This is a genomic window from Streptomyces sp. NPDC031466, from assembly GCF_055581265.1.
This window is the reverse complement of record NZ_JBVIJT010000007.1, coordinates 280,766-338,436: the sequence shown is the minus strand read 5'-3', so window position 1 is coordinate 338,436 and position 57,671 is coordinate 280,766. Positions and strand designations below refer to the sequence as shown.

The following is a 57,671-nucleotide window of genomic DNA, read 5'->3' as shown; positions in this document are numbered from 1 at the left end:
GACCTGGAGCGGGGCGGGTCGCGAGACCTGGAGGGGGACGGGGCCGGGCCGACGGACGGCGGGCACCTGTTTGGAGAGGGCGGAGAGGAGAAGATTGGCGGATGCGGCCACGTGGGGGCTCCTTGTCAGGGGGCGGGTCACGGCAGCCCTACCCACTGCGCCGGGCCGCAGACCTCTAGCGTGCACCAACGTGACCCTGGTCACAATCGGTTCGCCCGAACGCAAGTTGTCCCTCCGGGCCCTGCTCGCCCCGCAAGAACAGGCCTCCGGGCTCCCCCACCCCGGGAAGACGTCCAGCACCCCGACGCCCCACGGCCCCCGCCTCGCCGAGCCCCGAACCCGAACCCGGCCCCGGGCCCCGAACCCGGCCCCGGGCCCGCGCAGGTGCCGGGACAGGCGTCCGTAGAGGCGGCCACGCAGGCGCCGGGACAGGCGTCTACGCAGGTGCCGGGGAGGCGTTCGCACAGGCGTCCGAGCAGGCACCCGCCCGGGTGTCGACACAGGCGCCGGCCAGACGCTCGTACAGACGTCCACGCAGACCCTCGTACAGACCCCCGCCCAGCCACCCGCACAAGCGTCCCCGCAGACACCCGTACAGGCGCCCCGCCCCCCGCATCCACGCAGGTTCCGCGAAGAATCACCCCGCTCTTCCCCTCTGCCGTTGACACCCCCGCCACCTCAGTGATGGGCTCATTGCCGTACGTCACATCAGGGGCCCCACCGGTCCCGCCCAGAACAGGAGAGTGCGTGCAGGTGCGGCGCAGGAAGGGCGCGGTCGTCGTCGCGGTCGCCGTCGTCGCGAGTGTGCTCGGCGGTGCGCCCTGCGCCCTCGCGGACCCGGTGCCGCCCGCCGCGCCCAGCGGCGCGGCTGCGGGCGGCGACGGCGGCAGCGGGGACGGGGCGGGGGCCGAGCAGCCGTCCGTCTGGCCCCGCCCCCACGTGATGAGCCCCCGCAAGGGCGCCGTCACCGTAGGAGACGACGTCGCCCTGGTGACCGCGGACAGCGGCGAGGACGCCGATCCGTACGCCCTGGACGCCCTGCGCGACCTCCTGCGGGACGCCGGCGCCCGCCGCGTCACCGAGGTGCGCGACGGCGACCCGCTGCCGGCCGGTGGGACCCTCGTCGTCCGCGCCGGAGGCCCCGCCGCGGACCGCGCCCTGCGCGCCCTCGGCGCGGGCGACCGAGGCGACCTGCCATTGGGCGGCTACCGCCTGGCCGTCGGCCGCGTCGACGGCCGGAACACCGTCGCCCTCGCGGGAGCCGGCGAGGACGGCCTCTTCCACGCCGCGCAGTCCCTGCGCCAGCTCACCGGCGGCGGCAAAGGGGCCCGCACCCTGCCGGGCGTCGTGATCCGCGACTGGCCGGGCACCGCCGTGCGGGGCCTGACCGAGGGGTTCTACGGCACCCCCTGGACGCGCGCCCAGCGGCTGGCCCAGCTCGACTTCATGGGCCGCACCAAGCAGAACCGCTACCTCTACGCCCCCGGCGACGACCTCTACCGCCAGGCCCGCTGGCGCGAGCCCTACCCGGCCGACCAGCGCGCCGACTTCCGGTCCCTCGCGGCGCGCGCGAGGGCCAACCACGTGACGCTCGCCTGGGCCGTCTCCCCCGGCCAGGCGATGTGCATGTCCTCCGACAAGGACATCAAGGACCTCAACCGCAAGATCGACGCGATGTGGGCGCTGGGCGTGCGCGCCGTCCAGCTCCAGTTCCAGGACGTCAGCTACAGCGAGTGGCACTGCGAGCGGGACGCCGGGACGTTCGGCACGGGCCCGAAGGCCGCCGCGAAGGCGCAGGCCCGGGTGGCCGACGCGGTCGCCGCGCACCTGGCCGCCCGCCACCCGGGGGCCGATCCGCTCTCCGTGATGCCGACCGAGTACTTCCAGGACGGCACGACCGCCTACCGCGCGGCCCTCTCGGCCGGCCTGGACCGCCGGACCGAGGTGGCCTGGACGGGTGTGGGCGTGGTCCCCAAGACCATCACCGGCCGCGAACTCGCGGGCGCGCACGCGGCGTTCGGCCCGCACCCGCTGGTGACGATGGACAACTACCCCGTCAACGACTTCGCGCAGGACCGCGTCTTCCTCGGCCCCTACACCGGCCGCCAGCCCGCCGTCGCCACCGGCTCGGCCGCCCTCCTCGGCAACGCCATGGAGCAGCCCGCCGCCTCCCGCATTCCGCTCTTCACGGCCGCCGACTACGCCTGGAACCCGCGCAACTACCGCCCGCACGCGTCGTGGCTCGCCGCGATCGACGACCTGGCGGGCGGCGACGCGTCGGCGCGGAGCGCGCTGCGGGCCCTCGCGGGCAACGACGCCTCGTCCGTGCTCGGCGCCCGCGAGTCGGCGTACCTACGGCCCCTGATCGACGGCCTGTGGCGCGCCCGCGCGAGAGCGGACCGGGCCGCGGTCGACCGGGCCGCGCGGCGGCTGCGGGAGGCGTTCGGTGTGATGCGCCAGGCGCCGCGGCGGCTGGCCGGCACCGCGCTCGCCGGCGAGGTGCGCCCCTGGATCGACCAGCTCGGCCGGTACGGCGAGGCCGGTGAGGCCGCCGTCGACATGCTGCGCGCCCAGTCGCTCGGCGACGGCGCCGCCGCCTGGCGCTCGGCCCGCGAACTGGCGGCACTGCGCAAGGAGCTGCGGGCGAGCGCCGCCACCGTCGGCGAGGGCGTCCTCGACCCGTTCCTAGCGCGGGCCCACAAGGCGTACGCGGCGTGGGCGGGGACCGACTCCGGGCGGGCCCCGGACGGCACGCGGGCCCGCTTCGGCCGCACCCGCACGCTCACGGCGGTCACCGTCCTCACCGACCCCGGCGCGAAGGGCGACGTCGAGGTGCGGGAGCCCGGCGGGGGCTGGCGGCGCGTGGGCGCCCTGACGCGCAGCGGCTTCACGGAGCTGCGCCTCGGCGGGAAGGCGCGCGGGAGCGCCGAGAAGGGCCTGCGCGCCGACGCCGTCCGGGTCACCGGGGCCGAGGCCGAGGAGACGGTCCGCCACCTCGTCCCCTGGTACGCCGACTCCCCCGCCCTCTCCTTCACCCCGGCCCGCCCCGAGACCGACGCGGAGATCGGCGGCGCGCCGCGGCGGGTCACGGCCACGCTGCGCTCGCTGCGCCCCGGTGACCTGCGCGGGCGGCTGCGGGTGACGGCGCCGGACGGGATCGAGGTGCGGGTGCCGGGGTCGACGACTCTGCCGCGCGGCACGGACGTCGAGGTGCCGCTCGACATCACCGTCCGCGCGGGCACGCGTTCGGGGACGTACGAGATCCCCGTCGTGTTCGGCGGCGAGCGGCGCACGCTGTCCGTCCGCGCCTGTCCGCGCACGGCGGGCCCGGATCTGGTGCGCGGCGCGAAGGCCTCGTCGTCGGGCGACGAGACGAAGGACTTCCCGGCGTCGGCCGCCGCCGACGGCGATCCGTCGACGCGCTGGTCCTCGCCGGCGGAGGACGACGCGTGGTGGCAGGTGGAGTTCGCGGAGCCGGTCCGGCTGGGCCGGGTCGTGCTGCGCTGGCAGGACGCGCACGCCGCCCGGTACCGGGTGCAGACGTCGGCCGACGGCAGGACGTGGCACACGGCGGCGACCGTGCGGGACGGCGGGGGCGGGCGCGAGGTGGTCCGCCTGGACGCGCCCGGGACGCGCCACCTGCGCATCCAGGGCGACAAGCGGGCCACGCGCTTCGGCTACTCCCTCTGGTCGGTGGAGGCGTACGCGGTCGCCGTCGGGCGGTGACGGCCGCGCACACCCCCCTCCCCGCCGCGCACAAACTCGCGTACGAGTAGGGCCCGAGTCGTCGGCTAGGCGGAAATGCCGTCGATCCGGGCCAGCGCGTCGTCCGCGCCGAACGGCTGCAGGTACGGCAGCCAGCGCGGATCGCGGTGTCCGGTCCCGATGATGCGCCAGGCGAGCCCCGAGGGCGGCGCGGGCTTGTGCCGCAGCCGCCAGCCCAGTTCCATGAGGTGCCGGTCGGCCTTGACGTGGTTGCAGCGGCGGCAGGACGCCACCACGTTGTCCCAGGCGTGGCGGCCGCCCCGGCTCTTGGGAATGACGTGGTCGACGCTGGTTGCGACGCCACCGCAGTACATGCACCGACCGCCGTCGCGGGCGAACAGCGCCCGCCTGGTCAGCGGGACGGGCCCCCGGTAGGGGACCCGGACGAACCGCTTGAGGCGGACCACGCTGGGTGCGGGGACGGTGCGCTTCTCGCTGTGCATGAAGGCGCCGGACTCCTCGAGGCAGAGAGCCTTGTTCTCCAGGACGAGGACGAGCGCGCGGCGGAGCGGTACGACGCCGAGCGGCTCGTACGACGCGTTGAGGACCAGGACATGCGGCACGGATGCCTCCTTGTACGCCGGCGGCGCGTGGCTCGCGCCGGGACGATCCGGCTGTCAGTCTCCCCTCATGCCTGGTAGCGGCGCCACCATGTACCGGTAACGGGCTCGAAGTGTTTTCGACCACAGGGGCGCCGCACCGGCACGCCACCTGGTTCCTGCCCAGGTGAGCACCGTCTCTCCCTCGAACATGACGACGATCCCCACACAATGCCCCGTTAGTGTGGTGGGTCTGCCCGGTCCCCCCGGTCCCACGTCGATGACATCTTCTCCGCCGGGCAGGCCGCGATACCTGGAGGTACCTGCCGTGCTCTTGTCCGTCCTGTCGGCAGCCGGAGCGGACCCGGACGACACCCCGTCCCCGACGCCGAAGCCCCCCTCGTTCGAGGACGCCCAGGAGAGCGCGGGGAACGCGGCGAGCTGGGTCGAGCAGAACTGGTCCACATGGCTCGGCATCGGTCTGCGGATCGTGCTGATCATCGCGATAGCGGTCGTCCTGCGCATCCTCGTCCGGCGTGCCATCACCAAGCTCATAGACCGCATGAACCGCACGGCGAACGCCGTCGACGGCACGGCGCTCGGCGGGCTCCTGGTGAACGTGGAGCGGCGCCGCCAGCGCTCGCAGGCCATCGGGTCCGTGCTCCGCTCGGTGGCGTCGTTCCTGATCCTCGGCACCGCGGCCCTGATGATCCTCGGCGCCTTCGAGATCAACCTCGCGCCGCTGCTCGCCTCGGCGGGTGTGGCGGGCGTCGCGATCGGTTTCGGTGCCCGCAATCTCGTCACGGACTTCCTCTCCGGCGTCTTCATGATCCTGGAGGACCAGTACGGCGTCGGCGACTCGATCGACGCGGGCGTCGCCTCCGGCGAGGTCATCGAGGTCGGCCTGCGCGTCACCAAGCTGCGCGGCGAGAACGGCGAGATCTGGTACGTGCGCAACGGCGAGGTCAAGCGCATCGGGAACCTCTCCCAGGGCTGGTCCACGGCGGGCGTCGACGTGACGGTCCGTTCGGACGAGGACCTGGACAAGGTGCGGGCGACCCTGGCCGAGGTCGGCGAGGCCATCGCGAAGGACGAGCCGTGGAACGAGCGCCTGTGGGGCCCGGTGGAGATCCTCGGCCTGGACAGTGTGCTCCTGGACTCCATGGTGGTGCGCGTCGCGGCGAAGACGATGCCGGGCCAGTCCCTGGGTGTCGAGCGGGAGCTGCGCTGGCGCATCAAGCGGGCCTTCGACGAGGCGGGCATCCGCATCGTCGGCGGGCTGCCCGCCCAGCCCGCCGAGGAGCCGGGCGCGGACCCGGCGGCGGGCGTCGCCGCCCCCTCCGCGTACGCCTCGACGACCTCGCCCCAGTCCCTGGCGACCGCGCCGATCACCCCGCCGCCGAACCTCGCGAAGTAACCCGCCTGTCCCCGCGTCGATGGGGGCGCCCGGAGAAATCTCCGGGCGCCCCCATTTTGTGTTTCCCATGAAACGCGATTCCCTATCGACGGGAATTGACAGGGTGCATTCGATATGCCCTTGCCGTCCTTTCCGCCCTTGCGAAAGAGGGCATTTTCTGCCCTCGGAGATTCAATTGACAGGGGTCGCGAAATTGCTTACGGTCCCCTCGCATCAGGTTTCCGCCGAGCACTCCCGAGGACATTCATGACCGCTTCCCCCGCCTTGCCGAAATTCAGGCAGCAATTGATTCTCGCCGTTCTCATGCTGTGCTCACTGCTGATCTGGCTGGACAACACCATCCTGAGCACGGCCCTGGAGACGCTGGCGGACCCGGTCCGCGGGCTGGACGCCGGACCGGCCGCGCTGCAATGGGCCACCGGCTCGTACACCCTGGCCTTCGCCACCTTGATGTTCACCGCGGGCGCGCTGGGCGACCGTTTCGGCCATCGGACCGTGCTGGTCGGCGGCCTCGTCGTGTTCGCCGGGTCCTCGGTGTGGGCGGCGTACGCGGGCGACGCGGGGCAGTTGGTCGCCGCCCGGGCCGCGATGGGCGTGGGCAGCGCGCTGATCATGCCCGCCAACCTCGCCATCCTGATGTGGACCTTCACCGGTCCCGCGCGGACCACCGCCATCGCCGTCTCCTCGGCGGCCACCGGGGTCGGAATGGCCGCGGGACCGGTGTTGGCGGGGGTGCTCCTGGACCACTTCTGGTGGGGTTCGGTCTTTCTCGTCAATGTCCCGGTCGTCGTCCTCGCGCTCGCCGGGATCGCCCTGCTGGTGCCGAATTTCCGCAGCCCCACCCGGCGCCCCCTCGACCCGGCCGGAATGCTGCTGTCGATCAGCGGACTCTCGGCGCTGGCCTATGGGTTGATCCGGGCGGGGCAGGTGGCCGCCTGGGGACATGCGGACGTCTGGGCGCCGATCGCCCTCGGAGTGGTCCTGCTGACCGTTTTCGTACGCGTCGAACTGCGCGTCGAGGCGCCCAGCTTCGATCCCCGGCTGCTCGCGCGCCGGGCCTTCGGCGGGGGCAACGCGGCGCTCGGCCTGCTGCTGTTCGCCATGACCGCCGTCACCTTCTACCACGCGTTCTACTTGCAGGGCGCCCGTGGCTACACGCCGATGGAGGCGGGCCTGGCCGGTCTGCCCACCGCGGTCGGCGCCACCCTCGGGGCGACCGTCGGCGCGCGCCTGGTGCGCCGCTGGTCGCTGCTCCTGGTCACCGCGCCCGCGTTGACCGTCGCCGCGCTCACCATGGGCGCGTACGGGCTCCTCGGGCTGCGCACCCCGCTGGGGTGGATCGAGGTCCTGCTGTTCCTCCAGGGCCTCGCCATCGGCATGGTGATCGGCCCGGTATCGGCGGCGCTGATCAGCTCCCTGCCACTGGAGCGGGCCGGCGCCGGGTCGGCCGTCACCAACACCGTGCGGCAGACCGGCAGCGTGATCGGCATCGCGGTCGGCGGCACGATCATGTCGATCGCCTACCAGCGCGCGATCACCCCCTCGCTGAGCGCGGTGCCCGGGCCGGTGCGGGAGCAGGCGCGGGTCTCCGCCGAACAGGCCCGGCACGTCGCCGCCGCGACCCACCGGCCGGCGCTCGCGCACGCCGCCGACGAGGCCTTCCTGCACGCCATGCACGTCGGCGCCGTCTGGATCATGCTCGTCGCCCTCCTCGGTGCGGCCGTGCTGGTATTCGCCCTGCGCCCGGCCGTCGGCCCCGCCGGTCCGAAGCGGCGGGCGGCACGGGAGGGCACCCGGGCAGGGGAAGGGACCCCGGCGGCGGAAAGGGCGCCGGCCGGGGAAGGGTCCCCGGCCGGGGAGGCGGCCGCCCCCTGACCAGGTGCTTTCCACGCACCCCAGCACCCCCGCAGGTAACGACTTGGTTGCCGCGGGGGCGCCCGCTATTGACGGCCCATTCACGCCAGCCTTACGGTCCTCACGAATTGGAAACTTTCCTAACAGTTAGCGGCCACCGAAAGGCAGGTGTCGTCATGGCGGCAGGCACCCCGGGGACCCCGGGGACGCCGCGCGTCCTGCGCGCGATGAACGACCGGGCCGTACTCGACCTCCTGGTGGCCCAGGGACCGCTGACCCGCACCCGCATCGGCGAGCTGACGGGCCTGTCCAAGCCGACCACCTCCCAGCTCCTCGGCCGCCTCGAAACCGCCGGGCTCGTCCACACCACCGGCAGCCTCAGCGGCCGCCCGGGACCCAACGCGCTGCTGTACGAGATCGACCCCACCGCCGGGCACGTCGCCGCCCTGTCCGCCGACCCGACCGGCATCACCGCACAGGTCGCCGACATCACCGGCACCGTCCTCGGCACCGAACGCGTGGAGGCCGAAGCCGTCGCCGAGGACGTCCGCCACCGCACCGCCCAGCTCGTCACCGAGGCCGTCGACGGCGCGCTGCGCGAGGCGGGCCTGCGCCACGAGGACCTGCGGGCCGCGGTGATCGGCACCCCCGGCGCCATCGACCCGCAGACCGGCCAGCTGCGCTACGCCCCGCACCTGCCCGGCTGGCACTCCCGCACCCTGCGCGACGACCTCGCCGCGGTGCTCGGCACCCCCGTGGCCATCGAGAACGACGTCAATCTGGCCGCCGTCGCCGAGCAGTACGAAGGCGCCGCCCAGGACCACGACAACTACGTCCTGACCTGGCTGGACGAAGGCGTCGGCGCGGCCATCGTGCTCGGCGGCACCCTGCTGCGCGGCGCCACCGGCGGCGCCGGCGAGATCGGCTACATGCCGCTGCCGGGCGCCCCGCTCGCCAAGGGCGGCCCCGCCGGCGACGGCGGATTCGAGAGCCTGGTCGCCGCCGAGGTCGTCCGCGGCCTCGCCGGCCCCGGCGCCACGCTCACGGACGTCTTCGCCGACGACGCCCTCCTCGCCGAGGTCGCCCGCCGCATCGCCACCGGCATCGCGGCGGTGGTCGCCGTGGTCGACCCGGAACTCGTCGTGCTCTCCGGCTCGGTGGCCCAGGCCGGCGGCGACACGCTGCGGGTCCTCGTCGAGGAGGAGCTGACCGGGCTCGCCCTGCCCCGCCCCCAGATCCGCGTCAGCGAGCTGGCCGGCGACCCGATCCTCACCGGCGCGCTCCGCTCGGCCCTCACGCAGGCCCGCGACCAGGTCTTCGACACGGCCTGAGCCCCACCCCCGTACGGACCACACCTCCCCTTCCCCTCCGCAAAGGAAGTCCGCCATGCCGCGATGGCGCATGACCACCCGCGCGTCCGCGGCGCTCGCCGCAGCCGGTCTGTTGCTCGCCGGCTGCGCCAACCCGAGCGTCGGCAGCGCCCACGACGACCCGACCGAGCCGGTCACGCTGACGTTCTGGCACGGCTGGGCGACACCCGGCGAGGTCAAGGCGGTCAACGAGAGCATCGAGCGGTTCGAGGAGCTGCACCCGAACATCAAGGTGCGCGCCACGGGCAACGTCTCCGACGCCACCGTCAACCAGGCCCTGCGCGCGGGCGGCGACAAGGCCCCCGACGTCGTGTCGTCGTTCACCACCAACAACGTCGGGCAGTACTGCGACTCGGGGATGTGGGTCGACCTCGACCCGTTCTTGAAGAAGAGCGGCGTGGACAAGAAGAAGGTCTTCCCGAAGACGCTGCTCGACTACACCGGCTACGAGGGCAACCAGTGCGCCCTGCCGCTGCTCGCCGACGCCTTCGGCATGTACTACAACAAGGACGCCTTCAAGAAGGCCGGCGTCGAGCGGCCGCCGCGCACCATGTCCGAGTTCGAGCGGGTCGCCAGGAAGCTCACGGTGCGCAGCGGCAAGGACTCGTACCAGCAGGTCGGGTTCATGCCCAACTTCCGCCTGTACCAGAACAGTCCGGACCGCCTCTTCGCGCAGTGGGGGCCCACGTACTTCGCCGAGGACGGCACGTCACGGCTGGCCGAGGAGCCGGCGACGTACAAGTTCCTGAAGACCGCCCGCCAACTCGCCGACGCGCAGGGCGGCTTCGACGACCTGGAGAAGTTCCGGCTCACCTTCGGCGACGAGATGTCCAGCCAGAACGCCTTCCTGACGCAGAAGATCGCCATGCACCTGGACGGCGAGTGGCGCGGGCTCATGCTCAAGGACGCCAAGGCGGACTTCGACTGGGGCGTCGCGCCGCTGCCCGTGCCCGACGACCAGGCGGACACCTACGGGCGCGGCTTCATCACCGGCACCGTCGCCGGCATCGCGCACAGCAGCAAGCACCAGAACGCCGCGTGGGAGCTGGTGAAGTTCCTGACCACGGACACGGACCAGGTCGTGGACTTCGCCAACGCCATCCACAACGTGCCCTCCACGTACGCCGCGCTGAAATCGCCGCGCCTGGACGCCGACCCGACCTTCCGGGCCTTCTTCGAGATCCTGCGGAACAAGCACAGCAAGGCCCTGCCGCCCTCCACCAACGGCGGCGCGTACGTGGTCTCGCTGATGGACTTCGCCTACTCCGCCGAGGCCGGGCGCGTCCCCGACCTGCGCGAGGGGCTGAAGAAACTCGACGACCAGATCGACGCCGACACGCTCCAGTCGAAGAGCTGAGGACCCCACCCATGGCACTGTCCCTCTCCAACCCGGCGCGCCGCAGACTGCGCACGCTCGGCTTCCTGTCCCCCTGGCTGGTCGGCTTCAGCGTCTTCTTCGCGTATCCGCTGCTCGCGACCGTGTACTTCTCGTTCATGCACTACAACCAGATCAAGGAGCCCACCTTCGTGGGCCTCAGGAACTGGCGGTACGTGTTCGAGCAGATGCCGCTGTTCGGGCCCGCCCTGTGGAACACCCTCTGGCTCGTGGTGGTCATGGTGGCGCTGCGGGTGGTCTTCGGGCTCTCGCTCGGGCTGCTCGTCACGAAGATCAAGACGGGCGTCGGCCTCTTCCGCACCGCCTTCTACCTCCCCTACCTCGCCCCGCCGGTGGCCGCCACCGTCGCCTTCGTGTTCCTGCTCAACCCGGGCACGGGCCCGGTCAACGAGATCCTGGACGCGATCGGCATCACCGCGCCCAACTGGTTCAACGACCCCGACTGGGCCAAACCCTCGCTGGTGCTGCTCTCCCTGTGGGGCATCGGCGACCTCATGGTCATCTTCATGGCCGCGCTGCTCGACGTCCCCAAGGAGCAGTACGAGGCGGCGGACCTGGACGGCGCCGGGGCGTGGGCGAAGTTCCGCTACGTCACCTGGCCCTCGATCACGCCGATCGTGATGTTCGCCGTGGTCACGGGCGTCGTGCAGACCATGCAGTACTACACGCAGGCCCTGGTCGCGGGGAAGGTCGCCTCCGGGGTCAACGTCGGCCCGGGTTCGGTGATCCAGCCCGGCTACCCGGAGCACTCGACCCTCACGGTCCCCCAGCTCGTCTACTCGATGGGCTTCCAGAACTTCAACACCGGCGCCGCGTGCGTGCTCTCGCTCGTGCTCTTCGCCATCGCCATGGCCGTGACGACGCTCCTGATGCGCAAGCGCTCCGGGCTGCTCGCGGCGGAGGACTGAGGACACATGACGACCACGACCCTGACCGCGCCACCGGCCCCCGGCCGCACCGCCCCCCTGCGGGGCCCCGCCGCAGCCCGCGCCCGCCGCAGGCGGACCCTGCACTGGATCGCCGTCCACAGCGTGGCCATCGCGGTGGCCCTGCTGTTCGTCCTGCCGTTCGTCTTCGTCTTCCTGACGTCGGTGATGAGCGACTCCCAGGCGATGAGCGGCGACCTGTGGCCCGACACCTGGCACTGGTCCAACTACAAGACGGTGTTCGACACCCCCGGCTTCCTCGACTGGTGGCGCAACTCCCTGCTGTACGCGGGCCTCGGCACCCTCTTCACGGTCTGCTCGGCGATACCCGTGGCGTACGCGCTCGCCAAGTTCCGCTTCCGCGGCCGGCGCACCGCGATGATGCTCGTCATCTCCACGATGATGCTGCCGCCGCAGGTCATCGTGATCCCCATGTATCTGGTCTGGGCCCAGCAGCTGCACCTGTCGGGCACGCTGTGGCCGCTGATCATCCCGATGGCGTTCGGCGACGCGTACTCGATCTTCCTGCTGCGGCAGTTCCTCCTCACCATCCCCAAGGAGTACATCGAGTCCGCGAAGATCGACGGCTGCGGCGAGTTCCGCACACTCGTCAAGATCGTCGTACCGATGGCCAAGCCGGGCATCGCCGCCATCGCGCTCTTCCAGTTCTTCTACTGCTGGAACGACTACTTCGGGCCGCAGATCTACGCGGCCCAGAACCCCGGCGCCTGGACACTGAGCTACGGCCTGGAGTCCTTCAAGAGCGCCCACAGCGTCAACTGGAACCTGACCATGGCCGCGACGCTGCTCGTCATGGCGCCGGTCATCGTCGTCTTCTTCTTCGCACAGAAGGCCTTCGTCGAAGGCGTCACCCTCACCGGAGTAAAGGGCTGAGACACGCAATGAAGCTCGCAGTGGTCGGCGGAGGGTCGACCTACACACCCGAACTCATCGACGGATTCGCCCGGTTGAGGGACACCCTGCCGATCGAGGAACTGGTCCTCGTCGACCCGGCCGCCGACCGTCTCGAACTCGTCGGGGGCCTCGCGCGGCGCATCTTCGCCAAGCAGGGCCACCCCGGCCGCATCGTCACCACCTCCGACGTGGACGCGGGCGTCGCCGACGCCGACGCGGTCCTGCTCCAGCTGCGCGTCGGCGGGCAGGCGGCCCGCCAGCAGGACGAGACGTGGCCGCTGGAGTGCGGCTGCGTCGGCCAGGAGACCACCGGCGCCGGCGGCCTCGCGAAGGCGCTGCGCACCGTGCCGGTCGTCCTGGACATCGCCGAGCGCGTCCGGCGCGCCAACCCGGACGCCTGGATCATCGACTTCACCAACCCGGTCGGCATCGTCACCCGGGCGCTGCTCCAGGCCGGGCACAAGGCCGTCGGCCTGTGCAACGTCGCGATCGGCTTCCAGCGGAAGTTCGCCAAACTGCTGGACGTGGCGCCCGCCGAGGTGCACCTGGACCACGTGGGGCTCAACCACCTCACCTGGGAGACCGGCGTACGTCTCGGGGGCCCCCAGGGCGAGGACGTCCTGCCCCGGCTCCTGGAGCAGCACGGGGCGGCCGTCGCCGAGGACCTGCACATGCCGCGCGAGATCGTCGACCGGCTCGGCGTCGTGCCCTCGTACTACCTGCGCTACTACTACCAGCACGACGCGGTGGTCGAGGAGCTGCGGACCAAGCCGTCGCGGGCCGCCGAGGTCGCCGCGATGGAGCGGGAACTGCTGACGATGTACGGCGACCCCGCGCTCGACGAGAAGCCGGAGCTGCTCGCCCAGCGCGGCGGCGCCTTCTACTCGGAGGCGGCGGTCGACCTCGCCGCGTCCCTGCTCGGCAACGGCGGCAGCCCCCACCAGGTGGTGAACACCGTCAACAACGGCACGCTGCCCTTCCTGCCCGACGACGCGGTCATCGAGGTGCAGGCCACGGTGGACGGCTCGGGCGCCCAGCCCCTGCCCGTGCCCCGCCTCGACCCGCTGTACGCCGGGCTCGTCTCCCATGTCACCGCCTACGAGGACCTGGCGCTGCGGGCTGCGCTGCACGGCGGCCGCGACCGCGTCTTCAAGGCGCTGCTCGCCCACCCCCTGGTCGGGCAGTACGCGTACGCCGAGACCCTCACCGACCGCCTGCTCGCCCACAACCGGGAGCACCTGGCGTGGGCGTAGGCGGGAGTGTGCTCGCGATCGACGCGGGCAACAGCAAGACCGACGTCGCGGTGGTCACGGCCGACGGGCGGATCGTCGGCGCGGCCCGCGGCGGCGGGTTCCAACCGCCCCGGGTCGGCGTCGAACCGGCCGTGGACATGCTCGCGCGGGCGGTGACGGCCGCGCTCGCCGAGGCGGGCACCGACACGGTCGAGCACGTCTCGGCGTGCCTGGCCAACGCCGATCTGCCCGTGGAGGAACGGGAGTTGGCCCAGGCGCTCGAGCGTCGCGGCTGGGGCACGTCCGTGGACGTGCGCAACGACACCTTCGCGGTGCTGCGCGCAGGCCTCCTGGAGGACGCGGAGCCGCGGGGCGTGGCCGTGGTGTGCGGGGCGGGCATCAACTGCGTGGGCATGCTGCCGGACGGGCGCACCGCCCGTTTCCCCGCGATCGGCCGGATCTCCGGCGACTGGGGCGGGGGCGGCGGGCTCGCCGAGGAGGCCCTGTGGCACGCGGCGCGGGCCGAGGACGGCCGCGGCGGGCCGACCGCGCTGCGCGTGGCCCTGCCCGGGCACTTCGGGCTGCCGTCCATGTACGCGCTCATCGAGGCGCTGCACCTCGGGCACATCGCCCCGGCCAGGCGGCACGAGCTGACGCCGGTGCTCTTCACGACCGCGGCGGCGGGCGACGCCGTGGCGCGTTCCCTGGTGGACCGGATGGCCGACGAGGTCGTCGCGATGGCGACCGTGGCCCTGGACCGGCTCGGCCTGCTCGACGAGGAGGCGCCGGTGGTGCTGGGCGGCAGCGTCCTCGCGGCACGCCACCCCCAACTGGACGACCGGGTCCGGTCATTGCTCGCGGAACGCGCCCCCAAGGCGGAACCCCGGGTGGTCGTCGCCCGCCCGGTGCTCGGCGCGGCACTCCTCGGCCTCGACCGGACGGGGGCGCCCCCGGAGGTGCACGCGCGCGTCCGCGCCCACTACGAGGACGGCGCGCACCGGCGCTGACCGCCTTTCCCGCCCACGCCGTGTGCGCGGGGACCTGGCCGCCTCGGCCACGTCCCCGCGCGCGAGCCCCTTTTACCCATCGCCGCGCGCGAGGGGCGGGAGCCACCCAGGCCCAGGCCCAGTCGGCCCGGGCCGTGTGCGCCGGGGCCTGGCCGAGGCGGCCGGGCCCGCGCTCCGGTCCTTCCCGCCGACCACCGCGCGCGGGCGGGAGCCAGGCGCAGGCCCCGCGCGGGCGGGAACCAGGCGCCCCCCGATCTCGTGTTCCAGGGCAGGGATCCGCGCAAGATCGGGGCAAGACCTGTGCGAAGGCCCGTGCCTGCGGCAATACTTGCGGCCGTGCACTTCTTCCCGCGCCGGGCCCGTCCCGTGCGGCGCCGGGCGGAAGCAGCCGTCCGATGACCGAGGGGGAGGTCGAGGTCAGGTGACACATCCGCCGAACGGCGGTGCGGCCCCGCCGGGTCCGCCCGTACCGCCGGGCCACGCCCCGGCCCGGCCCGCGCCGACGGCACCCGCCGTCCCGGCCCCGCCGCAGTCTCCAGGCGCGGGGTCCGCCGCGGCGGACCCCGCGCCGCGGGCCGCCGCGCCGCGCCGCACCGCCTGGGCCGAGGGAACCGACCGGCTGCGCGCCGCCGCGACCACGGAGCCGGGCAGGCTGCGGATCATCGGCGCCGTCCTCGCCCTGCTGGTCGTCGCGTTCGGCGCGGTCACCGCCTGGCAGATGACGGACCGCTCGGCCGCCGCGGACGACGTGCTGCACCGCAGCCAGCCGCTGACCTCCGACGCGGCCGCCGTCTACCGCTCGCTGGCCGACGCCAACACCGCGGCGTCCAGCGGCTTCCTGGCGGGCGGCCAGGAACCGGCGGCCGTCCGCGACCGGTACGAGCGGGACATCGAGCGGGCCTCGCACAAGCTCGCGACGGCCGCGTCGAACGCGGGCCCCGACTCCTCCTCGGCCGCCGCCGTCGGCAAGCTGAACAAGCTGCTCCCCCAGTACACGGGCCTGATCGAGCGCGCCCGCGCGAACAACCGCCAGGGCCTGCCGCTCGGCGGCGCCTATCTGCGCTACGCCAACGACAAGATGCAGACGCAGATGCTCCCGGCCGCCGAGAAGCTCTACAAGGCGGAGAACGAACGGCTCGGTTCCGACTACGGCAAGGCCAAGCCCTACCCGTGGCCCGCCCTCGCCCTCGGCGTCCTCGCGCTCGCCGCCCTGCTCTGGGCGCAGCGCCGCAACTACCTCCGCACGAACCGCGTGTTCAACCACGGCCTGCTCGCCGCGAGCGCCGCCACCGCGGCCGTCCTGCTGTGGCTCGTCGCCGGCCACACCTTCGCGCGCTCCGGGCTCGACGACTCCTACGACCACGGCGTGCGGTCCCTGAACGTCCTCAACGACGCCCGGATCAGCTCCCTGAAGGCACGCGGCGACGAGAACCTGACCCTGGTCAGCCGGGGCGCGGAGACCACCGAGGTGCACGGTGAGACCGAGGACAAGTTCGACGTCTCCTACCGCGCGCAGATGAAGCGGCTCGGCGGCGCGGACAGCGGCCTGCTCGGCGAGGCCGCCGACCTCGCCGACGACGCGGCCGGCGAGGGCCCGGTGACCGAGGCCGCGAAGAACGTGGGCGTCTGGAAGGACCGCCACAAGGCGGCCCGCTCCAGCGACGACTCCGGTGACTACCAAGGAGCGCTCGACAAGGTCATAGGCGCCAAGGGCGACGCCCCGACCGGCGAGTGCTTCGACAACGTGGACGCGGCCCTGGACCGGGCCCTGGCGCACGAACAGCGCGAGTTCCAGCAGGCCGCCGAGGACGGCAGGGGCGCCATGACCGGGCTGCCGGTCGGCGCCGCCGTGCTCGCGGTCCTCGGCGCCGCGGGCGCCGTGCTCGGCATCGGCCGCAGGCTTTCGGAGTACCGGTGATGGGGTCAGAGGTGAAAGGGGGCGCGCAGACGATGCGTACCCGACGCGGCACGGCCAGGCTGCGCGGCTGGGGCGGAGTCGGCGCCATGGGTCTCGCCTGCGCGCTGACGGGGACGCTCGTCCTGGCCCTCCCCGCGCACCACGGCGGGCGGACGGCACCGGACGACGGCTCGGGCACCACGGTGGCCTCGCCCGCGCGGGCGGACGCCGACGACTGCAACGACCAGAGCCCGCGCCCCTCGGGCAAGAACGGCCCGACGATCGACGCCATCAAGAACCGCCCGGTCAAGAAGCTGATCGTCGGCGTCGACCAGAACAGCTACCGCTGGGGGTACCGCGACCCGAACAAGAGGGGCGGCGAGCTGGAAGGCTTCGACATCGACCTCGCGCGGAAGATCGCCGAGGAGATCTTCGGCGACCGTGACGCCGTCGTCTTCCGCGCCATCCCCACCAACCAGCGCATCCCCGCCATCGAGAGCGGCCAGGTCGACATGGTGGTGCGCACCATGACCGTCAACTGCGCGCGCCTGGAGCAGGTCGACTTCTCCACCGGGTACTTCGAGACGGGCCAGCAGGTGCTCGCCCCCAAGAAGTCCGGCATCACGGGCTACGACGGAACGCTCAAGGGCAAGCGGGTCTGCTCGGCGGCGGGCTCCATCGCCCTGGAGGAACTCAAGAAGAAGAGCTTCGGTGCCGACATCTCCACCACGGTGCCCAATCAGCTCGACTGCCTGGTGCGGCTCCAGCTCGGTGAGGTGGACGCCGTGGTGACCGACAGCGCGCTCGCCGCGGGCCAGGCCGCACAGGACCCGACGGTCGAGCTGAAGGGCGAGGAGCCGTTCACCACGGAGCACTACGGCGTGGCGATGAAGAAGGGCGCCGACGACCTGGTCCGCCGGGTCAACAAGGTCCTGGACGACTACCGCGAGGACGGCGGCTGGCAGAAGTCCTACGACAAGTGGCTCCGGGGCGGTCTCGGCAAGGTGGCGGGCCCGCCCGAGCCCGAGTACCGCGACTGACGCGGCCCCGGAGCGGGCGACGGACCTGGTAGCACTGAACTTGCGGCAACGCAGAGCGGAGAGGTGATCGATGAGCGTCACGGAACCCCCCGGTCCGGTGATGGACCGGGACGAGGTGGACCGTGCGCTGGCGCGCCTCGACGCCGAGCACGAGGCGATCGAGACCTCGCTCCTCGCCCTCCAGGACCACGCGGGCCGGCGCCTGCTCGAAGGCGCCCGGCTCACCGGCGTCACCCAGGAGCGCTGGGTGGTCACCGAGCAGCGGATCACCCTGCTCTGGGCCTACTTCGACGCCTACGCCGGTGCCCTGCACGCCGCGCGCGAGCTGCGCGCCCGCAGACGCCGGCCGAGCCGCGAGGACCTCGCCGAGCTGACGGAGCTGCTGCGCGGGCAGTCCGTGACCGTCGCGGGCGCCGACGCCGGTGGCACCTCCCCCTCGCTGGACGGCCCCGCCAAGCTCACCGAGCGCTTCACGCTCGAAGAGCTGGTGGCCCGCATGAACGACCTGTACGCGCGCTCCCTGGACATGGTCGTCGCCGCCGACGCCGTGTGGTCGGCGCTGCCCGCCCGCATCGACCTGCTCGCCGCCGAACTGGCCCGCACCCGACACCTCGCGCACTCGGTCGGCGTACGCCCCGGCGAGCACCCCGCCGGCGACGACCTGGAACGCATCACCCGCGCCCTGACGACCCTGCGCGAGCAGGTGGTGAGCGACCCGCTCGCCTTCTGGCGGCGCGCGGAGGGCAGTTCGGCGCCCGGCGGCGGCCGCCCGCACACCGACCGCTACGACCGTGAGGCGCGGGCCTTGGAAGACGTGCGACGCGAGATCGAGGCGGTGCTCACCGTCCGCCAGGACGCGGAGGCCCGCCTCGGCAGGCTGCGCGACCTGCTCTCGCGCGCGGACCGCACCCTGGCGGAGGCCAGGAGCGCCCGCGGCGAGGTCCTCGCGAAGATCGCCGCGTCCGAGGTGCCCGCGGTCAGCGGCCCGCCGACCGCCCTCCAGGAACAGCTGGCACGGGCCGCCGACTACCGCAGGAACGCCCAGTGGCACCGCCTCTCACCACTGCTGGAGTCCCTGGAGGAGAAGGCCGAGGACGAACTGCTGCGCGCCCGCGAGTCGTTGACCGCCGTCACGGCCCCGCTCGCGGTCCGCGCGGAGCTGCGCGGCCGCCTGGACGCGTACAAGGCGAAGGTGGCCCGGCTCGGTCACGCCGAGGACCCGCTGCTGGTCGAGCGGTACGACGCGGCGCGCCGCATGCTGTGGAGCGCGCCCTGTGACCTGCGCGTGGCGGAACAGGCGGTGCTGCGCTACCAGCGGGCGGTCGCCGAGGTGCTCGCGCCGAGGATCCCGCAGCAGGGCGGGACCGCCGACCGGAGGGAGGAAGCGTGAGCGAGCGGCAGTGCCGACGGCCCGGCTGCACGGGGTCGTACGAGGATGTCGGCGGCGGCGAACTGTACTGCGACACGTGCGGTCTCGCCCCGGCGGTCGCGGGGGACGGCACGGTGGGCTCACCGCCCACGGGCATCACGGGCGGCGGCAAGGGGGCGCGGGGCTCGGGCAGTTCGAGCGCCCGCTCGTCATCCCGCTCGTCCCGCTCGTCATCCCGCTCGTCCCGGTCCGCGCGCTCCCAGTCGTCCCGCAGGTCGGTGTCGGGGCGGCTGTCGCGTTCCGCGTCGGGCCGCGCCACCTCCCGCTCGGTGTCGGTGCGCAGCTCGGGCTCGGCGGCCTCCGCCTCGGGGCGCGGGCGGCTCGGCGTCGGCCTGGTCAGCGTGCCGGACGTGCCGCGCCCCGATCCGCGCGGCGCGGTCCTCGACAACCCCGAGGTGCCCGAGCGCAAGCGGTTCTGCTCCCGCTCGGACTGCGGCGCCCCGGTGGGGCGTGCGCGCGGGGAGCGGCCGGGCCGCACCGAGGGGTTCTGCACCAAGTGCGGCCACCCGTACTCCTTCGTGCCGAAGCTGGACCCCGGCGACATCGTGCACGGCCAGTACGAGGTGGTGGGCTGTCTCGCGCACGGCGGCCTCGGCTGGGTGTACCTCGCCGTGGACCGGGCGGTGTCCGACCGCTGGGTGGTCCTCAAGGGCCTGTTGGACACGGGCGACCAGGACGCGATGGCCGCCGCGATCTCCGAACGCCGCTTCCTCGCCGAGATCGAGCACTCCAACATCGTGCGGATCTACAACTTCGTCGAGCACCTCGACCAGCGCACCGGCTCCATGGACGGCTACATCGTCATGGAGTACGTCGGCGGCAAGTCCCTGAAGGAGATCGCCAACGGCCGCCGCACGCCCGACGGCCGACGCGATCCGCTGCCGGTCGAGCAGGCGTGCGCGTACGGCATCGAGGCGCTGGAGGCCCTCGGCCATCTGCACAGCCGCAATCTGCTGTACTGCGACTTCAAGGTCGACAACGCCATCCAGACCGAGGGCCAGCTCAAGGTCATCGACATGGGCGCGGTCCGCAGGATGGACGACGACGAGTCCGCGATCTACGGCACGGTCGGCTACCAGGCGCCCGAAGTCGCCGAGGTGGGGCCCTCGGTGGCCTCCGACCTCTACACGGTCGCGCGCACGCTCGCCGTCCTGACCTTCGACTTCCAGGGCTACACGAACGTGTTCGTGGACTGCCTGCCCGACCCCGACACCATCGAGGTCTTCCGTACGTACGAGTCGTTCTACCGGCTCCTGGTGCGCGCCACCGACCCCGACCCGGCCCGCCGCTTCGCCTCCGCGCAGGAGATGGCCGAGCAGCTCACGGGCGTCCTGCGGGAGGTCGTGGCGCTCCAGACCGGCACGCCGCGCCCCTCGCTGTCCACGCTCTTCGGGCCCGAGGTGAAGGTCACGGACACGGAGCTGTTCGCGGAGCTGTCCGGGGACGTGTCGCGGCTCGGGGCGCGCCCGCCGGCCCCCGCCGGGCCGGGGAGCCGGCGTGAGCTGCCGGCCGCGCCGCCCGCCGCGTCCGTACGGCCGCTGGACGCCGCCGCGACGGCGCTGGCGCTGCCGGTGCCGCACGTCGACCCGAACGACCCGAACGCCGGCTTCCTCGCCGGTCTTCTGGCGTCCGCGCCCGCCGAGCTGATCGCCGCACTCGGGACGGCGCCCGCCGACTCCGTGGAGCTGCGGCTGCGCGGGCTGTGGGCGCGGCTCGCCCTGGGGGAAGCGGCGCTCGCCGCCGAGGCCCTCGCCGACCTGGAGCGACGGCACCCGGACGACTGGCGGGTGGTCTGGTACCGGGGCGTGGCCGCGCTGGCGGGCGGGGACTTCGAGAGCGCCGCGCTCTCCTTCGACGCGGTCTACGACGCGTTCCCCGGCGAGGCGGCGCCGAAGCTGGCGCTCGCCGTGTGCGCGGAGGTCCTCGGCCAGCCGGACAACGCCGCCGAGTACTACCGCCTGGTGTGGGCCACCGACCCCAGTTATGTCAGCGCCGCGTTCGGCCTGGCCCGGGTCCGGTTCGCCGCCGGCGACAGGGCGGGCGCGGTGCGCACCCTGGAGTCGGTGCCGGAGTCGTCCATCCACTACACCGCGGCCCGGGTCGCCGCCGTACGGGCGCGACTTCGCCGGCGCGTGGAGGCGGCGGCGTCGCCCGGTTCGGCGCTCCTGGACGATCTGACGGCCGCGGCCGGGGAGATCGAGGCGCTCGCGGGCTTCGGTCTCGACGCGGTGCGCAGGGAGCGCCTGTCGACCGAGGTACTGGGGACGGCGCTCGACTGGGTACTCTCCGATGGGCACTCTGGTCACGTCTCCGCATCACCGGCCACCACCGGCGCGCGGACCGTGCTGCTCGGCAGCGATCTGGACGAGCGCGGTCTCCGGTTCGGTCTGGAGCGTTCGTACCGGACACTGGCCCGGCTCGCACAGGGTGGCGAGGAGAGGATCGAACTGGTGGAGCGGGCCAACCGTTTCCGCCCCAGGACGTGGGTGTGAGTGATGTCGCAGATGCCCCAACTGTCTGCCTGCCCCAGCTGTGAGGAGCCGCTGGAGTCGGGTGACCTGTTCTGCGGTGCGTGCGGGTACGACCTGTCGGCGGTGCCGGCGCGTCCCACCGCCGCCCCGGAAGCGGGCGCCCCGGACGGGCCCACCGCCGCCCCGGACCGGCCGACCGTCGCCCCGGACGGGCCCGAGGCCGCGGCGGACGGACCCGAGGTCGCGGCGAATCGGCCTGAGGGCGCGGCGAATCAGCCCGCCGAGTGGCCGCTCGCGCCCGAGGCGGACACCTCCGGCACCCCGGCGCCCACCCATCTGCCCACCGATGTGCCCGGCACCGACTCCGCGGGCGTCGAGCTGACGGCACCGCCGCGGAACCCGCCGTCCGCGCCGGCCCCCGACGCCCCGGAGGCGGGCGCCGACCCGCGCACCGCCGCGCCCGACCCCGCCCCGCCTGCCGGCACCAAACTCTGCGTGGCCTGCCGCTCGGGCCGCGTCGACCCCGACGGGTACTGCGAGAACTGCGGGCACGCCCAGCCGCGCGAGCGCGACCACATGGAGGAGGAGCTGGAGACGGTCGCCGCGGTCAGCGACCGGGGCCTGCGCCACCACCGCAACGAGGACGCGTTCGCGATCTCCGCGGCCGCGCTGCCCGACGGCTCCCCCGCCGTCGTCGCGATCGTCTGCGACGGCGTCTCCTCCGCGACCCGCCCCGACGAGGCCTCCCTCGCCGCCTCCCGCGCCGCGAGCGAGTCGCTCCTCGACTCCCTGCCGCGCGGCGTCCACCCGCAGCAGGGCATGCACGAGGCCATCCTGTCGGCCGCCGACGCCGTCAACGCGCTGGCCGCCGAGCCCGCTTCCGCCCGCGAGCACACCCCGCACCAGAACGCGCCGGCCTGCACGCTGGTCGGCGCCGTCGTCGCCGGGGGCCTGCTCGTCGTCGGCTGGGTCGGCGACAGCCGCGCCTACTGGGTGCCCGACGACCGCAGCGGCCCCACCGTCCGCCTCACCGAGGACGACTCGTGGGCCGCGCAGATGGTCGCCGCGGGACTGATGAACGAGGCGGAGGCGTACGCCGACGAGCGCGCGCACGCCATCACCGGCTGGCTGGGCGCCGACGCCTACGAACTGGAGCCGCACACCGCTTCCTTCAAGCCGGACCGCGCCGGCGTGGTCGTGGTCTGCACGGACGGGCTGTGGAACTACGCGGAAGCGGTCGAGGAGATGGCGCGGGCCGTGCCCGCCGACGCCGCCGAACGGCCCCTGCACAGCGCCCAGGTCCTGGTCGGCCACGCGCTGGACGGCGGGGGCCACGACAACGTAACAGTGGCGGTCGTCCCGTTCCCCCACGCGCCACAAGGGGCAGGATCGGCCTAGCGCCGTACGGGAGCCGGGGGGCCGGCCGTGCGGACGCCGACGAAGTGTGAGGATCCGAGGATCTGAGGGGGAGCAGCATCCATGGCCATTTTCTCGAAGTCGAACGTGCCGCAGTTCTCGATCGACGTCTACCAGAACGAGTTCCTGCCCGAGGGCGGCCGCGAGGTCAACGCCATCGCGACGGTGACCTCCACCGGAGGCGGCACGATCGGCTCCGCGGTCGGCGCGCCGCACCTGTACACCGCGGGGCACGGCCCGGACGCCGCCGTGGCGATCATGGTGGACTGCTCCGGTTCGATGGACTACCCGCCGACGAAGATGCGGGGCGCCAGGGACGCCACGGCCGCCGCCGTCGACGCCGTGCGCGACGGGGTGCGCTTCGCGGTGATCGCCGGCACCCACGTCGCCACGGAGGTCTACCCGGGCAACGGCCGCCTCGCGGTGGCCGGTCCGGACACCCGCGAGCAGGCCAAACAGGCGCTGCGCCGGCTCAGCGCGGGCGGCGGCACGGCGATCGGCACCTGGCTGCGGCTCGCGGACCGGCTGCTGGCCTCCGCCGACGTCGCCGCGTCCGCGGTGCGGCACGGCATCCTGCTCACCGACGGCCGCAACGAACACGAGTCGCCCGAGGCCCTGAAGGCCGCGCTGGAGTCCTGCGCGGGCCGCTTCACCTGCGACGCCCGGGGCGTCGGCACGGACTGGGAGGTGAAGGAGGTCACGGGGATCGCCACCGCGCTGCTCGGCACCGCCGACATCGTCGCCGATCCGGCCGGGCTCAGCGCCGACTTCACGCGGATGATGGAGACGGCGATGGGCAAGGAGGTCGCCGACGTCAGCCTGCGGCTGTGGACGCCGATGGGCGTGGAGATCGCGTTCGTGAAGCAGGTGGCCCCCACCGTGGCGGACCTGACCCACCGCCGCACGGAGTCGGGACCCCGCTCCGGGGACTACCCCACGGGGTCCTGGGGCGACGAGTCCCGCGACTACCACGTCTGTGTCCGGGTGCCGGTCGCCGACCTCGGCCAGGAGATGCTCGCCGCCCGGGTCTCCCTGGTCGTGCCGCAGGGCGACGGCAGCGCGCAGACGCTCTCACAGGGGCTGGTGCGGGCGGTGTGGACGGACGACATGGCGGCCTCCACCTCGATCAATCCGCAGGTCGCGCACTACACGGGCCAGGCGGAACTGGCCCAGGCCATCCAGCAGGGACTCGACGCCCGCAAATCCGGGGACCTCGACGGGGCGACCGCCAAGCTCGGCCGCGCCGTGCAGCTCGCGGCCGCCTCGGGCAACGCGGATACGGCGAAACTGCTTTCGAAGGTGGTGGACGTGGTGGACGCCGCGGAAGGTACTGTTCGATTGAAGGCGAAGGTCGCCGAGGCCGACGAGATGACACTCGAGACGCGGTCGACGAAGACCGTTCGCGTGAAGAAGCAGACGTGACCGAGCAGTCGTGATCAAGCGGTCGTGACCGAGCGGTAGCGCGGCGCCCGGCGCCGCACACCGCCAAGACGCAGTACGAACGGCCCTCGGGGCCGCAGAAGGAGAGGGGGAAGCGCCGACATGCCGACCTGCCCGAACGGACACCAGTCGGGTTCCGACGACTGGTGCGAGGTCTGCGGTCACCGCATGGCCGGTGCCGTACCTCCGCCGCCTCCCCCGCCGCCGCCCGCGGCCGGGTACGGCTACCCGCCGCCGCCTCCGGGCCAGAACCAGGGGTTCCCGCCCCCGGGCCAGGAGCACGGCTTCCCGCCTCCCGGCCAGAACCAGGGCTTCCCCGCGCCGGGCCAGGACCAGGGCTTCCCGCGCTCCGGCCCCGGGCAGTCGCGTCCCGGCTCCGGGCCGGTACCGGACGCCGAGCCCGAGCTGTGCCCGCAGTGCCGCACGCCCCGCGAGGCGAACGCGCCGTTCTGCGAGGAGTGCCGCTGGAACTTCCTCACGAACACCGCGACCTCCTACACCCCGGCCGCGCCGATCCGGCCGCTGCCGAACAACCAGGGCGGTCCCGGCGCGCCCGCGCCGCGCCCCGCGCAGCCGTTCCAGCAGCAGCCGCCGCCCGGCGGCCACCCCGGTCACCCTGGGCAGCCCGGCCACCCCGGACAGCCCCGCCCGGGCCAGGACCCGTACGAGTACCAGGGCTCGCGCCCCTCGCAGATGAACCGGCCCGCCGAGCCGATCCCGCCGTTCGGCAACGGCAACGGCGGTGACAGCGGTGAAGGCGGCCGGCAGCACCTGCCCGGCCAGGCCCCGCCGCCCGGCGCCCCCCAGGCGTTCCAGCAGGCCGGCCCGCCCGGCCCGCCCGCGTTCCCGCGGGAGTCGGGCGCCCCGCAGGGCCCCCCTCCCCCGCCGCCCGGCAACGGCGGTCCGTCCTTCGGCGGTGGCGGCGACGACTGGGTGATCTCGCCGCCGTCGTCCCCGGCCCGGCCGCAGGAGCCGTTCCAGCGGCAGGACGTCTTCCAGCCGGTCTCGCCGCGCCCGCAGGACCCGCAGGGCCAGCAGGGTCCGCCCCAGCAGCAGGCCCAGCAGGCCCAGCAGGTCCCGCAGCAGCAGGGCCAGCAGGGACCGCCGCAGCCGCAGGCCCAGCAGGCACCCCAGGCGCCGCAAGCCCCCCAGGGTCCCCAGGGCCCCGGGACGTGGACGGCGACGATCGGTCCCGACCGGGAGTACTTCATGGCGATGATGCAGCGCAGCGGCCCCGAGGCGTCGGGCCTGAACCTGCCCGCGTACTCGCCGGAGCAGCAGCGTCCGCTGGCGGGCGACCAGATCTCCATCGGCCGCCGCCGCCACTCCACGGGCGACACCCCGGACATCGACCTGTCGGTGCCCCCGGAGGACCCGGGCGTCTCGCACCAGCACGCGATGCTCGTCCAGCAGCCGGACGGCAGCTGGGCGGTCGTGGACCAGAACTCCACGAACGGCACCACGGTCAACGGCGGCGAGGAGCCCATCCAGCCGTTCGTCCCCGTCCCGCTCCAGGACGGCGACCAGGTGCACGTGGGCGCCTGGACGACGATCACGATCCGCCGCGACTGAGCCCGCGCGGGCGGGCGGTCACAGCGGCCAGGCGTACGGTCCTTCGGGGTCGTCCAGCCAGGCCCACTCGTACCGCCCGCGCACGCTGACCCCGAAGCGCTCGCGCACCGGCCGGCCCTCGCGCTCCCACAGGGCGAGGGCCTCGTGCGGGTCGAGGGTGCCCGCGGTCAGCTCCAGCAGGAAACGGAACAGTTCGTCCTGCACGGCCCCGCGCGGCAGCCCTCCGAGGTGGGGCCCCTGCGGGGCGCGCACACCGGCGCCGCGCAGCGGCACGAAGTAGGCGGGCGTGTGCAGGAAGCGCCCCTCGGCGTGCCCGTCCTCGCCGGGCTCCCGCACGGTCAGCGCGATCAGGCCGGTCGCCAGCGGCGCGAGGATCCGGGCGCCCGGGGCGCACTGGGCGAGCCAGCGCCGGGGCACCGAGGTCAGGGTGCAGGTCACGATGATCCGGTCGTAGGGCGCGCGCTCGGGGCAGCCGGCCGCCCCGTCGCCGGTCACCACGGCCGGGCGGTGGCCGGCGGCCGCCAGGTGCCGGCGCGCGGACTCGGTGATCTCCGGGTCCAGGTCGACGGTCGTGACCCGGGCGTCGCCGAGCCGGTGGGCGAGCAGGGCCGCGTTGTAGCCCGTGCCCGCGCCGATCTCCAGGACGCGGTTCCCCTCCCGGACGTCCAGCTCGGCCAGCATCTTCGCCATCAGGGACGGCTGGCTGCTGGACGAGAGCAGCTCCCCGTCGCGTACGCGGGTCGCGAGCGGGGTGTCGGCGTAGGCCCCGCGCAGCCAGCGGGCGCGGCGCCCGGCGTCGGGGTCCTCGCCCCACAGCCGCTCGAAGCCGGCGCCCGCGCCGACGTAGTAGTAGGGCACGAACAGGTGGCGCGGCACGGCCTCGAACGCCGCCCGCCAGGCGGGATCGTCCCGCCAGACCCCGCTCGCCGCGATCTCGCGCACGAGGGCGGTGCGGAGCTCGGCCACGCGTGCGGGATCGGGTTCCATGAGTCCACTGTGCTGCGCGGGCGCCGCCGATGCGAGTGGCCGGGGCCCGGTGTGGCGGCCGCCGGCGGGCGATGGTCCTAAGCCCTCCGTCCTCGGCCGGGCCGTCTGAGACCATGGACGGTGTGAAAGAGATCCCACGCGGCACGCTTCAGGAGCAGACCTTCTACGAACAGGTCGGCGGCGAGGAGACCTTCCGGCGCCTGGTGCACCTCTTCTACCAGGGGGTCGCGGAGGACCCGCTGCTGCGGCCGATGTACCCGGAGGAGGACCTCGGGCCGGCCGAGGAGCGCCTCGCGCTGTTCCTGATGCAGTACTGGGGCGGCCCGCGCACCTACAGCGACCACCGCGGCCATCCGCGGCTTCGCATGCGGCACGCGCCGTTCACCGTGGACCGGGCGGCGCACGACGCCTGGCTGCGGCACATGCGCGCGGCGGTCGACGAGCTGGGCCTGTCCGAGGAGCACGAGCGGGTGCTGTGGAACTACCTGACGTACGCGGCGGCGTCGATGGTGAACTCCGAGGGCTGAGTCCGGCCCCGCCCCCGAGAACCGGCGCCCCACGGCGCCGGGTGCGGTGCGGCCCCGTTACGCGGCTCGTCGTCCCCGGGGCCGGGACCGCTCACGGCGGGCCCGCCGCACGAGGTCGGCCGCCGCGAGCGGCCAGGCACCGTGGTCGAAGGTGAATCCGGCGTCCGTGAGCCGCCCGGGCACCACCCGCCTGCTCTTGAGGAGGAGTTCGGTGTCGGAGCGGAGGGCGAAGGCGCCGATCCCGGCCATCCACCGCGTGGCGGGCAGCCCGACCGGCATGCCCAGGGCGCCGCGCAGCGTCCGCATGAACTCCCGCTGCGGCAGCGGCCCGGGAGCCGCGAGATTGACCGCCCCGGTGATGTCGTCCCGGCCGATCAGGAACTCCACGGCGCGGACGAAGTCGCCGTCGTGGATCCAGGAGATGTACTGCGCGCCGCCCGCGACCGGCCCGCCGAGGCCGAGCCGTACCAGCCACCGCAGATAGTCGAAGACGCCGCCGCGGTCCGGGCTCATCACCATCGCCGACCGCAGGGCCACCTTGCGGGTCGCCGGCGTCGTGGCCCGCTCCTGCGCGCGCTCCCAGTTCCGCGCGATGTCGACGCTGTAGGCCCAGTAGCCGGGGACATCGGGCTCCTGTCCGCCGAGCACACCGGTGGCCTCGTCGTTCGGGGCGTCGAAACGGTGGGCGTAGATGGTGGCGGTGCTCATCTGGAGCCAGACCCGGGGCGGCTTCCGGGCGGCGGCGATCGCCTCGCCCACGACGCGTGTGGAGTCCACCCGCGAGTCCATCATGGCCCGGAGGTTCTCGTCGGTGTAGCGGCAACTGACGCTGCGGCCCGCGAGGTTGATCACGACGTCGCTGCCGTCGACCGTCTCCGCCCAGGGCCCGAGCGTCCGGCCGTCCCAGCGGACCTCGCCGGCCCGCGCCGGGTTCCTGGTCAGCACCACGACCTCGTGACCCGCGGCGGTCAGCGCGCGGCGCAGCACGCCCCCCACCTGCCCGGTGCCTCCTGGCAGCACGATCTTCACTGGCCGGCCCTCCCCGTGACGTCGGACGTCCCGCAGCGAGCGTACGGCCCGCCCCGCCGGGCGCGGAGGGCGGCCCGGCCGTCGGCGCCGACGGGCCGGCGCGCGTGGGACCGTACCCCGTACCGACGACGGGCCTGGGACCACTGCCGCGCGAACGGCCCGCCTACGCGGGCGTGACCGTGAGCCCGCCGGCCCCCGCGCGCCGCACCGCGACGGACCCATAGGCCGTACGCAGCCGCAGCCACGCCCCGGAGGAGAGCAGGGTCAGCGTGTCGCCGCGCAGGAAGCCGAGTGACTGCGCGGCATGCGCTGCCCGCACCGGCAGCGGTGTCCCGGCGATGGTCCGGGACCAGATCTCCCGCCCCACCCGGTCCAGCTCGGCCCGCACCCGCCGCTCGGCGGGCAACTCCTCGACGCGGCCCTTGAATTCGGTGACCGCCGCCGTCACCAGGGCGCGCACCGCGCCCATCACGGGCAGTTCGGTCTCCTGTCGCCAGCCGCCCCTCGGCGGCAGCACGCCCGCCCACGGCGGCCCGGTGACGGCGCCCGGCACGGCGGCAACCCCCTCGGAGCCCGCCGCGTCCCCCACGCACTCCAGGAACTCACCGGCGGAGACGGTGACGTCGAGGGTGGCGGTGGGCCCGTCCTCGTACGGCTTCGCGAGCCGTGCCGTACGGATGGCGAGCACGTCGAACGACGGCGGCCGCCCGAACACGGCGAGCGTGTCCCCGGCGGCCTGCAGCCGGACCGCGGCCGCCTTGTCGTAGTGGATGAGGCGGGCCAGGAAGGCGGCGAGGTCCGCCGCCTCCCCGGCATCGGCGAAGTGCAGCCGCGCGCTCATGCGCCGAGCGCCCCCGAACCGCCGTCGGCGGAGTCATCGACGTACTCCTGGAGGAACTCCCGCTCCTCGGCGGAGATCCGGCGGGGCCGCTGCGCCTGGAGGTCGAAGGGCACGACCACGGTCGAGGCCCGCACATACACCTGGTCCGCGTCCTTGATCTCGTAGGCGATGGTCAGCGACGCCGCACCGATCTTCGTCACCCACGACTCGATGGTGACCGGCTCGTGCCGGTGCACCAACGGCCGTACGTAGTCGATCTCGTGGCGGGCCACGACCGATCCGCCCGAGAACGACGGGGACCCGTCACCGGGCGCCAGCCGGAACATGAAGTCGATGCGCGCCTCTTCCAGGTACCGCAGGAAGACCACGTTGTTGACGTGCCCGAAGGCATCCATGTCCGACCAGCGCAGCGGGCACCGGTATATGTGTCGAGCCACGGCCGCCTCAGCCTCGGGTCAGCTTCTTGTAGGTGGCGCGGTGCGGACGGGCCGCGTCCGGGCCGAGGCGCTCGACCTTGTTCTTCTCGTACGCCTCGAAGTTGCCCTCGAACCAGAACCACTTGGAGTCGCCCTCGTACGCCAGGATGTGCGTGGCGACGCGGTCGAGGAACCAGCGGTCGTGGGAGACGACCACGGCCGCGCCCGGGAACTCCAGGAGCGCGTTCTCCAGGGAGGACAGGGTCTCCACGTCGAGGTCGTTGGTCGGTTCGTCGAGGAGCAGGAGGTTGCCGCCCTGCTTGAGGGTGAGCGCGAGGTTCAGCCGGTTGCGCTCACCGCCGGAGAGCACGCCCGCGGGCTTCTGCTGGTCCGGGCCCTTGAAGCCGAAGGCGGACACGTACGCGCGGCTCGGCATCTCGACCTGGCCGACGTTGATGTAGTCCAGCTCGTCCGAGACGACCGCCCACAGCGTCTTCTTCGGGTCGATGTTGGCGCGGCTCTGGTCGACGTAGGAGATCTTGACCGTGTCGCCGACCTTGATGGAACCGGAGTCCGGCTCCTCCAGGCCCTGGATCATCTTGAACAGCGTGGTCTTGCCGGCACCGTTCGGGCCGATGACGCCGACGATGCCGTTGCGCGGCAGGGTGAAGCTGAGGTCTTCGATGAGGACCTTGTCGCCGAAGGCCTTCGAGAGCTTGTCGACCTCCACGACGATGTTGCCCAGGCGCGGGCCCGGCGGGATCTGGATCTCCTCGAAGTCCAGCTTCCGCATCTTGTCCGCCTCGGCGGCCATCTCCTCATAGCGGGCGAGGCGCGCCTTGGACTTGGCCTGGCGCCCCTTGGCGTTGGAGCGCACCCACTCCAGCTCCTCCTTGAGGCGCTTGGCGCGCTTGGCGTCCTTCTGCCCCTCGACCTTGAGGCGGGTCTGCTTGGTCTCCAGGTACGTGGAGTAGTTGCCCTCGTAGCCGATGGCGCGGCCGCGGTCGAGCTCCAGGATCCAGCCCGCGACGTTGTCGAGGAAGTACCGGTCGTGGGTGACGGCGACGACGGTGCCGGGGTACTTGGCGAGGTGCTGCTCCAGCCACTGCACGGACTCGGCGTCCAGGTGGTTGGTGGGCTCGTCGAGGAGCAGCAGGTCGGGGGCTTCGAGGAGCAGCTTGCAGAGCGCGACGCGGCGCTTCTCGCCACCGGAGAGGTTGGTGACGGGCCAGTCGCCGGGCGGGCAGCCCAGCGCGTCCATGGCCTGCTCCAGCTGGGCGTCGAGGTCCCAGGCGTTGGCGTGGTCCAGGTCCTCCTGGAGCTTGCCCATCTCCTCCATCAGCGCGTCGGAGTAGTCGGTGGCCATCAGCTCGGCGACCTCGTTGAAGCGCCGCAGCTTGCCCATGACCTCCTTCGCGCCGTCCTGCACGTTCTCCAGGACGGTCTTGGACTCGTCCAGGGGCGGCTCCTGGAGGAGCATGCCGACGGTGTACCCGGGCGAGAGGAAGGCGTCGCCGTTCGAGGGCTGCTCGATGCCCGCCATGATCTTGAGCACCGTGGACTTACCGGCGCCGTTGGGGCCCACGACACCGATCTTCGCGCCAGGAAGGAAGCTCAAGGTGACATCGTCGAGGATCACCTTGTCGCCGTGCGCCTTGCGCGTCTTGCGCATGGTGTAGATGTACTCAGCCAAGAGAAACCGTCCGGCAATCGATGAGTGGGCAGATACACCCCATCTTGCCTGACTGCCACCCCTGGGTGGAAACCGGCGAGGTGGGAGCGATCACCGGTGGGGCCGGGGGCCAGATGTTGCCGCCCCTATCAGCTGGAGAGACGCTGAGAGGGACGTCACCGGGTCCCAGTGAGCGCGGGACGGATCCGTGCCGGTCGTGGTGGCCGGAAGGAGCAGGTGTCATGAGGGTCATGCTGCGGGCACGCCTGGACACCCAGGCGACCAACGAGGCACTCAAGAGCGGCGCGCTGCCGGACACCATGCAGGAGTTGATGGAACAGCTGAAGCCCGAGGCGGCCTACTTCGGTCCTTGCGACGGCGGGCGTTCCTGCACCTTCGTCTTCGACATGCAGGACAGTTCCCAGTTGCCCGCCATTTCCGAGTCGCTCTTCCGAGTATTCGGCGCGGAGGTGGAGATCCAGCCGGTCATGAACGCCGAGGACTTGCAGAAGGGTCTGGCCGCCCTGCACCGGGACTGAGCCCGGTTCGGTTCTCCGGCGCGGCTCTGGCGCGGGCTACCCGGCGCCCCGGGGGCGGCCCGAGCATGCAGCGCTCCTACTCCTCCGTGGCCGCCTCCTCGGGGCTCTCCGCCGGGTCCCTCTTGGCGCGTACGAAGAAGACCGCCGCGCCGCCGAGCAGGACGAACCCCACCGCTATGCCGGCGATCAGCGGCGTATTGCCGGAGCTGCCGGTCTCGGCGAGGTCGGCGCCGACCGAGGTGCCGCCCGCCGACGCGGGGCTCGGCTGGTTGGCGGGCTGGGCCTTGGCGCCGATGCCGCTGCCCTCCGTACGGCAGTCGAGCACGCCCCGGAAGCGCTTCTCGACGCCGTTCGGCCCCACGATCGTGAAGTCGTAGGCCTGGTCCTCCTGCAACGGGACCGTCACCGTCTGCGACGTCCCCGCCTCGATGGTGTGCTTGACGCCCATCAGCCGGAAGGTGAAGGGGGCGTCCCCCTCGTTGCTGGCGGTGATGTCCACACCGCCCCTGGCGCAGTTCTTCTCCGCCGACAGCGCCGGCACCGCGCCCGTGGCGCCCCAGTCGGCCGTCGCGGTCGCGGAGACCGTCGACTCGCTGGAGCCCGCGAGGATCTGCGTCTGGCTCCGGGTCTCCGAGGTGAAAGCCCGGCCGACCGGCACGGTGGTCGACGCCTGCACGGAGAGCGCCGCCGAGCCGTCGGGCGCGTCCTTCGGCACGTCGAAGTAGAGCCGGCTGCCGTCGCGCGCGGATTTCACCGGCTTCCCGTTCCTGCCGACGACCTTCACCCCGCTGGCCGCGGAGTCCCCGGGCGGTGCCACCGACACCGCGTCCGCGTCGGTCCGCACGATGACCGGGCCGATCCGCTCCCCCGGGCGCCCGGAGAGGGCGGGCGACTCCAACGTCAGCGACGCCTTGGGCTCGACGCTGGCCTGCGCGCTCTTGTGCAGGTAGTCGGCCAGCTTCTCGGCCTGCGGGTCGACGGCGTCCACCCGCGCGCCGTCCGAGTACCGCCAGATCGCCACCTGGGTGCCGGCCGCGGCCGTCTTCTCGGTGAGGGAGGACGCGCCCGCCTTCTTGGCGAGCGCCGCGAGGTCGTTCACCTGCGGGTAGGAGTGCTGGAGGATCCAGCGGATGCGGCCCGCGTCACGGTTGCGGTTCAGCGAGGTGCCGCTCCAGGGCGTCTCCTGGTAGCGGGCGTCCTTCTGCGTGGGGTTGTGGATGTCGACGCAGTACGTCTGGAGGGTGCCGCCGTTCTCCACGGACATCTCGAAGAGTCCGGCGGGGACCTGCTGCGAGCTGCCGCCCTCCCGGATGACCGCCTGGTCGTACGTCTGCAGGCCGCCCAGCGTCGCGGTCGCCCCGCCCCGCTGCCGCGGCACCTCTTCCGCCGCGGCAGATCCCGCGGCGGCCACCGCTCCCGCGGCGAGAAGTCCCGACGCCACGGTCACGACGGCGAGGCGGGCGGCGCCCCGACTCCGTATGGACAACGCAGAAAACACAGAATTCCCCTCCGGACGGGACCCGTTCACAACGTGGGGGGTGGTCCCGCCAGCAGATTGAAAGCGGCAGGACCACCTGCCACCTGCGTGGCGCCTCCTGCCAACTGCCCCGTGAGCTACGTCCGGCATCCTAAGGAAGCGGCACACCGCGACCCTCGGTCATATCGTCGTATCACCGATCCGACTCGGAATCGTTATCCCCAACACCCCTCCCGAGCTGGGCTTATCGACAAATCAACGCCATTGGACGCATCCAATCGGCGGTGAGCCCACTCGGGCTCGCGTCCCTGACCATGCATCACCCCACCGGCTCCGGCGCCGCTTTGCGCGGCGGCGCGGCCTCCGTCGGCGCCCCGTCCACCTTGAGCACGCGCCGGAACGCCGAGGTGCCGCGCGACAGATCGTGGCCGACGGCCTGCGCGTCGATGTCCGCCGACGTCCAGTGCTGGCCGCCGCGCTCCTCGTCCCGCACCCGCAACCTCCCCTGCACGATGACCGGTTCGCCCACCGCGAGCGACGCCTGCACGTTCTTGCCGAGTGCCCGCTTGGCCCACACCGTGAAGAAGTTGGTGTGCCCGTCCTGCCAGGTGTCCTTCACCGCGTCGAAGTACCGCGCCGTCACCGCGAGCCGGAACCGCGCCACCGGTCCCGACGGCAACTCCCGGTACACCGGCGTCGTCGCGACGTTTCCCACCACCGTCACCATCGTCTCGTTCATGCCCTGCCCCTCCCGTACGTCCGTGTGCCCCGCCGCGCCTGCCGCGGCCGCGCTCCCAGACTGCACCGGTCACGCCGGGCCCGCTGAGCCCTGTGGGTTACCCACCGGTTGTGGACAACTCCGTCACCCGGCAGCGGCACGCGCCCCCGCCACCCGCCCGTACTGCTCCCTGACCTCGCGGTAGCGCAGCAACTCGGCCGCCACCGGATCCAGGACCCGGGCCCGGCCGCACCCCGCGGCCGCCTCCCGCAGCCGGCGTTCCGCCTCATGCCCGTACCGGCGGGCGGGGCCGCGCGCCGCGATCCGGCTCGCCCACTCCACGCACGGGCCACCGACGATCCCCGCCACCATCAGCAGCGCGGGCACGCCGAGGTTCGGCTCGGCGATCCCGATGATCTGTCCGACCAGCCAGAGCCCGCCCACCACCTGGAGCAAGGTCATCGCCGCCTGGGCGAGGACCGCGACCGGCCACCAGCCGGGCCGCGGCGGCCGCCCGCCCGACACGCCCACCGTCACCGCCAGCTCGTCGAGCGCCTCGGGCAGCCCTTGCGCGCCGCGCGCCGCCGCCTCCCGCACGGCCAGCGCCCAGGGCACGGGCAGCCCCGCCGCCGCCTCGTCGGCGACCGTGCGGACGGCGTGCTCCACGCGTTGGCGCGCGGTGACCTCCTCGTCCACCGGGATCGGCACGGCGGGCGTCACGGGGCCGCCCGGGGAGCGCTGCGCCTCGTACCACCGCCAGAGCCTGAACCACGGATCGCCGCACGCCCGGCCCGCGTGCCTGCGCCAGGCCCGCTCCGCCGCGTCGCCCGCGGCGGCGGCGCCCACCGCGTCCGCGAGGCGGTCGGCGAATTCCTCGCGGGCCTCCTCGCTCAGCCCGACGCGTCCTCGCCCGCGCCCCCGGGACGCCCCGGCGACGTACACCGGACGCAGGTGTTCCGCGGCGGCGTCCAGGTCGGCCGCGATCCGGCGGGCCGCGGCGCCCCGCTCCTGCGTGAACTGGCCGAGGGCCTCGCGCAGTTCGCCCATCCCCTCACCGGTCAGCGCGGAGAGCGCGAGCACCGTGGCGCCCGGTTCGCCGTGTTCGCCGAGCGCGATGCCGTCCTCGTCCAGGAGCCGCCGCAGGTCGTCGAGGACCTGGTCGGCGGCGTCGCCGGGCAGCCGGTCGGTCTGGTTGAGCACGACGAAGGTGACCTCGGCGTGTCCGGCCATGGGCCGCAGATAGCGCTCGTGGAGCATTGCGTCCGCGTACTTCTCCGGGTCGACCACCCAGATGACGGCGTCGACGAGCGCGAGGATCCGGTCGACGTGCTCGCGGTGCTCGCCGACCGCCGAGTCGTGGTCGGGCAGGTCGATCAGCACGAGCCCCCGGAGGTCGTCGGCGCCGGGCCCCTGGAGGGGGCGGCGGCGCAGCCTGCCGGGGATGCCGAGGCGGTCGAGCAGTCCGGCGGCGCCGTCCGTCCAGCTGCATCCGATGGGCGCGGCGGTGGTCGGTCGGCGCACGCCCGTCTCGGAGATCATCACCCCGGCGAGGGCGTTGAACAGCGTCGACTTGCCGCTGCCGGTGGCGCCCGCGATGGCGACGACGGTGTGCCGGTCGGAGAGCCTGCGCCGGGCGGCCGCCTCGTCGAGGACCCGGCCGGCCTCGGCGAGCGTGCCGCTGTCGAGGCGGGTGCGGGAGAGGCCGACGAGTTCGCGCAGCGCGTCGAGCCGCTCGCGCAGGGGTCCCTCGTACGAGGTGGGCGTCCCGGAGGGGGCGGGGGCGTAGGCGCGGACACCGGGGGCGGTGTCCTCCGGACGGGTGCCTTCCGCGACACGCCGGGCGATGAGGCCGTCGTCCCAGGCCCCTTCGGGGTCGTCGTCCGGCCGCCCCGGGCCCGACGGCTCCTCCCGCTCTACGCGAACCCCACGCTCCGCCGACTCCCTTCGCTCCGCCCGTTCCCTTCGCTCCGCCGGCTCCGTCCGCTCCGCCCGCTGCTCGCGGCCTTCCCGGACGCCCCGCTCTTCCCGGGCCTCCCGCGCCTCCCGAGTGTCCCGGCTCTCCCGGCGCTCCCGGTCCTCCCGCTCGTCGCGTTCGGTGTGATCAGTGACAGCAGTCACGGCGGTCACCTCTCCTTCTGCAGTACGGACAGGGCGGCGATCAGTTCGGCCTGGGGTTCGGGATGTACTTCGAGTGCGTCCAGGGGGGCGAGCCGACGGTCCCGCTCGACGGCGAGGACCTTCTCCAGGTAGTCGGTCAGCAGACGCTCGCCCCGGTCGCGCAACCGGACCGCTCCCTGGGCGCCGATCCGCTCGGCGAGGATCTCCCCGGCCGCCCGCGCCCGGTGCCCGCCGAGCAGGGCCGTGGCGAGCAGCGCGGCGACGACCTCCGGGTCGGGCAGCGGGGTCTTGTCGACCCGCTCCATCGCGCGCACCTCGTCGTCGGCGTACTCCTCCAGGACGCGCCGCCACCGGCGTACGGCCATCCCGATGCGGTGCTCGGCGCTCTCCACCTGGGGGTCGCGGTCGGCGAGGCCGGGAGCGGCCGCGGCGGGCTCGCGCCGCCAGGCCTCGTCGATGCGCTCGTCGGCGGCGGTGACGGCGCACAGCAGCAGCGCCTCCAGGCTCTCGGCGATGGCGTCGAGCAGTTCGCCGGGCCCGCAGTCGAGGGGGTAGCTGCGCCACCGCTTCAGGGCGTCGCCCGCGAGGACGCCGCCCGCCTCCAGACGGCCCTGCACGCGCGCGTGCTCGCGGTCGTACGCCTCGTCGACGGCGGCGGTGAGCCGGAGCGCGGCGGCGTACTGGGAGGCGACGGCGCCCGCCAACTCCGGCAGCCGCGAGTCGAGCGAACGGATGACGCCGCGGGCCGTACGGGTGATGGCCTGGGCGCGGGCCGAGGGGTCCTGGACGCGCTGGGTCAGCCAGGCGCGCAGGGGCGCGACGGCGGTGGAGGGGAGCAGTCCGCCGCCGCCCGCGGACTCGGGCAGTTCGGGCACGGTGAAGCGGGGCACGTCGCCGAGGCCCGCCTTCGCGAGCAGGGCGCCGTACTGCCGCGAGACCTCGGTCACGACCTGGTGGGGCACGCGGTCGAGGACGGTGACGAGGGTGGCGTCGTGCTCCTTGGCGGTACGCAGCAGATGCCAGGGCACCGCGTCGGCGTACCGCGAGGCGGTGGTCACCATGACCCACACGTCGGCCGCGCAGATCAGCTCGGCGGCCAGGACCCGGTTCTCGGCGATGAGGGAGTCGACGTCGGGCGCGTCGAGGAGGGCGAGACCGCGGGGCAGGCTGTGGACGGTCTCGATCCGCAGGGCCCGTTCCAGTTCGCCCCCGAGGGCCGGCATGTCGTCGTCGCCGTCATCCTCGTCGTCTCCGTCGCCACCCTGCGCGCACACCGGTTGCGGCAGCCACACGCGCGTGAGGTCCGGCAGGACCCGCATGTCCGCGAACCAGTGGTGGTCCTCCGGATGGCAGACGAGCACCGGTGTACGTGTCGTGGGCCGCAGCACGCCCGCCTCGCTGACCTGTCGCCCCACCAGGGAGTTCACGAGAGTGGACTTGCCCGCTCCCGTGGAACCGCCGATGACGGCGAGCAGGGGCGCCTCCGGCGCTTTGAGGCGGGGCACCAGATAGTCGTCGAGCTGTGCGAGCAGCTCGTCCCGGTTGGCACGCGCGCGTGGCGCCCCCGGCAGGGGGAGCGGAAAGCGTGCGGCGGCGACACGCTCGCGCAGGGCGGAGAGTGCGTCAAGCAATTGAGGCCGTACGTCCAAGGTCACCACATGCGAAGAATGCCCAATTTTGGCGGCTTTCTGAAGCATATGGACGTCCCTGCGCGCCGGTCGAACACCGGGGAGGGAAGGGACGGCCGGGGGCGCAGGCATAACGAGTGCACAACACCCGGGGCGCGAGGCGCAAAAAGCGATGCGAGATTCGCACCTGCCTGCGATTATCAGGACCGCTTCACCGAACCTCCACATCACGGCGCGGAGGCGAAGCAGCAAGGACAGGGTCCCGGGAGCCCTATCCTTGTCCCCGGCAAGGCCACGGACCTCCCCCACATCCGGACCCGTGCCACCGGCCACACCCAGGCCCCCGTAGCTCAGTGGATAGAGCAGGCGCCTTCTAAGCGCTTGGCCGCAGGTTCGAGTCCTGCCGGGGGCGCAAACAGCCTCTCACCTGCGGAAACGCGTGAGGGGCTCTTTCGTGCCCCGATGCGCTTGCCCCTGGAGCAAGCGCCTTCACAGACAAACCGCGAGCGGCCTCGGGTGCGGCCCGTACGGCTAAGGTGATCGCCCGATGGCAACACTCAGGCTCAGGAGGGGCACCAGTGCGGGCTGAACCCCGGCCGATACGGGTGCCCGTGGGGCGTGGCGCGGCCCGGTGGGCCAGCCGTACCGCTCAGCGCCGGGTTCTGCTGGTGATCCACAACGTCACGTCCGCGGGGCGCCTGCTGGACGTGTTGCCGCTCTTCCACGACGACTTCCGCGTTCAGCTGCTCGTCACGTCGACGGGGTCCTCCGCCTTTCAGAGCGGGATCGACGAACTCGCGGCCGAGCTGGGGCTGCCCGTACTGCCCTGGGAACAGGCCCTGGCCACGCCCGTCGATCTCGCGATCTCCTCCAGTTTCGGGGGCCGGATCTCCTCCCTTCAGGGCAAACTCTCCATAATTTCCCATGGTGTTGGATACACTAAGAAACTGGCCGCCGGGAGCCGGGAGCCGGGAGCCGGGAGCCGGGAGCCGGGAGCCGGGAGCCGACGTTCGGGCTGTCGGGCGAGTGGCTGTTGGCGGACGGCAAGCCGTTCATGGACGGTCTCGTCCTGTCGCACCCGGAGCAGTTGGAGCGCTTGCGCCGCACATGCCCGCAGGTCCTGGACGTCTCCGTCCTCGGCGGCGACCCCTGCTTCGACCGGATGCTCGCCGCCCGCCCCTACCGCGACCGCTTCCGGCGGGCCCTCGGCGTGCGGCGCGGGCAGCGGCTCGTCGTACTGAACTCCACGTGGAACCCCGAAGGCCTCTTCGGCGACGGCGGCGGCCAGGACCTCTTCCCTGGCCTTCTCCCGCGCCTCACCGCCGAGTTGCCGGCCGACGACTACCGGCCGGCCGCCGTGCTGCACCCGAACATCTGGCACGGGAACGGCCCCGGCCAGGTCCGGGCCTGGCTCGACCGGGCCCTGCGCGGCGGCCTGGCCCTGATCGACCCCGCCCAGCACTGGCGGCAGGCCCTCCTCGCGGCCGACGCCGTGATCGGTGACTTCGGAGCCGTGTCCTACTACGCCGCCGCCCTCGGGCTCCCCGTCCTGCTGGCCGCCGACGGGGAGGACCGGCTCGACCCCGAGGCGCCGCTGGCCGCCTTCGTGCGGGACGCGCCGCGGTTCGATCCGGAGGACTCGCTGCGCGGCCAGGTGGAGCGGCTGCTGGACGGCCCGCACCCGGCCGCCGGCCCCGCCGCCGGTCCTGCCGCCGACCCGGCCGAGTTCGTCACCTCGGCGCCCGGTGCCTCCGCGGCGCTCCTGCGGCGGCACTTCTACGCGCTGATGGACCTCCCGGAGCCCGGCGCCCCCGCCCTCCTCGAACCCCTGCCCCTGCCTCCGTACGACCCGCCGCGCCGCACCGCGCCGCTGCGTGTCCGCACGCGCGTCACCGGCACCGACGTCGTGATCGAGCGCACCACCGGACAGCACCCCTACGACGCCGACGGCGACGTGCATCTCGCGGTGCACGAGGACACGCGCGACCCGGGTGTCCTGGAATCCGCCGACGTGATCGTGCGCGAAGGACCCGCCGACGACCCCCGCCTGGGCGGGGCGGCCGGGTGGACGGCGGAGATCCTGGACCGGCACCCGCACTGCGCGGTGGCCGCGTATGTGAGCGGCCCGCACAGTTGCCTCGTACGCAGCCGTCGCCACGGGCTGCTCGATCTGTCGGCCCGCCCGGACGGGAACGCCCACGCGGGAGGGGGCGGCCGCCCGGACGGGCACGCGCGCGTCGAGGGCGACGTCGATCCGGCGGCGTACGCCTCGGCGCTGTACGCGTGGCTGGCAGCCGGCGGCCACCTGTTTCCCGGGCGCAGCACCACCTTGCGGGTACACGCTGCCGGCAGCGCGCATCCGGTGACCGTGCAGGCCCGCTAGGCGGTCGTGTGGGGTCAGTCCGTGGGGTGCTGGCGGGGGCGGGGGTTGCGGTTCCGGTGGCGTGGGGTGGCCTGGCGGGGCGGGCGGGTCAAGGTGATCTGCCGGACCAGTTGCTGGAAGCAGGCCAGGGCCGCCAGGGCGGGAAGCGCCGCGGCGGCGGCTTCCACCAGTGGGCGGGGCACCTGGGCAACACACAGCAGTATCGAAATGATGGAGAAGAAAAGGACGATGGCCCATGAGTGCGCCGCGCGGCGACGGTGGAGGGCAGCGCGCAGGATGGACAGGGAAGCGACCACCCAGGGGCCGTAGACGAGCAGGGGCCACCATCCGACCGCACCTGGCGTCGTGCGGTACGTGGCGACGAGGCGCAGGGGGTCGTAGCTGACCAGGCCGCCGAAGACGCACACCATGGAGACCACGGCCGCGGCGAGCACGGCGAGGAAAAAACTCGTTGCGCGCAGGGCGCTCCGGGCCCGCTTGTGGGAACGGGAGCGGGAGCGTCGGTGGTGGGAGAGCCGGGAGCGCTGAGGCGGCAACTCCGTGGTGAACCCGGTGAGGTCGGCCGGGGCGGCACTGTCGCCTTCGGATACCGGGTCCTCGTTGATCTCGGGCGGGGGCGGAGCACCGTTCTTCTCGTTCTCGACGGCTTCGTGCAGCAGGTGGGCGAGTTCTTCTGCCGGGTCCCAGTGGACGTCCAGTTGATCGAACGGAGAGAAGGGCTGCTCCCAGACCTGCGTGTGATCAGTTGCCGGATATCCAGTGGGAGGGCCTACGGGGGCGGGCCGGTCGTCCAGTCGGCTGTGGCGCCCGCGTGACTCACGCACGATAGGGCCCCCGAGGGGCCAGAGCGGCCGGGCCTACGCCGCCCGCCGGGCTGTCGACCACAGCGGTGAACCGCGCCTGGATAGTGCTGAGTTCCGCGAGCAACTCCTCAACCAGCGTGCCGCTGTGTCGCAGTTCAACCCTATGGTCCCCATCGTGCAGGGCGGCGCAGGCCTCCCTGGCGGGAGGCGGGGCATAAATCCAGCCCCCCATGTGAACTGCGCCTGGAGTTACGCAGTTTGAGACGATGCGGCAGCTCCCCGCCGCCTTGGGACTTGTTTTCGTCATATGCAACCTAACGGGTCCGCATTACGGAGGATGCGCGGCAAACGGGTGGCGGAAATGTCGCATTGGACGATGTCTGGCTAGTCTCTTATCGGTTCTGCAGTAACCTGCGAAAGGATCCGGAGCCGGCCAGGCTCCGGCACATCACTGCCCCCGCCTCCGGGCCGTGTTGGCCGACACGCCCTGCCGCGGTCGGCCCTGACCCGGCGCGCCTCCGTCGGGCTCGGTCTCTGTACGCTCGCTTCGCTCATTGGGGTGACGCCAGGAGTGGCAGAAACGCCTACGGGAAACCGCTCTGCGATTCTTCGCCCTCTGGACGCAATCACCGAAAGGGAAATAATGAGCGAGCTACTGTCAACACTCCTCACCGGAGACAACGCGATCGAGGGGACTGTTCTCCCTCTTCTCAACACGCTTTCGTACACCGCGGGCCTCGTCCTCTTGGGGGTGCAGCAGCTCGGGCTCCTCGGCCTCCTCTGACGAAAGCGGAAGCCCCCAGAGGCCCTGCGATGTCAGGCTGTCGGGACGTCGAAGCCCCGTCGCACGAAGGGGACCGGGAAGGCCACCTCCGCGACGGGGTTTCGCTGCGCGGCCTAGCGGTCCTCGCAGCGCTGCCGCAGCTCGGCGAGATACCGCAGATGCGGAGCGGCCGCCGGGGGCAGCAGGCCCTCCGCTTCGGTGATCTCCGCCAGCGCCTGCGCGTCGTCGCCCGCGTCGTGGAGGGTTTCGGCGAGGTCCGTCAGGGCGCGCGCACGGTTGTAGTCCTCCCCCTGCTCCTCGAAGAACTCCGCCGCCGACTCCAAGAGCCCTCGGGCGCGCTCCAGTTGGACCATGCCCCGTAGGGCACGCCCCTGGTGGCGTTCGACCAGCGCGAGGGCGCGCGGCACGTCCCGCGCGCCCTCCTGCCCGGGCGTGATCCGCCCGTAGATCCGCTCGGCCTCGACGAACCGCTCGTACGCGGCCTCATACCGCCATTGGTACAGCGCCAGCAGGCCCAGCAGTTCGACGGACGACGCCTCGCCCCGTACGTGATCCGCCGCCCGCTCGCAGGCGACGGCCGCCCGCGCCTCGCGTTCGGCCTCCGGCCAGTGTCTCAATTCGCCCAGGCAGTGGGCGAGTTGAAAGTGCAGGCCCGCCGCCGTACGCGTATGCGGCTGATGTTCGTCGGCGCACCGGGCCGCGACGCGCAGCGCGGGCAGCACCTCGTCCCAGTAGCCCGCCTTCAACTGGAGCGGCCACAGGGCCCTGGCCAGCCGCAAGGCCGTCGTGACGTGCTGGTACTCCACGGCCACGGACACCGCGCGGACCAGGTTGCCGACCTCGGCGGCCAGCACGTCGACGCCCTCGGCCTCGTCGCGGCAGGCGTCGCCCGTCTCCGGCGCGGGCTCGGTGCGCCAGCTCTGCGGCAGCGCCGCGCCGGCCGCGTGCAGGGCGCGGTTCAGCAGGGCGTCGAGCACGCGCCGGACGGCCGTCGAGCACGCCGCGATGCCGTGCTCCGGGCCCGCGCAGTCGGCCAGCAGCTGCCGCACCCCGGGGCGGAAGCGGTACTGGTCGTCGCCCGCGATGTCCAGCAACTGGACGTCCGCCGCCTCGGTCAGCATGCGGGCCGCCGCCGGTCGCGAGGTGTCCGCGGCCGCGGCGGCGATCCGGGCGTCCACGGTCGGCCAGCCGCCCAGGGCCGTCAGGCGCAGGAGCCGTACCGTTTCGGGCCGGAGGCGTGCACAGGCGGCGTGGGTGCCGGCGCGCACCGGATCGTGCGCCGGGTCATGCCTCGGGTCGCGAAGCGGTGCGTACGCCGGGTCACGCGCCGGATCATTCGCCGGGTCGCCCCCACCGCCGATCCCTTCGTTCCCTTCGCGCCTGTCGTGGTCCCCGCTCTCACCGCTCAGCAGCATCGCTTCCGTCTTCAGCGCGAAGGCGTTGCCCCCGCACCGCTCCAGGATCCGCGGCAGCCGGGCCTTGGCGCGCGCGACGCTCTCCGGTCCGGCGACCTTCGTCACCATCCGCAGCGCGTACCGGTCGCTCAGGGGCGGTACGGGGACTCGTTCGGCCTCCAGGGCGAAGGGGCGGCCGGAGACGACCACCAGCAGGAAGACGTCGGGCGTCGCCGGGACCAGGCCGCGCACCTGCGCGACCGACGACGCGTGGTCGATCACCACGAGGGCCCGGCGGCCCTCGGTGAGCCTGCGGTAGAGGTCCTCGCGGCCCGTCGCGGTGGGCGGCATCCGGTCCGGCGGGACACCCAGCTGCCGCAGCAGCCTCAGCAGGACGGTGGCGGGCTCCGGACCGTGGCCGCCCGAGGGGTCGCGCAGATCGACGTAGAACCGCCCGTCGGGGAACCGCGCGTGGAGCGCCGCGCCCAGGTGCAGGGCCACCGCGGTGGTGCCGATTCCCGGCGGCCCGTGGAGCAGTGCGACGCGCGGCCGCCCGGCGGCGGGCCGGGTCGCCTCCCGCGTCAGCTGCCGCACGGTCTTCTGTCGGTTGGTGAAGTCCCGTGACGCCGGGGGCAGTCCGCCCGTCGGCGCCAGGGCCATCGCCCGCTCCGGAAGGCTGCGGACGAGGAGCGCCCATTCGCCCGCCCGCTCCGGGTCGTGGCTCAGGCGGGCGTGCATCTGGTCGGCGAGTGTCTGCCATTCCCGCGGGCCGGTCGGCAGGGGCGTCTCGCGGCCCAGGGTCCTTCTCGCGAGGGCACCGGTCGACAGGAGCAGCTGCTTGCCCATCTCGCCCGCGGCGCCGTTCCCCACGGCGGTGAGAAAAGCAGTCAGCGCGCTCAGCGCGACGATCTCCAGCACGTCGGCCCTCCCCCTGTCACCGATCAGGTCCTCGCCGGACTGTATCGCCGCTGTCGGCCACAGCACTTGAATCTGTCCGGCTGGCTGAAACACCCCTCCTGGCCGTAGCGTCTGCCCCTCTCGTACAGAGTCGGTCAGGGAGTTGGTCCGGGAGTGGTGGCCGTGGGGTCGTGGTGGCGGGGCGTCGTGCTTGCCGGGGTGGTGGGGGCCGTCGGGGTGTTCGGGGTCGGCGGGTGTTCGGCGCCGGGCGACGACGGTGCGGCGACGGGCCGCGGGTCCGGGGCGGGCCACGGGTCGGGGGCGGGTACGCCGGTCGCCTCGGCGTCGCCGTCGCCCGCCCGCGCTCTGTCGACCGGGCGGCTGAAGGGCCTGCTGCTCCGGGACGGGGAGGTGCCGGGCCTGTACGGGATGACCGTGCAGGCGCCCGCGCCCCGGTACGAACCGCGTGTTTCGGCCAAGGGTGCCGGGTGCCAGGACGTACTCGACATGCTCGTCACGCAGTACGCGTCCACCTCCGTGATCCAGGATTTCTGGTGGGACAAGGAACGTTGGGGCGGTCGGACGTGGCTGGCCGCGTACGAGGGGGACGAGGCCGCCGAGCGGTTCCGGAGGTTCGAGGAGGGCCTGCGGACCTGCCGGACCCTGGTGGCGCGGATGCCGGAAGGCCGGCTCGACTCCCGGATCACCGTCGGGAAGGCGCCCGCCCTCGGGGACGAGGCCGTCTCCTTCGAGCTGAGCACGGACGGCCGCGGCGACACCGTACTGACCGACCATCACGTGCTGGTCCGCGTGGGCTCCCTCACCGTCCACGTCAGCGACCGCGACGCGCAGCGGCCGCCGCGGCTGCCGATCGACGTCGTGCTCGGCAAGCAGCTCGACCGGATCGCGCGCGGGGCGCGCATGTGAGGCGGCGGCGGTGAGCGCGCGCCCCTACCGGAGACGGGGTGGGCCCGGGGAGTTCGGGCCCTCCGTGAGCGGCGCCGGCCGGTGCGGGCGGGGGAAATACAATCCCACTGTCTTCTGCCGGGGGGAGTGGACCGCTTACCGCAGGGTCGAGGGTTGGAGGAGACCGCCGTGGCGGACGAGATCAGCAGGATCGCCGGACTGGACTTCGCGAGCGTCACGCCCGACGAGTTCGCCCGCACCGTGAAGGGGCTCTCCGGCCGGGAGATCGCCGCGATCACCCGGGACGGCGCGCTGCGCGCACGCGTCCTGGACGAGGTCTTCGGTCGCGTGGGACGGCAGTTCAGACCGGAGGCGGCGGGTTCGCTCACCGCGCTGATCCGCTGGACGGTCACGGGCGTGGGCGCCAACCCGGACGTCGTGTACGAGACTCTGATAGCGGACGGGACCTGCACCGTGCGTGCGGGCCGCTCCGAGGCGCAGCCGCGGGTCGCGCTCACCATGGCCGACGCGGAGTTCCTGAAGCTGGTGTCGGGGAACGCCGGCCCCGTCGCGCTGTTCGTGACGCGCAAGGTGCGGATCACAGGGGATCTGGCGCTCGCCGCGGGGCTCACGCGGTACTTCGACATCCCCAAGGCGTAGGGGCCACGCGTCGGCGGTCGGCGGTCGGCGGTCGGCGGTCGGCTCAAGCGGGACGGACGTGGCGCCGATGTAGGGCGCATGACGTCTACGTACTCCCCTGAGGTCCGTGTCACGGAGACCCGGCCGTCCGTCGCCGCCGGGCACGGGCGATGGCGGGGCCCCGCGCGTCTCGCCGTCGCCCTCCTGCCCGCCCTCGTCATCGCCGTCGCCGGCTTCCAGCGGCGCTGGATGTCCGACGACGGGCACATCTACGTACGTACGGTCCGTCAGGTCCTCGCCGGGAACGGGCCCGTGTTCAACGCCGGGGAGCGGGCCGAGTCGTCCACCGGCACCCTGTGGCAGTGGCTGCTCGTGGCCGCCGGGGCGCCCGGCCTCGACATCGCCTCGGCGGCGATGTACGGCGGCCTGCTGCTGACCGCCGCCGGCTTCGCGCTCGCCGGACTCGCGGCGCTCCGCCTGCACGGCGGCGAGGACGGGGCCGAGGGCCGTAGCGGGGGCGGGGTCCTGCTGCCCTGCGGGGCCCTGGTGCTGCTCGCGCTGCCGCCGGTCTGGGACTTCGCGACCTCCGGTCTGGAGACCGGGCTCGCCACCTGCTGGCTCGCGGGGGCCTGGCTGGCGCTCGTCGCGCGGCCGCGCGCGCTGACGACCTGCGCGGTGCTGGGCCTCGGGCCGCTCGTGCGGCCGGACCTCGCACTGGTGTCGGCGGTGTTTCTGGCCGCCCAGTGGGCCGTGGCGCGCCCCTCGTGGCGCGGGACGCTCGCGGGCGCCGGGGTCGCGGGCGCGCTGCCGGTCGCGTACGAGATCTTCCGCATGGGGTATTACGGGCATCTGATGCCGCTGCCCGGCGTCACCAAGGAAGCCTCCCGGAGCCTGTGGGGCAGGGGGTTCGACTATCTCTCGGACTTCGTGGGGCCGTACGTCCTGTGGCTACCGCTGCTGATGATCCTGGCGGCCGTCCTGGCGTCGGGGCGGGTGGGGTGGCGCGGCGAGCGCGTCGAGGCGGTGGCTCCCGTCCTCGCCCCGCTGGTCGCGGGGGCACTGTGCTGGCTCTACGTCATCAAGGTGGGCGGCGACTTCATGCACGGACGGATGTTCCTGCCGGGGCTGCTGCTCATGCTGCTGCCCGTCTTCCTCGTGCCGCTCACGCGCGCGTGGACGATCGTCGCCGCCGGGATCGCGGTGTGGGCGGTGGCGTGCGCGGCGGTGCTGCGGGTCCCGTACGAGGGGCGGATCGGGCCGGCCGGGGTCGCGGACGAGCGCGGGGTGTACGTGTGGCAGAACGCCGCGTCCCACCCCGTCCACCACGACTTCGCCGGGCAGGCGGGCAACAAGGCCTACGCCGCTCTCGTACGGGAGCGGGTGCGGCGCGGCACGCCCACGCTGCTCCTCGCCCGGACCCCGGTGAAGGCGGCCCGGCCCGGGGTGACCGGGGTCTACAACACCCTCGGGTTCAGCGGCGCCGTCGTCCCGTTGTCCGGCGCCGCCCTGGACCCGATCGGGCTCGCGTATCCGCTGGCGGCCCACTCGGAGGGCTTCAACGGCCGGGTGGGGCACGACAAGCGGCTGCCGGACGAGTGGATCGTCGCCGAACGCGGGGTCAAGGGCTCGCTGCCCGACGGGATGGACCCCGCCCGGGTCGCCGCCGCCCGGCGCGCGCTGCGCTGCGAACCGTTCACGGATCTGCGGACGGCGACGCGTGCGCCGATGTCGGTCGGGCGGTTCTGGCGGAATCTGACGGGGGCGGTGGGGCTGACGTCCTTCCGGTTCCCCAACGATCCGGTGCGGGCGGAGCGGGAGGTGTGCGGGTAGCCGATTGCCGGCAGCCGGCAGCAGGGACCGAGTTTCGAGGCCGGGACCAGGGTCCACGCCCAGGCTCCGGGCCCCCGGGCGTGGTGTCAGACCGGCCAGGAACGGGCCGGATCGTCCAGCCATACGCTCTGCCCTTCCGCCGTCACGGTGAGCCCGAAGCGCTCGTGGCCGGGACCTCCGTTCGCCGCCCACCAGCGATATGCCGATTCGGCTTCGTCCGGCCGGTGCGGTAGGGCGGAGGGGAGGGACCGCAGGCCGCACGGGGCGATGATCCGGTCGTACGGAGCCCGTTCCGGGCAGCCCGTGAGTCCGTCGCGGTGCATGACCTGCACGGGGAGCCCGAACCGTCTGAGCGCCACGGTGCGACGCGGCGCCATCACGGAGCAACAGGCGGAGGAGCGGCTGCCCCTCCTCGCCAAGCGGCAGGCGTCGTTGGAACGGACCCCTCCGCCGTTCCTCCACGCGGTGCTGGACGAGAGCTGCGTCCGGCGACCGGTCGGCGGGACGGCGGTCATGGCGGCCCAGTTGGACAAGCTCGCGGCGTTCGCCGAGCTGTCGAACACGGTGCTGCAGGTCGCGCCGTACGACCTCGGGGAGCGGCGCCCCTTTGCCGGCACGTTCGCCTCCTTCGTGGTGGGCGTCAGGCGCGGGGAGTTCGGGGGCGTCTGACGGGTCGCCCCCTCAGCTGACCACGTCCTTGCGCGCGAACCCCCGGAACGCCAGTGCGAACAGCACCAGCGCGTACGTCACCGAGATCGCCGCGCCCTGGATCATGCCGCCCCACTCGGGGCGGGGCTGGAGGGCGTCGGCCCAGGCGAACTGCCAGTGTGCGGGGAGGAAGTCGCGCCAGTCGCCCAGCGCGGTGACCGCGTCCAGGACGTTGCCGACGATCGTCAGGCCGACCGCGCCGCCGACCGCGCCGAGCGGGGCGTCGGTCTTCGTGGAGAGCCAGAACGCGAGGCCCGCGGTGACCAGTTGGGACACGAAGACGTACCCGACGACGACGATCAGCCGCTGGGCCGCCGTGGCCGCGGGCAGTTCGCCGCCGGTCGGGATCTCCAGGGGGCCCCAGCCGTAGGCCACCGCGCCGATCGCCAGCGCGACCAGCGGGAGCAGGGCCATGGCCGCGGCGCTGAAGGCGAGGGCCACGACGAGCTTGGACCACAGCAGGCGGGCCCGCGGCACCGGCGCCGCCAGTAGATAGCGCAGGGACGACCAGCTCGCCTCGGAGGCGACCGTGTCCCCGCAGAACAGCGCGACGGGGATGACGAGCAGAAAGCCCGCGGAGACGAACAGGCAGGTCGCCGCGAAGTTGGTCGCGGACGCCGTCGCCGTGTCCATCAGCGTCACCTGGCTGTTGCGCTCCCCCGGCGAACCGGCGACGGCGAACGCGATGACGAGCACGACGGGCAGCAGCACCATGATGGCGCCCATCACCTGCGTCCGGCGCCGCTTCAGCTGGCGGACCGCCTCGACCCGCAGGGGCAGGGTGCGTCCGGCGCGGTAGCCGGGCGCCGTGGGGCGCTCCAGGGTGGGGGCGCTCATGCGGTGCCTCCGATCAGGGTCAGGAACGCGTCTTCGAGGCGGCGGTGCGGGCCCATGGACTCCACGGGCACGTCCAGGCGGACCAGTTCGGGCAGGAGCAGGGCGGCGCTGCCCGCCGGTGTGCCGTCCAGGCGTATCAGGAGGCCGTCGTCGGCGCGTACCGCCGAGGCGACGCCGGGCAGTGCGGCGACCTTGTCGACCAGCGGGTCGGGGACCGGCGCGGCGAGCCCGACGAGGAGTGTGTCCCCGGAGCCGACGATCTCCGCGACCGGGCCGGCCTGGACGAGGCGGCCGCGGTCCATGACGACCAGGTGCGTGCAGGACTGCTCGATCTCGGCGAGGAGGTGGCTGGAGACGATGACCGTGCGCCCGCCGCGGGCGTAACGGATCATTACCTCGCGCATCTCGCGGATCTGCGGCGGGTCGAGGCCGTTGGTCGGCTCGTCGAGGATCAGGAGGTCCGGCAGGCCGAGCATGGCCTGGGCGATGGCGAGGCGCTGGCGCATGCCCTGGGAGTACGTCCGCACGGCGCGGGCCAGGGCGTCACCGAGCCCGGCGATCTCCAGCGCCTCGTCCAGGTGGGCGTCCTCGGCGGGGCGGCCGGTGGCCTTCCAGTACAGCTCCAGGTTCTCCCGGCCGCTGAGGTGCGGCAGGAAGCCGGCGCCCTCCACGAACGCGCCGACCCGGGACAGGACGGGCGCCCCCGGGCGGATCGCCCGGCCGAAGACGCGGATCTCGCCTGCGTCGGGGCGGATCAGGCCCATCAGCATGCGCAGGGTGGTGGTCTTGCCCGCGCCGTTGGGCCCGAGGAGGCCGAGGACCTGGCCCCTCTCGACGCGGAAGGAGACGTCGCGGACGGCATACCGGTCACTGGACTTGGCGTACCGCTTGCTCAGGTCCGTGATCTGGAGGGGCACTTCGGCGAGCGCGGGGTCGGGCGCCGGTGCCGTCGTGCGGCGGCGGCCGGTGAGCAGCAGTCCGAGGGCGATCAGCGCTCCGGCGGCCGGCAGCCACCACACCCAGGCGGGCAGCGGCGCGGCGGCGGTCTTCAGGCCGGGGGCGGTGGGCACCGACAGGTCGCTCTTCAGCGAGGCGGTGTAGGTGGCGGGCTCGACCGGTGAGGCGTAGCCGAGGTCGGTGGAGGCGAGGACCAGGCGCAGCTTGTGGCCCTTGCGCACCTCGTGGTCGACGGCGGGCAGCCGCAGCTCGACGTCCTTGCCCCGCTGGGCGCCCTCGACGCGCACGGGGGCGACGAGTTGGGAGGGCAGGACCTGCTGCTTCCCGTCGGGGCTGACGTCGTACACCTTGGCGAAGAGCACCGCGTCCCTGCGGGAGGACTTCACGTGGGCGCGCACCTTCGGGGAGCCGGTGATCCGCAGGTCCTGCGCCAGTGGCTTCGAGGTGAAGGCGGCGTGCTGCCCGGGGAGGTCGAGGGAGACGCCGACGCCGAGGGAGGAGAGCCGGGAGAGCCCTCTGCCGCCGAGGCCGGGGAGGGTGGAGACGGCGGGCGGGCTCGCCCCCGCGGGGTTGTCGAAGGTCTGCTCGCGCCCGGCGAGGGGCACCGCGCGCGGGTCACCGCCCAGGCCGGGGTACGTGTCGCCGCTCGCGCCCCGCAGCTGGGCCGCCCCGTCGGTGGAGTCGATGCCTCCGGTGCGGGTGACGCGGAAGGCGGGGCCGGTGTCGGCGCCCTTGTCGCCCTTCAGATAGCGGTCGAACCAGGTGCCGACGCGCCGCTCCACGCGCCCCCGCTCGTTCTCCCGCGCGCCGGCGTCGTGGCCGCCCGCGATCCAGTCGACCTTCACGGGCGCCCCGTTGGCGCGGACCGCCCGGGCGATGGCGTCGCCCTGGTCGAGCGGGAAGAGCGAGTCGGTCTGGCCCTGCACGAGGTACGTCGGCACCTCGATGCGGTCGCCGATGGCGGCGGGGCTGCGGGCGGCGAGCAGGTCGCGCGCCTTCGCGTCGGGCTTCCCGGCGACCGCGACACGGTTGTACATGGCGCACAGCTGCTTCTCGAACTTGTCGCAGCCGCCGCCGGTGTTGATGAACGAGCCGGTCCACAGCTTCTTGAAGACGCCGTCGGGGAACAGCGCGTCCGCGAGGTTCCAGTAGGTGATCTGCGGGGCGATGGCGTCCACCCGCCGGTCGTGCCCGGCGGCGAGCAGGGAGACCGCGCCCCCGTAGGAAGCACCGGTGACGCCCACGCGCGGGTCGCCCGCCTTGTCGAGCCGCACCTCGGGCCGCTTCGCCAGCCAGTCGATGAGCCGGGAGACGTCGGCGACCTCGGCCTCGGGGTCGTTCAGCCCGATCTTGCCGGTCGATTTGCCGAAGCCGCGCGCCGACCAGGTCAATACCGCATAGCCGTCCCCGGCCAGCTCCTCGGCCTGTTCGCGCACGTCGCTCTTGCTGCCGCCGAAACCGTGGCCGATGAGGATGGCGGGGCGCCTGGTGCCGGGGTCGCCCGCGGTGAAGTAGGAGGTGTCGATCTTCGCGCCATCGGCGTCGAGGGTGCCGTCGGCGCGGTGCACGGTGGGGCCGTCGTCCGCCGCGACCGCCGTCCAGGTGCCCGCCCCCGCGAGCACCACGACGGCGGCCGCGGCGGCGAGCAGCCGGCGTGGCCCGCGCGGTCCGGGAAGCCTGGGCCTGGGCAGTCGTAGATCCATGCCGTCCACCGTACGGGCGGCCACCGACAACCGGAGCGGCCGCCGGTCGGAACCGACCCGTCTCCCCGGGGAGTAGACTCCGCGCCCCGCGTACCGCGGGCGCGGTGCCCCCGGTGTCGGATGTGGCCGACCGGCCCCGCACACGTCAGGGGTGAAACTAGGCTGCACCCATGACATTGGCCGCACCCGCACCCATGACCCTCCCGGATTCCCTCGCCACCGGTCAGCGCTCGCTCGGTGACCCCTCCGTCCGCTTTCCCCTGTGGCCGCCGCTCACCACCGGCTGCCCGGTGACCAGCACCGACAGCGTGTCGTACCCGGTCGAGGTGGACTACGCCTACGACAAGGTGCCCGCCGATCTCTTCACCACCGCGCCGGGGCAGCCGCGCGGGCACGAGCGGTGGGCGCCGCTCCTGCCGCCGCTGCACGCGCCGGGGCTCGGCGAGGGCGGCACCCCGCTCGTCCCCCTCGGCGACGACCTGTGGATCAAGGACGAGTCGCGCAATCCGACGTGGAGCCACAAGGACCGCATCAACCGCGTCACGGTCAGCGCGGCGGCCGGCGCGGGCGCGGAGGGCGTCGTCGTCGCCTCGTCGGGCAACCACGGGGCCTCGGCGGCGGCGTACGCGGCGCGGGCGGGCCTGCGGTGCGTGGTGATCGGCTCGGCCGGGACACCGCCCGCGGTCGAGGCGTTCCTGCGGGCGTACGGCGCGGTGGTGCTCTCGGTGCCCGCCGACGCGCGGTGGCCGCTGCTGCGTCGGATCGTGGAGCGGTTCGGCTACCACCCCGTGAGCAATGTGACGCCCACCCACACCGGCCACGCGTTCGGACCCGAGGGCTACAAGACCCTCGCCTACGAGATCTACGCCGAACTCGGCGTGCCCGGTTCGGTGTTCCTGCCCACCGGCTACGGCGAGCTGCTCTTCGGCGTCTGGAAGGGCTTCGCGGAGCTGGTCACGCTGGGCCTGGCCGACCGGGTGCCCCGCCTGTACTCCTGTGAGCCCGCCGCCGGGGGCCCGCTGGCGGCCGCGCTGCGGGAGGGGGTGCCGGCGACGCGGGTGGAGGTCGCGCCGACGGCGGCGTACGCGATCGGTTCCTCGGTCGGTGGCTACCGGGGGACCCTCGCCGTCCGGGAGAGCGGCGGCGGGGCGCTGCTGGTCTCCGACGCGGCGATGGCGGCGGCGCGGGACCGGCTGGCGGGGTCCGGGCTCTGGGCGGAGCTGTCGGCCGCGGCGGGGCTCGCCGGGTACCGGCAGCTCGGGGCGGCGGTGCCGCAGGGTCCTGCGGTGTGCGTCTCCACGTCGAGCGGCTTCAAGGACCGCGACCTGCTGGACGTGGGCGGCAGCGCCGCGGTGGACCCCGAGGACTGGGCGGAGATCGAGCGGCGGGTGCTGCGGGGCTGAGGCGCCCCTGTCCCGCCGTCCGCCGAGGCCCCGCCCCGGGGTGTCCCGGCCCCTCGGGGTCCGGGGCCTGCGGCCCCCCTCAGATGCCGGAGGGGCTGAGCGGCGCTTCCTGTCCGTCCTCCGGGATGCTGACCAGCCAGCGCGTGTCGCGGTGGGGGCGCAGGTACAGCGCCCAGTACAGGGTGGCCACGACCGCGATGCCGCCGGTCCACAGGAGGTACTGCGTCTCCTGCTGGCTCAGCACGTACGTGAGGACGGCGATCAGCACCACCGGCACGGCCGGCCACAGCGGCATCCGCCAGGCGGCCGCGTGGCCGTGCGAGCCCCGCCGGCCCAGCAGCGCGGCGACCGCCACCAGGAGGTACATGCCGGTCACGGAGACGCCCGTCACGCCGTACAGGGTGTCCAGGTTGACGAAGCACAGGAGGGCGCCGGGCACGCCGACCAGGAGCGTGGCGATCCAGGGGGCGCCGGACGCGCCGAGCTTGGACAGGGCGTTGTTGACCGGCGAGGGCCAGGCCTTGTCCCGCGCGGAGGCGAACAGGACGCGGGAGTTCTGGATGACCATGACGATGCCCGCGTTGATGATCGCGAGGGCGACGCAGAGGCTGACGAACGTACCGACGGCCGAGTTGGACCAGGCCGTCACCATGGCGCTGATGTCGCCCTCGGTGAGCGCCGTCAGGCTCTCCGCGCCCATGGTGATCGCGACCACCGGCACCAGGATGATCACGGTGGAGATGGCGAGGGTGGCGAGGACGGTGCGCGCGACGTTGCGGCGGGGGTTCTCCAGCTCCTCGGAGAGGTAGACGGCCGTGGAGAAGCCCTGCGTGACGAAGAGGGCGATGGCGAGACCGGAGACGATCAGCATGGCCGTCACCGCGTCGATCCCGCCGGGTCCCGAACCGGCCACCGACAGGTCCGTCAGGCTGCCCGCGCCGCGCTCGGCGTGGGTGAAGCCGAGGACGGCCACCACGCCCGCCGCGACGACTTCGAGGACCAGGAAGATGCCGGTGATCCAGGCGTTGGCGCGCAGGTCGAGCAGGCCGGCGAGGGTGGCGCAGACCATGACGCCGGCGCCCGCGTAGGACGGGTCGAGCTGGACCAGCGGGGCCAGGTAGTCCGCCGTGCCCATGGCGATGACGGGCGGCACGATCATCACGACGAGGAGCGACAGGACGAAGACCAGCCAGCCCGCAAGGCGCCCCGCCATCGTGGAGACCATCGCGTACTCGCCGCCCGCGCTGGGGATGAGGGTGCCCAGCTCGGAGTAGCAGAACGCGACGCCGACGCAGAGCAGCGAGCCGATCGCGATGGTGAGCGCGGTGGCGGTGCCGAGCGAGGAGAAGAGGTCGGGGACGACCACGAAGAGCGTGGAGGCGGGCGTCACGCAGGACAGGGTGAGCAGGGTGCCGCCGACGACGCCGATGGAACGCTTGAGCTTCTGGGGACGTCCCGGATCGGCCAGGGTCGCGGCGGGCGCGGTGGTGGGCGAGGGGAGCGGGCGGAGCGTGTCGGTCATGAAGCGCGATTCCGATCGACTGGTACGGCAGGAGATGCGGGGGGAGCCTTATCGCCTCCGAAGGCTGTCGAGCTGTCTTTCCGTGGCTCCCGGCGCGTCATCGAACCCCGGCGCTAACCGGAACGTCAACGGTCATTTACCTACGGAATCCGCAGCACGCCCACACCTCAAGTCGCCTCGCTTTCGCAAGAGTTTGCCTCTTGGGGGCTCAATGAACATGCCGACACCGATGATGACCTTCATATTGCAGGCGTATGAACGCGGGAGCTTTCACTGCCCGAATTGCACCCTGTGCACGGGAACCGCAAGAGCGGCGTAAAAAAAGAATCAGGGCCGTCCGGTATCCGGACGGCCCTGCTCTACGTGGTGTCACAGGCCGGTGACTCAGTGGTTGCGCGGGAAGCCCAGGTCCACGCCGGCCGGCGCGTCGGAGGGGTCGGGCCAGCGCGTGGTGACGACCTTGCCGCGCGTGTAGAAGTGCGTGCCGTCGTTGCCGTAGATGTGGTGGTCCCCGAAGAGGGAGTCCTTCCAGCCGCCGAAGGAGTGGTAGCCCACCGGCACCGGGATCGGCACGTTCACGCCGACCATGCCCGCCTCGATCTCCAGCTGGAAGCGGCGGGCCGCGCCGCCGTCCCGGGTGAAGATCGCGGTGCCGTTGCCGAACGGCGAGGCGTTCATGAGCGCCACGCCCTCCTCGTAGGTGTCCACGCGCAGCACGCACAGGACCGGGCCGAAGATCTCGTCCCGGTAGGCCTTGGCGGTGGTCGGGACGCGGTCGAGCAGCGACAGGCCGATCCAGTGGCCGTCCTCGTGGCCCTCGACGGTGTACCCGGTGCCGTCCAGGACGACCTCGCAGCCCTCGGCCGCCGCGCCCGCGACGTAGGAGGCGACCTTGTCGCGGTGGGCGGCCGTGATGAGCGGGCCCATCTCGGACGCCGGGTCGTTGCCCGGGCCGATCTTGATCTTCTCGGCGCGTTCCTTGATCTTGCCCACCAGCTCGTCGGCGATGGAACCGACCGCGACGACGGCCGAGATGGCCATGCAGCGCTCGCCCGCCGAGCCGTAGGCCGCCGAGACGGCGGCGTCGGCCGCCGCGTCCAGGTCGGCGTCGGGCAGGACCAGCATGTGGTTCTTGGCGCCGCCGAGCGCCTGGACGCGCTTGCCGTTGGCGGAGGCGGTGGCGTGGATGTGGCGGGCGATGGGCGTGGAGCCGACGAAGGAGACGGCCGCGACGTCCGGGTGCTCCAGGAGGCGGTCGACGGCCACCTTGTCGCCGTGCACCACGTTGAAGACGCCGTCGGGCAGACCGGCCTCGGCGAGCAGCTCCGCGATCTTCATGGAGGCCGAGGGGTCCTTCTCCGACGGCTTCAGGACGAAGGTGTTGCCGCAGGCGATGGCCAGCGGGAACATCCACATCGGCACCATGGCCGGGAAGTTGAACGGCGTGATGCCCGCGACGACGCCGAGCGGCTGGCGGATGGAGGAGACGTCCACGCGCGAGGCGACCTCCGTCGACAGCTCACCCTTCAGCTGCACCGTGATGCCGCAGGCCAGGTCGACGATCTCCAGGCCGCGGGCGACCTCGCCGAGCGCGTCGGAGTGCACCTTGCCGTGCTCGGCGACGATCAGCTCGGCGATCGCGTCGCGGTTGGCGTCCAGCAGCGCGCGGAACGTGAACAGGATCGAGGTGCGCTTGGCGAGGGAGGAGGTGCCCCAGGTCGCGAAGGCCGCACGGGCGGCGCCGACGGCGGCGTCCACCTCGGCCACGTCCGCGAAGGCGACCCGCGTCGTGACGGCGCCGGTCGCCGGGTCGGTGACCGGGCCGTACGTTCCGGACGCGCCCTCGACGGGCTTTCCACCGATCCAGTGATTGACGGTCTTCGTCATGACAAGCATCCCTACTCTCACAGGTGGCGGCGTCGGGCAGTGACGTGCCGGTCGTACTCTTCCCTGGCCTTGACCGCGGACATCCGGGTCGCCGTCTCGGCCACGGGCACATCCCACCACGCCTGCGCCGGGGGCGGCCCCGACACTGTGTCTGCCGTTTCCGTCTCCACATAGACACATGTGGGCCGGTCCGCGCCCCGCGCCTCCAGCAGGGCCGCCCGCAGGTCGCGCACGGTCCTGGCGCGCAGCACCCGCATCCCCAGCGAGGCCGCGTTCGCCGCGAGGTCGACGGGCAGCGGGTCCCGGCTGTACGTGCCGTCCGGCGCCCGGAAGCGGTAGTCCGTGCCGAACCGCTCGCCGCCCACCGACCGGGAGAGGCCGCCGATGGAGGCGTACCCGTGGTTCTGCAGGATGACGACCTTGACCGGGATGTTCTCCTGCACGGCCGTGACGATCTCGGTCGGGTTCATCAGATACGTGCCGTCGCCGACCAGCGCCCACACCGGGCGCCCCGGCGCGGCCAGCGCGACCCCGATCGACGCCGGGATCTCGTATCCCATGCAGGAGTAGCCGTACTCCACGTGGTACTGGCGCGGCGAGCGGGTCCGCCACAGTTTGTGCAGGTCGCCGGGGAGCGAACCGGCGGCGTTGACGAGGATGTCCTCCTCCGTCACCAGCGCGTCCAGCGCGCCGAGGACCTGGGCCTGCGTCGGGCGCGCGTCCGGCTCGTCCGCGTCGTACGCGGCGTCCACGCGCTGCTCCCAGCGGGCCTTGTCGCCCCGGTACTCCGCGGTGTAGGCGGGCTCCACCCGGTGGTCGCCCAGCTCCCGGGTGAGCGCCTCCAGGCCGGTGCGGGCGTCCGCGATCAGGGTGGCGCCCGCCATCTTGTGGCCGTCGAACGGCGTCACGTTGAGGTTGAGGAAGCGCACCCCGGGCCGCTCGAAGAGCGTGCCGGACGCGGTGGTGAAGTCGCTGTAGCGGGTGCCGACGCCGATCACCAGGTCGGCGGCGCGGGCCAGTTCGTTCGCCGTGGCCGTGCCGGTGTGGCCGATGCCGCCGACGTCCGCCGGGTGGTCGAAGCGCAGCGAGCCCTTGCCCGCCTGGGTGGCGGCGACGGGGATGCCGGTGGCGTCGGCGAAGCGGCGCAGGGCGTCCTCGGCGGCGCTGTGGTGGACGCCGCCGCCCGCGATGACCACGGGCCGGCGCGCCGCGCGGACCGCGGCCACGGCGGCGGCCAGTTCACCCGGGTCGGGGGCGGGCCTGCGGACGGCCCACACCCGCTCCGCGAAGAACTCCTCGGGCCAGTCGTAGGCCTCCGCCTGGACGTCCTGCGGCAGGGCGAGGGTGACGGCGCCGGTCTCGACGGGGTCGGTCAGGACC

Annotated in this window: 42 protein-coding genes, 1 tRNA gene and 1 pseudogene (2 of these 44 running past the window's edge); 26 read left to right on the top strand and 18 right to left on the bottom strand. The window is 73.3% G+C overall.

Annotated elements, in window-relative coordinates; translation table 11 throughout:
* On the bottom strand, positions 1 to 111 hold the 5' end (the start) of the coding sequence (locus ACZ5GP_RS19475) for a hypothetical protein (RefSeq protein ID WP_468752017.1). 189 nt of this gene lie to the left of the window's left edge; 111 of the gene's 300 nt are visible here — the first part of the coding sequence; its start codon is at positions 109 to 111; its stop codon lies beyond the left edge, outside the window.
* 636 nt (positions 112 to 747) lie between these two features.
* Between ACZ5GP_RS19475 and ACZ5GP_RS19470 the strand changes: the two genes are divergently transcribed.
* Entirely contained in the window at positions 748 to 3,726 is a 2,979-nt protein-coding gene (locus ACZ5GP_RS19470; protein ID WP_468752016.1) for a beta-N-acetylglucosaminidase domain-containing protein, read from the top strand.
* 65 nt (positions 3,727 to 3,791) lie between these two features.
* On the opposite strand, the gene ACZ5GP_RS19465 is transcribed toward ACZ5GP_RS19470, so the two are convergent.
* Entirely contained in the window at positions 3,792 to 4,328 is a 537-nt protein-coding gene (locus ACZ5GP_RS19465) for an HNH endonuclease (RefSeq protein WP_358589312.1), read from the bottom strand.
* A gap of 256 nt (positions 4,329 to 4,584) precedes the next feature.
* Between ACZ5GP_RS19465 and ACZ5GP_RS19460 the strand changes: the two genes are divergently transcribed.
* From ACZ5GP_RS19460 to ACZ5GP_RS19390, 15 genes are all read left to right on the top strand, one after another.
* Entirely contained in the window at positions 4,585 to 5,721 is a 1,137-nt protein-coding gene (locus tag ACZ5GP_RS19460) for a mechanosensitive ion channel family protein (protein WP_468752015.1), read from the top strand.
* A 246-nt stretch (positions 5,722 to 5,967) separates the two neighbouring features.
* Positions 5,968 to 7,596: an MFS transporter gene (locus ACZ5GP_RS19455; protein WP_468752014.1), complete on the top strand. Its 1,629-nt coding sequence runs from the start codon at positions 5,968 to 5,970 to the stop codon at positions 7,594 to 7,596.
* Between the two features lie 155 nt (positions 7,597 to 7,751).
* A complete protein-coding gene (locus ACZ5GP_RS19450; RefSeq protein ID WP_468752013.1) occupies positions 7,752 to 8,906 on the top strand; it encodes an ROK family transcriptional regulator in 1,155 nt (384 codons plus the stop codon).
* 55 nt (positions 8,907 to 8,961) lie between these two features.
* Positions 8,962 to 10,302, top strand: a complete 1,341-nt coding sequence (locus ACZ5GP_RS19445) for an ABC transporter substrate-binding protein (protein WP_468752012.1) — start codon at positions 8,962 to 8,964, stop codon at positions 10,300 to 10,302.
* A gap of 11 nt (positions 10,303 to 10,313) precedes the next feature.
* A complete protein-coding gene (locus tag ACZ5GP_RS19440; RefSeq protein ID WP_468752011.1) occupies positions 10,314 to 11,249 on the top strand; it encodes a carbohydrate ABC transporter permease in 936 nt (311 codons plus the stop codon).
* A gap of 6 nt (positions 11,250 to 11,255) precedes the next feature.
* Positions 11,256 to 12,161, top strand: a complete 906-nt coding sequence (locus ACZ5GP_RS19435; protein WP_468752010.1) for a carbohydrate ABC transporter permease — start codon at positions 11,256 to 11,258, stop codon at positions 12,159 to 12,161.
* An 8-nt stretch (positions 12,162 to 12,169) separates the two neighbouring features.
* Positions 12,170 to 13,435 carry a 6-phospho-beta-glucosidase gene (locus ACZ5GP_RS19430; protein WP_468752009.1) on the top strand — a complete coding sequence of 422 codons (1,266 nt, stop codon included), beginning with the start codon at positions 12,170 to 12,172 and terminating at the stop codon, positions 13,433 to 13,435.
* On the top strand, positions 13,426 to 14,421 hold the full coding sequence (locus ACZ5GP_RS19425; protein WP_468752008.1) for an N-acetylglucosamine kinase: 996 nt from the start codon (positions 13,426 to 13,428) through the stop codon (positions 14,419 to 14,421). The genes ACZ5GP_RS19430 and ACZ5GP_RS19425 overlap by 10 nt, the downstream gene beginning before the upstream one ends.
* Before the next feature lie 421 nt (positions 14,422 to 14,842).
* Positions 14,843 to 16,339, top strand: a complete 1,497-nt coding sequence (locus ACZ5GP_RS19420; protein WP_468752007.1) for a hypothetical protein — start codon at positions 14,843 to 14,845, stop codon at positions 16,337 to 16,339.
* 32 nt (positions 16,340 to 16,371) lie between these two features.
* On the top strand, positions 16,372 to 17,358 hold the full coding sequence (locus ACZ5GP_RS19415; protein WP_468752006.1) for a glutamate ABC transporter substrate-binding protein: 987 nt from the start codon (positions 16,372 to 16,374) through the stop codon (positions 17,356 to 17,358).
* Positions 17,359 to 17,428: 70 nt separating this feature from the next.
* Complete coding sequence (locus tag ACZ5GP_RS19410; RefSeq protein ID WP_468752005.1) at positions 17,429 to 18,748, top strand: coiled-coil domain-containing protein; 1,320 nt, start codon at positions 17,429 to 17,431, stop codon at positions 18,746 to 18,748.
* Positions 18,745 to 21,279 carry a serine/threonine-protein kinase gene (locus tag ACZ5GP_RS19405; RefSeq protein WP_468752004.1) on the top strand — a complete coding sequence of 845 codons (2,535 nt, stop codon included), beginning with the start codon at positions 18,745 to 18,747 and terminating at the stop codon, positions 21,277 to 21,279. Before ACZ5GP_RS19410 ends, ACZ5GP_RS19405 begins: the two co-directional genes overlap by 4 nt.
* Positions 21,280 to 21,282: 3 nt before the next feature.
* Positions 21,283 to 22,656 (top strand): PP2C family protein-serine/threonine phosphatase, encoded by a 1,374-nt coding sequence (locus tag ACZ5GP_RS19400; protein ID WP_468752003.1) that lies wholly within the window; start codon positions 21,283 to 21,285, stop codon positions 22,654 to 22,656.
* A gap of 81 nt (positions 22,657 to 22,737) precedes the next feature.
* Positions 22,738 to 24,096, top strand: a complete 1,359-nt coding sequence (locus tag ACZ5GP_RS19395; RefSeq protein WP_468752002.1) for a vWA domain-containing protein — start codon at positions 22,738 to 22,740, stop codon at positions 24,094 to 24,096.
* Between the two features lie 120 nt (positions 24,097 to 24,216).
* The gene (locus tag ACZ5GP_RS19390; protein ID WP_468752001.1) at positions 24,217 to 25,686 is read left to right on the top strand and encodes an FHA domain-containing protein; all 1,470 of its coding nucleotides are present in this window, start codon (positions 24,217 to 24,219) and stop codon (positions 25,684 to 25,686) included.
* 18 nt (positions 25,687 to 25,704) lie between these two features.
* On the opposite strand, the gene ACZ5GP_RS19385 is transcribed toward ACZ5GP_RS19390, so the two are convergent.
* Positions 25,705 to 26,673 (bottom strand): methyltransferase domain-containing protein, encoded by a 969-nt coding sequence (locus tag ACZ5GP_RS19385; protein ID WP_468752000.1) that lies wholly within the window; start codon positions 26,671 to 26,673, stop codon positions 25,705 to 25,707.
* A 113-nt stretch (positions 26,674 to 26,786) separates the two neighbouring features.
* Here ACZ5GP_RS19385 and ACZ5GP_RS19380 point away from each other — a divergent pair, with 113 nt between their 5' ends.
* A complete protein-coding gene (locus ACZ5GP_RS19380; RefSeq protein WP_358587688.1) occupies positions 26,787 to 27,200 on the top strand; it encodes a globin in 414 nt (137 codons plus the stop codon).
* 57 nt (positions 27,201 to 27,257) lie between these two features.
* Here the strand turns inward: ACZ5GP_RS19380 and ACZ5GP_RS19375 are convergent, their stop codons facing one another.
* The 4 genes from ACZ5GP_RS19375 to ettA all read right to left on the bottom strand — a co-directional run bounded on the left by ACZ5GP_RS19375 (position 27,258) and on the right by ettA (position 31,179).
* Positions 27,258 to 28,229 carry a TIGR01777 family oxidoreductase gene (locus ACZ5GP_RS19375; protein ID WP_468751999.1) on the bottom strand — a complete coding sequence of 324 codons (972 nt, stop codon included), beginning with the start codon at positions 28,227 to 28,229 and terminating at the stop codon, positions 27,258 to 27,260.
* Positions 28,230 to 28,392: 163 nt separating this feature from the next.
* Positions 28,393 to 29,070, bottom strand: coding sequence for a DUF8010 domain-containing protein (locus ACZ5GP_RS19370; protein WP_468751998.1), 678 nt, complete (start codon positions 29,068 to 29,070; stop codon positions 28,393 to 28,395).
* On the bottom strand, positions 29,067 to 29,507 hold the full coding sequence (locus ACZ5GP_RS19365) for an acyl-CoA thioesterase (RefSeq protein WP_468751997.1): 441 nt from the start codon (positions 29,505 to 29,507) through the stop codon (positions 29,067 to 29,069). Before ACZ5GP_RS19365 ends, ACZ5GP_RS19370 begins: the two co-directional genes overlap by 4 nt.
* A gap of 7 nt (positions 29,508 to 29,514) precedes the next feature.
* Entirely contained in the window at positions 29,515 to 31,179 is a 1,665-nt protein-coding gene (gene ettA / locus ACZ5GP_RS19360; protein WP_358587694.1) for an energy-dependent translational throttle protein EttA, read from the bottom strand.
* A gap of 221 nt (positions 31,180 to 31,400) precedes the next feature.
* Between ettA and ACZ5GP_RS19355 the strand changes: the two genes are divergently transcribed.
* Entirely contained in the window at positions 31,401 to 31,697 is a 297-nt protein-coding gene (locus ACZ5GP_RS19355; protein WP_468751996.1) for a hypothetical protein, read from the top strand.
* 76 nt (positions 31,698 to 31,773) lie between these two features.
* On the opposite strand, the gene ACZ5GP_RS19350 is transcribed toward ACZ5GP_RS19355, so the two are convergent.
* The 4 genes from ACZ5GP_RS19350 to ACZ5GP_RS19335 form a co-directional block, all read right to left on the bottom strand.
* Positions 31,774 to 33,183, bottom strand: coding sequence for a Cys-Gln thioester bond-forming surface protein (locus ACZ5GP_RS19350; RefSeq protein WP_468751995.1), 1,410 nt, complete (start codon positions 33,181 to 33,183; stop codon positions 31,774 to 31,776).
* Positions 33,184 to 33,493: 310 nt separating this feature from the next.
* Positions 33,494 to 33,913: a single-stranded DNA-binding protein gene (locus ACZ5GP_RS19345; protein ID WP_468751994.1), complete on the bottom strand. Its 420-nt coding sequence runs from the start codon at positions 33,911 to 33,913 to the stop codon at positions 33,494 to 33,496.
* Between the two features lie 123 nt (positions 33,914 to 34,036).
* Positions 34,037 to 36,010 carry a GTPase gene (locus ACZ5GP_RS19340; RefSeq protein WP_468751993.1) on the bottom strand — a complete coding sequence of 658 codons (1,974 nt, stop codon included), beginning with the start codon at positions 36,008 to 36,010 and terminating at the stop codon, positions 34,037 to 34,039.
* A gap of 5 nt (positions 36,011 to 36,015) precedes the next feature.
* Positions 36,016 to 37,707: a GTPase domain-containing protein gene (locus ACZ5GP_RS19335; RefSeq protein WP_468751992.1), complete on the bottom strand. Its 1,692-nt coding sequence runs from the start codon at positions 37,705 to 37,707 to the stop codon at positions 36,016 to 36,018.
* Between the two features lie 270 nt (positions 37,708 to 37,977).
* Between ACZ5GP_RS19335 and ACZ5GP_RS19330 the strand changes: the two genes are divergently transcribed.
* Together ACZ5GP_RS19330 and ACZ5GP_RS19325 are read left to right on the top strand one after the other, a co-directional pair.
* Positions 37,978 to 38,050, top strand: a tRNA-Arg gene (locus tag ACZ5GP_RS19330).
* Positions 38,051 to 38,671: 621 nt separating this feature from the next.
* Positions 38,672 to 40,021: a hypothetical protein gene (locus ACZ5GP_RS19325; RefSeq protein WP_468751991.1), complete on the top strand. Its 1,350-nt coding sequence runs from the start codon at positions 38,672 to 38,674 to the stop codon at positions 40,019 to 40,021.
* A gap of 14 nt (positions 40,022 to 40,035) precedes the next feature.
* Here the strand turns inward: ACZ5GP_RS19325 and ACZ5GP_RS19320 are convergent, their stop codons facing one another.
* The gene (locus ACZ5GP_RS19320; protein ID WP_468751990.1) at positions 40,036 to 40,845 is read right to left on the bottom strand and encodes a DUF2637 domain-containing protein; all 810 of its coding nucleotides are present in this window, start codon (positions 40,843 to 40,845) and stop codon (positions 40,036 to 40,038) included.
* Positions 40,846 to 41,467: 622 nt separating this feature from the next.
* On the opposite strand from ACZ5GP_RS19320, the gene ACZ5GP_RS19315 reads away from it, so the two are divergent.
* On the top strand, positions 41,468 to 41,608 hold the full coding sequence (locus ACZ5GP_RS19315; protein WP_468751989.1) for a hypothetical protein: 141 nt from the start codon (positions 41,468 to 41,470) through the stop codon (positions 41,606 to 41,608).
* Between the two features lie 113 nt (positions 41,609 to 41,721).
* On the opposite strand, the gene ACZ5GP_RS19310 is transcribed toward ACZ5GP_RS19315, so the two are convergent.
* Positions 41,722 to 43,920 carry an AAA family ATPase gene (locus tag ACZ5GP_RS19310; protein WP_468751988.1) on the bottom strand — a complete coding sequence of 733 codons (2,199 nt, stop codon included), beginning with the start codon at positions 43,918 to 43,920 and terminating at the stop codon, positions 41,722 to 41,724.
* Positions 43,921 to 44,076: 156 nt separating this feature from the next.
* On the opposite strand from ACZ5GP_RS19310, the gene ACZ5GP_RS19305 reads away from it, so the two are divergent.
* The 4 genes and pseudogenes from ACZ5GP_RS19305 to ACZ5GP_RS19290 all read left to right on the top strand — a co-directional run.
* Positions 44,077 to 44,826, top strand: a complete 750-nt coding sequence (locus tag ACZ5GP_RS19305) for a hypothetical protein (RefSeq protein ID WP_468751987.1) — start codon at positions 44,077 to 44,079, stop codon at positions 44,824 to 44,826.
* A gap of 153 nt (positions 44,827 to 44,979) precedes the next feature.
* Positions 44,980 to 45,465, top strand: coding sequence for an SCP2 sterol-binding domain-containing protein (locus tag ACZ5GP_RS19300; protein ID WP_468751986.1), 486 nt, complete (start codon positions 44,980 to 44,982; stop codon positions 45,463 to 45,465).
* Between the two features lie 78 nt (positions 45,466 to 45,543).
* Positions 45,544 to 47,274 (top strand): arabinofuranosyltransferase AftB family protein, encoded by a 1,731-nt coding sequence (locus ACZ5GP_RS19295; protein WP_468751985.1) that lies wholly within the window; start codon positions 45,544 to 45,546, stop codon positions 47,272 to 47,274.
* Between the two features lie 357 nt (positions 47,275 to 47,631).
* Positions 47,632 to 47,883 (top strand): annotated as a pseudogene (locus tag ACZ5GP_RS19290) (Scr1 family TA system antitoxin-like transcriptional regulator); the annotation flags it as partial.
* A 72-nt stretch (positions 47,884 to 47,955) separates the two neighbouring features.
* Here the strand turns inward: ACZ5GP_RS19290 and ACZ5GP_RS19285 are convergent.
* A complete protein-coding gene (locus ACZ5GP_RS19285) occupies positions 47,956 to 48,819 on the bottom strand; it encodes an ABC transporter permease (protein WP_468751984.1) in 864 nt (287 codons plus the stop codon).
* Complete coding sequence (locus ACZ5GP_RS19280) at positions 48,816 to 51,479, bottom strand: alpha/beta fold hydrolase (protein ID WP_468751983.1); 2,664 nt, start codon at positions 51,477 to 51,479, stop codon at positions 48,816 to 48,818. Before ACZ5GP_RS19280 ends, ACZ5GP_RS19285 begins: the two co-directional genes overlap by 4 nt.
* A gap of 170 nt (positions 51,480 to 51,649) precedes the next feature.
* On the opposite strand from ACZ5GP_RS19280, the gene ACZ5GP_RS19275 reads away from it, so the two are divergent.
* The gene (locus ACZ5GP_RS19275) at positions 51,650 to 52,882 is read left to right on the top strand and encodes a threonine synthase (RefSeq protein ID WP_468751982.1); all 1,233 of its coding nucleotides are present in this window, start codon (positions 51,650 to 51,652) and stop codon (positions 52,880 to 52,882) included.
* 79 nt (positions 52,883 to 52,961) lie between these two features.
* Here ACZ5GP_RS19275 and ACZ5GP_RS19270 read toward each other — a convergent pair whose 3' ends face one another.
* From ACZ5GP_RS19270 to iolD, 3 genes are all read right to left on the bottom strand, one after another.
* Positions 52,962 to 54,404 (bottom strand): APC family permease, encoded by a 1,443-nt coding sequence (locus ACZ5GP_RS19270; protein ID WP_468751981.1) that lies wholly within the window; start codon positions 54,402 to 54,404, stop codon positions 52,962 to 52,964.
* A 384-nt stretch (positions 54,405 to 54,788) separates the two neighbouring features.
* Positions 54,789 to 56,291 carry a CoA-acylating methylmalonate-semialdehyde dehydrogenase gene (gene mmsA / locus ACZ5GP_RS19265; RefSeq protein WP_468751980.1) on the bottom strand — a complete coding sequence of 501 codons (1,503 nt, stop codon included), beginning with the start codon at positions 56,289 to 56,291 and terminating at the stop codon, positions 54,789 to 54,791.
* A 17-nt stretch (positions 56,292 to 56,308) separates the two neighbouring features.
* Positions 56,309 to 57,671: the 3' portion of a 3D-(3,5/4)-trihydroxycyclohexane-1,2-dione acylhydrolase (decyclizing) gene (iolD, locus tag ACZ5GP_RS19260; protein WP_468751979.1), read on the bottom strand. Its footprint extends 527 nt past the window's final position; only the last 1,363 of its 1,890 coding nucleotides appear in the window; the start codon falls outside the window, past its right edge; its stop codon occupies positions 56,309 to 56,311.

Bases quoted from the DNA above. Each gene is read 5' to 3' on its own strand.
- mmsA (WP_468751980.1), bottom strand. From the start codon at position 56,291: ATGACGAAGACCGTCAATCACTGGATCGGTGGAAAGCCCGTCGAGGGC.
- ACZ5GP_RS19280 (WP_468751983.1), bottom strand. From the start codon at position 51,479: ATGGATCTACGACTGCCCAGGCCCAGGCTTCCCGGACCGCGCGGGCCA.
- ACZ5GP_RS19450 (WP_468752013.1), top strand. From the start codon at position 7,752: ATGGCGGCAGGCACCCCGGGGACCCCGGGGACGCCGCGCGTCCTGCGC.
- ACZ5GP_RS19370 (WP_468751998.1), bottom strand. From the start codon at position 29,070: ATGAGCGCGCGGCTGCACTTCGCCGATGCCGGGGAGGCGGCGGACCTC.
- ACZ5GP_RS19400 (WP_468752003.1), top strand. From the start codon at position 21,283: ATGTCGCAGATGCCCCAACTGTCTGCCTGCCCCAGCTGTGAGGAGCCG.
- ACZ5GP_RS19345 (WP_468751994.1), bottom strand. From the start codon at position 33,913: ATGAACGAGACGATGGTGACGGTGGTGGGAAACGTCGCGACGACGCCG.
- ACZ5GP_RS19390 (WP_468752001.1), top strand. From the start codon at position 24,217: ATGCCGACCTGCCCGAACGGACACCAGTCGGGTTCCGACGACTGGTGC.
- ACZ5GP_RS19295 (WP_468751985.1), top strand. From the start codon at position 45,544: ATGACGTCTACGTACTCCCCTGAGGTCCGTGTCACGGAGACCCGGCCG.
- ACZ5GP_RS19415 (WP_468752006.1), top strand. From the start codon at position 16,372: ATGCGTACCCGACGCGGCACGGCCAGGCTGCGCGGCTGGGGCGGAGTC.
- ACZ5GP_RS19385 (WP_468752000.1), bottom strand. From the start codon at position 26,673: ATGGAACCCGATCCCGCACGCGTGGCCGAGCTCCGCACCGCCCTCGTG.
- ACZ5GP_RS19335 (WP_468751992.1), bottom strand. From the start codon at position 37,707: ATGCTTCAGAAAGCCGCCAAAATTGGGCATTCTTCGCATGTGGTGACC.
- ACZ5GP_RS19270 (WP_468751981.1), bottom strand. From the start codon at position 54,404: ATGACCGACACGCTCCGCCCGCTCCCCTCGCCCACCACCGCGCCCGCC.
- ACZ5GP_RS19355 (WP_468751996.1), top strand. From the start codon at position 31,401: ATGAGGGTCATGCTGCGGGCACGCCTGGACACCCAGGCGACCAACGAG.
- ACZ5GP_RS19285 (WP_468751984.1), bottom strand. From the start codon at position 48,819: ATGAGCGCCCCCACCCTGGAGCGCCCCACGGCGCCCGGCTACCGCGCC.
- ACZ5GP_RS19395 (WP_468752002.1), top strand. From the start codon at position 22,738: ATGGCCATTTTCTCGAAGTCGAACGTGCCGCAGTTCTCGATCGACGTC.
- ACZ5GP_RS19455 (WP_468752014.1), top strand. From the start codon at position 5,968: ATGACCGCTTCCCCCGCCTTGCCGAAATTCAGGCAGCAATTGATTCTC.
- ACZ5GP_RS19435 (WP_468752010.1), top strand. From the start codon at position 11,256: ATGACGACCACGACCCTGACCGCGCCACCGGCCCCCGGCCGCACCGCC.
- ACZ5GP_RS19410 (WP_468752005.1), top strand. From the start codon at position 17,429: ATGAGCGTCACGGAACCCCCCGGTCCGGTGATGGACCGGGACGAGGTG.
- ACZ5GP_RS19380 (WP_358587688.1), top strand. From the start codon at position 26,787: ATGGACGGTGTGAAAGAGATCCCACGCGGCACGCTTCAGGAGCAGACC.
- ACZ5GP_RS19460 (WP_468752015.1), top strand. From the start codon at position 4,585: ATGACATCTTCTCCGCCGGGCAGGCCGCGATACCTGGAGGTACCTGCC.
- ACZ5GP_RS19445 (WP_468752012.1), top strand. From the start codon at position 8,962: ATGCCGCGATGGCGCATGACCACCCGCGCGTCCGCGGCGCTCGCCGCA.
- ACZ5GP_RS19315 (WP_468751989.1), top strand. From the start codon at position 41,468: ATGAGCGAGCTACTGTCAACACTCCTCACCGGAGACAACGCGATCGAG.
- ACZ5GP_RS19275 (WP_468751982.1), top strand. From the start codon at position 51,650: ATGACATTGGCCGCACCCGCACCCATGACCCTCCCGGATTCCCTCGCC.
- ACZ5GP_RS19440 (WP_468752011.1), top strand. From the start codon at position 10,314: ATGGCACTGTCCCTCTCCAACCCGGCGCGCCGCAGACTGCGCACGCTC.
- ACZ5GP_RS19430 (WP_468752009.1), top strand. From the start codon at position 12,170: ATGAAGCTCGCAGTGGTCGGCGGAGGGTCGACCTACACACCCGAACTC.